At 69.8% G+C, this 55,268-nt stretch carries 54 protein-coding genes, 1 tRNA gene, 1 other RNA gene, 1 pseudogene and 1 riboswitch (1 of these 58 running past the window's edge); of the genes and pseudogenes, 24 read left to right on the forward strand and 33 right to left on the reverse strand.

Annotation, left to right across the window (positions count from 1 at the left end):
* Positions 1-1,910, reverse strand: a 1,910-nt coding sequence (locus tag JNB61_RS17250; protein WP_220340444.1) for a DNA polymerase III subunit gamma and tau, incomplete at its 3' end; no start/stop codon positions are given.
* Between the two features lie 132 nt (positions 1,911-2,042).
* A riboswitch (TPP riboswitch) is annotated at positions 2,043-2,137 on the forward strand.
* Between JNB61_RS17250 and thiM the strand changes: the two genes are divergently transcribed.
* From thiM to JNB61_RS17265, 3 genes are all read left to right on the forward strand, one after another.
* Positions 2,128-2,946, forward strand: coding sequence for a hydroxyethylthiazole kinase (gene thiM, locus JNB61_RS17255; protein ID WP_220340445.1), 819 nt, complete (start codon positions 2,128-2,130; stop codon positions 2,944-2,946). (Overlaps the previous riboswitch by 10 nt.)
* Entirely contained in the window at positions 2,943-3,614 is a 672-nt protein-coding gene (thiE, locus tag JNB61_RS17260) for a thiamine phosphate synthase (protein WP_220340446.1), read from the forward strand. The genes thiM and thiE overlap by 4 nt, the downstream gene beginning before the upstream one ends.
* Positions 3,611-5,086, forward strand: coding sequence for a bifunctional hydroxymethylpyrimidine kinase/phosphomethylpyrimidine kinase (locus JNB61_RS17265; RefSeq protein ID WP_220340447.1), 1,476 nt, complete (start codon positions 3,611-3,613; stop codon positions 5,084-5,086). Before thiE ends, JNB61_RS17265 begins: the two co-directional genes overlap by 4 nt.
* Positions 5,087-5,130: 44 nt before the next feature.
* Here the strand turns inward: JNB61_RS17265 and JNB61_RS20320 are convergent, their stop codons facing one another.
* Positions 5,131-6,084, reverse strand: coding sequence for an asparaginase domain-containing protein (locus JNB61_RS20320; protein ID WP_220340448.1), 954 nt, complete (start codon positions 6,082-6,084; stop codon positions 5,131-5,133).
* Positions 6,081-7,619: an amino acid permease gene (locus tag JNB61_RS17275; RefSeq protein ID WP_220340449.1), complete on the reverse strand. Its 1,539-nt coding sequence runs from the start codon at positions 7,617-7,619 to the stop codon at positions 6,081-6,083. Before JNB61_RS17275 ends, JNB61_RS20320 begins: the two co-directional genes overlap by 4 nt.
* A 165-nt stretch (positions 7,620-7,784) precedes the next feature.
* Between JNB61_RS17275 and JNB61_RS17280 the strand changes: the two genes are divergently transcribed.
* The gene (locus tag JNB61_RS17280) at positions 7,785-9,191 is read left to right on the forward strand and encodes an aspartate ammonia-lyase (RefSeq protein ID WP_220340450.1); all 1,407 of its coding nucleotides are present in this window, start codon (positions 7,785-7,787) and stop codon (positions 9,189-9,191) included.
* Here JNB61_RS17280 and JNB61_RS17285 read toward each other — a convergent pair.
* From JNB61_RS17285 to pta, 5 genes are all read right to left on the reverse strand, one after another.
* The gene (locus JNB61_RS17285; RefSeq protein ID WP_220340451.1) at positions 9,148-9,867 is read right to left on the reverse strand and encodes a FadR/GntR family transcriptional regulator; all 720 of its coding nucleotides are present in this window, start codon (positions 9,865-9,867) and stop codon (positions 9,148-9,150) included. The genes JNB61_RS17280 and JNB61_RS17285 overlap by 44 nt on opposite strands.
* A 68-nt stretch (positions 9,868-9,935) precedes the next feature.
* Entirely contained in the window at positions 9,936-12,464 is a 2,529-nt protein-coding gene (locus JNB61_RS17290; RefSeq protein WP_220291471.1) for a glycoside hydrolase family 65 protein, read from the reverse strand.
* Positions 12,461-13,192, reverse strand: coding sequence for an HAD family hydrolase (locus JNB61_RS17295; RefSeq protein ID WP_159842587.1), 732 nt, complete (start codon positions 13,190-13,192; stop codon positions 12,461-12,463). The genes JNB61_RS17290 and JNB61_RS17295 overlap by 4 nt, the downstream gene beginning before the upstream one ends.
* 99 nt (positions 13,193-13,291) lie before the next feature.
* Positions 13,292-14,518 carry an acetate/propionate family kinase gene (locus JNB61_RS17300; RefSeq protein ID WP_220340452.1) on the reverse strand — a complete coding sequence of 409 codons (1,227 nt, stop codon included), beginning with the start codon at positions 14,516-14,518 and terminating at the stop codon, positions 13,292-13,294.
* A 31-nt stretch (positions 14,519-14,549) separates the two neighbouring features.
* Positions 14,550-16,724 (reverse strand): phosphate acetyltransferase, encoded by a 2,175-nt coding sequence (pta, locus tag JNB61_RS17305; protein WP_220291475.1) that lies wholly within the window; start codon positions 16,722-16,724, stop codon positions 14,550-14,552.
* 110 nt (positions 16,725-16,834) lie between these two features.
* On the opposite strand from pta, the gene JNB61_RS17310 reads away from it, so the two are divergent.
* Complete coding sequence (locus tag JNB61_RS17310) at positions 16,835-17,506, forward strand: NUDIX domain-containing protein (RefSeq protein WP_220340453.1); 672 nt, start codon at positions 16,835-16,837, stop codon at positions 17,504-17,506.
* Here JNB61_RS17310 and ffs read toward each other — a convergent pair.
* The 3 genes from ffs to JNB61_RS17325 form a co-directional block, all read right to left on the reverse strand.
* An RNA gene (gene ffs / locus JNB61_RS17315) (signal recognition particle sRNA small type) lies at positions 17,501-17,597 on the reverse strand. The genes JNB61_RS17310 and ffs overlap by 6 nt on opposite strands.
* 32 nt (positions 17,598-17,629) lie before the next feature.
* Entirely contained in the window at positions 17,630-18,328 is a 699-nt protein-coding gene (locus JNB61_RS17320; protein ID WP_308291290.1) for a helix-turn-helix domain-containing protein, read from the reverse strand.
* Positions 18,321-19,820 (reverse strand): APC family permease, encoded by a 1,500-nt coding sequence (locus JNB61_RS17325; protein WP_220291479.1) that lies wholly within the window; start codon positions 19,818-19,820, stop codon positions 18,321-18,323. The genes JNB61_RS17320 and JNB61_RS17325 overlap by 8 nt, the downstream gene beginning before the upstream one ends.
* Positions 19,821-20,030: 210 nt before the next feature.
* On the opposite strand from JNB61_RS17325, the gene JNB61_RS17330 reads away from it, so the two are divergent.
* The 7 genes from JNB61_RS17330 to JNB61_RS17360 all read left to right on the forward strand — a co-directional run bounded on the left by JNB61_RS17330 (position 20,031) and on the right by JNB61_RS17360 (position 29,010).
* Positions 20,031-21,506, forward strand: a complete 1,476-nt coding sequence (locus JNB61_RS17330; RefSeq protein ID WP_220340454.1) for an APC family permease — start codon at positions 20,031-20,033, stop codon at positions 21,504-21,506.
* Positions 21,507-21,549: 43 nt separating this feature from the next.
* Positions 21,550-23,637, forward strand: coding sequence for a primary-amine oxidase (locus JNB61_RS17335; RefSeq protein WP_220340455.1), 2,088 nt, complete (start codon positions 21,550-21,552; stop codon positions 23,635-23,637).
* A gap of 3 nt (positions 23,638-23,640) precedes the next feature.
* Entirely contained in the window at positions 23,641-24,174 is a 534-nt protein-coding gene (locus JNB61_RS17340; protein WP_220340456.1) for a hypothetical protein, read from the forward strand.
* A gap of 148 nt (positions 24,175-24,322) precedes the next feature.
* On the forward strand, positions 24,323-25,348 hold the full coding sequence (locus JNB61_RS17345) for an AAA family ATPase (protein WP_220291488.1): 1,026 nt from the start codon (positions 24,323-24,325) through the stop codon (positions 25,346-25,348).
* Positions 25,349-25,355: 7 nt separating this feature from the next.
* Positions 25,356-26,615, forward strand: a complete 1,260-nt coding sequence (locus tag JNB61_RS17350; protein ID WP_220340457.1) for a DUF58 domain-containing protein — start codon at positions 25,356-25,358, stop codon at positions 26,613-26,615.
* Positions 26,602-28,881 carry a transglutaminase family protein gene (locus JNB61_RS17355; RefSeq protein WP_220340458.1) on the forward strand — a complete coding sequence of 760 codons (2,280 nt, stop codon included), beginning with the start codon at positions 26,602-26,604 and terminating at the stop codon, positions 28,879-28,881. Before JNB61_RS17350 ends, JNB61_RS17355 begins: the two co-directional genes overlap by 14 nt.
* 41 nt (positions 28,882-28,922) lie before the next feature.
* Positions 28,923-29,010 (forward strand) — tRNA-Ser (locus tag JNB61_RS17360).
* Between the two features lie 48 nt (positions 29,011-29,058).
* Here JNB61_RS17360 and JNB61_RS17365 read toward each other — a convergent pair.
* From JNB61_RS17365 to JNB61_RS20325, 4 genes are all read right to left on the reverse strand, one after another.
* Entirely contained in the window at positions 29,059-29,568 is a 510-nt protein-coding gene (locus JNB61_RS17365) for an SRPBCC family protein (protein WP_220291502.1), read from the reverse strand.
* Between the two features lie 38 nt (positions 29,569-29,606).
* Positions 29,607-29,819: an SHOCT domain-containing protein gene (locus JNB61_RS17370; RefSeq protein WP_223214934.1), complete on the reverse strand. Its 213-nt coding sequence runs from the start codon at positions 29,817-29,819 to the stop codon at positions 29,607-29,609.
* A gap of 321 nt (positions 29,820-30,140) precedes the next feature.
* Positions 30,141-30,629, reverse strand: coding sequence for a hypothetical protein (locus JNB61_RS17375; protein ID WP_220291506.1), 489 nt, complete (start codon positions 30,627-30,629; stop codon positions 30,141-30,143).
* A complete protein-coding gene (locus JNB61_RS20325; RefSeq protein ID WP_262927527.1) occupies positions 30,629-30,751 on the reverse strand; it encodes a hypothetical protein in 123 nt (40 codons plus the stop codon). Before JNB61_RS20325 ends, JNB61_RS17375 begins: the two co-directional genes overlap by 1 nt.
* 64 nt (positions 30,752-30,815) lie before the next feature.
* Between JNB61_RS20325 and JNB61_RS17380 the strand changes: the two genes are divergently transcribed.
* Together JNB61_RS17380 and JNB61_RS17385 are read left to right on the forward strand one after the other, a co-directional pair.
* Positions 30,816-31,382, forward strand: coding sequence for a TetR/AcrR family transcriptional regulator (locus JNB61_RS17380; protein ID WP_220340459.1), 567 nt, complete (start codon positions 30,816-30,818; stop codon positions 31,380-31,382).
* A gap of 191 nt (positions 31,383-31,573) precedes the next feature.
* On the forward strand, positions 31,574-33,436 hold the full coding sequence (locus JNB61_RS17385; protein ID WP_220340460.1) for a PA domain-containing protein: 1,863 nt from the start codon (positions 31,574-31,576) through the stop codon (positions 33,434-33,436).
* A 58-nt stretch (positions 33,437-33,494) separates the two neighbouring features.
* On the opposite strand, the gene JNB61_RS17390 is transcribed toward JNB61_RS17385, so the two are convergent.
* The 6 genes and pseudogenes from JNB61_RS17390 to JNB61_RS17410 form a co-directional block, all read right to left on the reverse strand.
* On the reverse strand, positions 33,495-34,322 hold the full coding sequence (locus JNB61_RS17390) for a hypothetical protein (RefSeq protein ID WP_223214935.1): 828 nt from the start codon (positions 34,320-34,322) through the stop codon (positions 33,495-33,497).
* Positions 34,323-34,381: 59 nt separating this feature from the next.
* Positions 34,382-34,993 carry a DUF305 domain-containing protein gene (locus tag JNB61_RS17395; protein WP_220291616.1) on the reverse strand — a complete coding sequence of 204 codons (612 nt, stop codon included), beginning with the start codon at positions 34,991-34,993 and terminating at the stop codon, positions 34,382-34,384.
* 91 nt (positions 34,994-35,084) lie between these two features.
* Positions 35,085-35,519, reverse strand: a complete 435-nt coding sequence (locus tag JNB61_RS17400; protein WP_220291511.1) for a DUF6153 family protein — start codon at positions 35,517-35,519, stop codon at positions 35,085-35,087.
* 1 nt (position 35,520) lies between these two features.
* Positions 35,521-35,796: a hypothetical protein gene (locus tag JNB61_RS20200; protein WP_223214936.1), complete on the reverse strand. Its 276-nt coding sequence runs from the start codon at positions 35,794-35,796 to the stop codon at positions 35,521-35,523.
* A gap of 32 nt (positions 35,797-35,828) precedes the next feature.
* A pseudogene (locus tag JNB61_RS17405) lies at positions 35,829-36,365 on the reverse strand (P-type ATPase); the annotation flags it as partial.
* A 400-nt stretch (positions 36,366-36,765) separates the two neighbouring features.
* Complete coding sequence (locus tag JNB61_RS17410) at positions 36,766-37,095, reverse strand: heavy-metal-associated domain-containing protein (RefSeq protein WP_220291512.1); 330 nt, start codon at positions 37,093-37,095, stop codon at positions 36,766-36,768.
* Between the two features lie 106 nt (positions 37,096-37,201).
* Between JNB61_RS17410 and JNB61_RS17415 the strand changes: the two genes are divergently transcribed.
* Positions 37,202-37,816 carry a hypothetical protein gene (locus JNB61_RS17415; protein ID WP_220340461.1) on the forward strand — a complete coding sequence of 205 codons (615 nt, stop codon included), beginning with the start codon at positions 37,202-37,204 and terminating at the stop codon, positions 37,814-37,816.
* 170 nt (positions 37,817-37,986) lie between these two features.
* Here JNB61_RS17415 and JNB61_RS17420 read toward each other — a convergent pair whose 3' ends face one another.
* Positions 37,987-38,397, reverse strand: coding sequence for a hypothetical protein (locus tag JNB61_RS17420; RefSeq protein WP_220340462.1), 411 nt, complete (start codon positions 38,395-38,397; stop codon positions 37,987-37,989).
* Between the two features lie 72 nt (positions 38,398-38,469).
* Between JNB61_RS17420 and JNB61_RS17425 the strand changes: the two genes are divergently transcribed.
* Entirely contained in the window at positions 38,470-39,237 is a 768-nt protein-coding gene (locus JNB61_RS17425; protein WP_308291292.1) for a potassium channel family protein, read from the forward strand.
* Between the two features lie 111 nt (positions 39,238-39,348).
* Here JNB61_RS17425 and JNB61_RS17430 read toward each other — a convergent pair whose 3' ends face one another.
* Both JNB61_RS17430 and JNB61_RS17435 read right to left on the reverse strand, forming a co-directional pair.
* A complete protein-coding gene (locus tag JNB61_RS17430) occupies positions 39,349-39,939 on the reverse strand; it encodes a hypothetical protein (protein WP_220340463.1) in 591 nt (196 codons plus the stop codon).
* The gene (locus JNB61_RS17435; protein ID WP_220340464.1) at positions 39,888-40,157 is read right to left on the reverse strand and encodes a RidA family protein; all 270 of its coding nucleotides are present in this window, start codon (positions 40,155-40,157) and stop codon (positions 39,888-39,890) included. The genes JNB61_RS17430 and JNB61_RS17435 overlap by 52 nt, the downstream gene beginning before the upstream one ends.
* Before the next feature lie 193 nt (positions 40,158-40,350).
* Between JNB61_RS17435 and JNB61_RS17440 the strand changes: the two genes are divergently transcribed.
* The 5 genes from JNB61_RS17440 to JNB61_RS17460 all read left to right on the forward strand — a co-directional run bounded on the left by JNB61_RS17440 (position 40,351) and on the right by JNB61_RS17460 (position 43,994).
* Entirely contained in the window at positions 40,351-41,394 is a 1,044-nt protein-coding gene (locus JNB61_RS17440) for a glycosyltransferase family 4 protein (protein WP_223214937.1), read from the forward strand.
* Between the two features lie 12 nt (positions 41,395-41,406).
* On the forward strand, positions 41,407-42,384 hold the full coding sequence (locus JNB61_RS17445) for a glycosyltransferase (protein ID WP_220340465.1): 978 nt from the start codon (positions 41,407-41,409) through the stop codon (positions 42,382-42,384).
* Positions 42,381-42,524 carry a hypothetical protein gene (locus JNB61_RS17450; RefSeq protein WP_220340466.1) on the forward strand — a complete coding sequence of 48 codons (144 nt, stop codon included), beginning with the start codon at positions 42,381-42,383 and terminating at the stop codon, positions 42,522-42,524. The genes JNB61_RS17445 and JNB61_RS17450 overlap by 4 nt, the downstream gene beginning before the upstream one ends.
* Positions 42,521-43,564 (forward strand): glycosyltransferase, encoded by a 1,044-nt coding sequence (locus JNB61_RS17455; protein WP_220291530.1) that lies wholly within the window; start codon positions 42,521-42,523, stop codon positions 43,562-43,564. The genes JNB61_RS17450 and JNB61_RS17455 overlap by 4 nt, the downstream gene beginning before the upstream one ends.
* 85 nt (positions 43,565-43,649) lie before the next feature.
* Complete coding sequence (locus tag JNB61_RS17460) at positions 43,650-43,994, forward strand: DUF7882 family protein (RefSeq protein ID WP_220291532.1); 345 nt, start codon at positions 43,650-43,652, stop codon at positions 43,992-43,994.
* Positions 43,995-44,015: 21 nt separating this feature from the next.
* On the opposite strand, the gene JNB61_RS17465 is transcribed toward JNB61_RS17460, so the two are convergent.
* The 4 genes from JNB61_RS17465 to dinB form a co-directional block, all read right to left on the reverse strand.
* Positions 44,016-44,999, reverse strand: coding sequence for a carbohydrate ABC transporter permease (locus tag JNB61_RS17465; protein WP_220340467.1), 984 nt, complete (start codon positions 44,997-44,999; stop codon positions 44,016-44,018).
* Positions 44,996-45,961, reverse strand: coding sequence for a carbohydrate ABC transporter permease (locus JNB61_RS17470; RefSeq protein ID WP_159842550.1), 966 nt, complete (start codon positions 45,959-45,961; stop codon positions 44,996-44,998). Before JNB61_RS17470 ends, JNB61_RS17465 begins: the two co-directional genes overlap by 4 nt.
* Positions 45,961-47,340, reverse strand: coding sequence for an ABC transporter substrate-binding protein (locus tag JNB61_RS17475; protein ID WP_220340468.1), 1,380 nt, complete (start codon positions 47,338-47,340; stop codon positions 45,961-45,963). The genes JNB61_RS17470 and JNB61_RS17475 overlap by 1 nt, the downstream gene beginning before the upstream one ends.
* Positions 47,341-47,471: 131 nt before the next feature.
* The gene (dinB, locus tag JNB61_RS17480; RefSeq protein WP_220340492.1) at positions 47,472-48,668 is read right to left on the reverse strand and encodes a DNA polymerase IV; all 1,197 of its coding nucleotides are present in this window, start codon (positions 48,666-48,668) and stop codon (positions 47,472-47,474) included.
* Positions 48,669-48,866: 198 nt separating this feature from the next.
* Between dinB and JNB61_RS17485 the strand changes: the two genes are divergently transcribed.
* Positions 48,867-49,226: a PRC-barrel domain-containing protein gene (locus JNB61_RS17485; RefSeq protein ID WP_220291538.1), complete on the forward strand. Its 360-nt coding sequence runs from the start codon at positions 48,867-48,869 to the stop codon at positions 49,224-49,226.
* Between the two features lie 91 nt (positions 49,227-49,317).
* Here the strand turns inward: JNB61_RS17485 and JNB61_RS17490 are convergent, their stop codons facing one another.
* The 3 genes from JNB61_RS17490 to JNB61_RS17500 form a co-directional block, all read right to left on the reverse strand.
* The gene (locus tag JNB61_RS17490) at positions 49,318-49,893 is read right to left on the reverse strand and encodes a Dps family protein (protein WP_220291540.1); all 576 of its coding nucleotides are present in this window, start codon (positions 49,891-49,893) and stop codon (positions 49,318-49,320) included.
* Between the two features lie 87 nt (positions 49,894-49,980).
* Positions 49,981-50,862, reverse strand: a complete 882-nt coding sequence (locus tag JNB61_RS17495) for a metalloregulator ArsR/SmtB family transcription factor (protein WP_220340469.1) — start codon at positions 50,860-50,862, stop codon at positions 49,981-49,983.
* A gap of 87 nt (positions 50,863-50,949) precedes the next feature.
* Positions 50,950-51,474 (reverse strand): TetR/AcrR family transcriptional regulator, encoded by a 525-nt coding sequence (locus tag JNB61_RS17500; RefSeq protein ID WP_220340470.1) that lies wholly within the window; start codon positions 51,472-51,474, stop codon positions 50,950-50,952.
* Between the two features lie 97 nt (positions 51,475-51,571).
* On the opposite strand from JNB61_RS17500, the gene JNB61_RS17505 reads away from it, so the two are divergent.
* A complete protein-coding gene (locus JNB61_RS17505; RefSeq protein WP_220340471.1) occupies positions 51,572-52,285 on the forward strand; it encodes an MBL fold metallo-hydrolase in 714 nt (237 codons plus the stop codon).
* 105 nt (positions 52,286-52,390) lie between these two features.
* Here the strand turns inward: JNB61_RS17505 and JNB61_RS17510 are convergent, their stop codons facing one another.
* Both JNB61_RS17510 and JNB61_RS17515 read right to left on the reverse strand, forming a co-directional pair.
* Positions 52,391-53,785, reverse strand: a complete 1,395-nt coding sequence (locus tag JNB61_RS17510) for an FAD-binding oxidoreductase (protein WP_220340472.1) — start codon at positions 53,783-53,785, stop codon at positions 52,391-52,393.
* Positions 53,786-53,917: 132 nt separating this feature from the next.
* On the reverse strand, positions 53,918-54,409 hold the full coding sequence (locus tag JNB61_RS17515) for a bifunctional nuclease family protein (protein WP_220291547.1): 492 nt from the start codon (positions 54,407-54,409) through the stop codon (positions 53,918-53,920).
* A gap of 215 nt (positions 54,410-54,624) precedes the next feature.
* Between JNB61_RS17515 and JNB61_RS17520 the strand changes: the two genes are divergently transcribed.
* Positions 54,625-55,268, forward strand: the 5' portion of a protein-coding gene (locus JNB61_RS17520) for an LLM class flavin-dependent oxidoreductase (RefSeq protein WP_220340473.1). The gene runs 388 nt beyond the window's last position; 644 of the gene's 1,032 nt are visible here — the first part of the coding sequence; the start codon lies at positions 54,625-54,627; the stop codon falls past the right edge of the window.

A 55,268-nucleotide genomic window follows, 5' to 3' on the forward strand; every position in this document is an offset into this window, starting at 1 on the left:
GGGCCGGGGTCGGGCGGCGGGGCGTCGTCGTCGGACGGGATGGGCGCGACGGCCCAGTCGGTCACGGGAGCAGCCGTTGCCGGCGCCGGAGCCTGTGCGCTCCCCCGGGGCGCGGCCGGAGCCGTCGTGCGGGGCGCGGCCGGGGACGTGGCGCGGGGCGGCGCCGGGGCTGAGGCGCTCGGTGCCGCGGCCGGAGCCGCGGCCGCCGGGGACACTGCCCGCGCGTCGCCCGAGCCGCTGGGCGCGGCAGTGATGGAGCCGGCCGCGGGCGACTCAGGAGCCGCTGCCCGGCGCGGGGCCTCGCGTCCGGGCCCGGACGGCGCTGGTGCCGCCGGGCCGCCCGCACCAGCGGATCCGCCGGCGGGTTCATGACGGGCGATGTACTTCACGCGGATGCCCAGCACGGCCACGATCGCCTGGCGCAGGTCTTCGCTCGGACCCTTGCCGGCGGCGAGGTGTTTGAACTTCGCGACGTCGGTCTGGCTCGAGAACGCCAGGGTGAGCACGTCGCCGTCGAGCGCCACCGTGCGGGCGCCCGAGGCCAGCATCCAGGACGAGCGACTCACGTTCTCGAGCTGGGCGAGCACCTGCGGCCAGGCCTGCTGCAGTCGGTCGAGCGTCACCGGTCCGGTGGGAATGGGAGGCGCCGCGGGTGCGGGGTCGCGGGGCGGAGCGGCCGTCGGCGCGGGCGCCGCGGCGGAAGGAGCTGCGGCGACCGGCCCTGCGGTGGAGCTTCCCGCCGGGGCTGCTCCGACCGCGGTCGGAGCCGGCGCAGCGCCGGCGATCGGCGCCGCAGCAGGCGCTGCCCCCGCACCGCGCGCCAGCACACGTGCGACCATCAGCTCGAGCTGCAGGCGGGGCGACGTGGCGCCGGTCATGTCATCGAGGGTCGCGATGACCAGGTCGGCGATGTGCGACAGCCGCGCAGGGCCGAACGCGTCGGCCTGGCTCTGCATGCGCGCGAGGTCTTCAGCGGAGACGCCGCGCAGCACCGCGGCAGCGCCCTGACCGGTCGCGGCCACGACGATGAGGTCGCGCAGGCGCTCGAGCAGGTCGTCGACGAAGCGGCGCGGGTCTTGCCCGGTCTGCACCACGCGGTCGACGGCCGCGAACGCGGCGGACGCGTCGGAGGCCGCGAAGGCGTCGATCACCTCGTCGAGCAGCTCGGCATGCGTGTAGCCGAGGAGGGCGACGGCGCGTGCGTAGGTGACCTTCGCGTCTTCCGAACCGGCGATGAGCTGGTCGAGGAGCGACAGCGTGTCCCGCGGTGAGCCACCACCCGCGCGCACGACGAGCGGCAGCACGCCCTGTTCGACGTCGACGCCCTCCTGCGCGCACAGCTGGTCGACGTACTCGAGCATCGCGGCCGGCGGCACGAGGCGGAAGGGATAGTGGTGGGTACGCGAGCGGATGGTGCCGATGACCTTCTCGGGCTCGGTCGTCGCGAAGATGAACTTGACGTGGTCGGGCGGCTCTTCGACGAGCTTGAGGAGGGCGTTGAAGCCCTGCGGCGTGACCATGTGCGCCTCGTCGAGGATGAAGATCTTGAAGCGGTCGCGCGCCGGCGCGAACACGGCGCGTTCGCGCAGATCGCGCGCGTCGTCGACGCCGTTGTGGCTCGCAGCGTCGATCTCGACGACATCGAGCGAACCGCCGCCGCCGCGGCCGAGCTCGACGCAGCTGTCGCACGTGCCGCACGGCGTGTCGGTCGGACCCTGCGCGCAGTTGAGACACCGCGCGAGGATGCGCGCCGAAGTGGTCTTCCCGCATCCTCGAGGTCCTGAGAACAGGTATGCGTGCCCCACACGATCGCTGCGCAGCGCGGTCATCAGTGGCTCGGTGACCTGGGACTGCCCGATCATCTCGCCGAACGACTCGGGCCGGTAGCGGCGGTACAGGGCGGTGGTCACTGCTCCAGCCTACGGCGTGCCGCCGACACTTCGGCAGGCTCGGCGCCTCGGATCGCGGCTTCCGGGTTCACCCGGTCGGCGGGGACGTCGACGCACCGCGATGACCGGTCGCGATCGCCTGCTAGATTGCTCCGCAGTGACACGGGGTGCCCGCACGGCGGGCTGAGAACACACCCGTCGAACCTGATCTCGATCATGCGAGCGAAGGGATGTCGCGATGAACGCGCGCACCGAAGCACACCTGTCCGCCCTCTCCCCCGCTGCCGCGCTGGCAGCGCTGCGCGAGGCTTCGCCTCTCGTGCAGTGCATCACCAACTCCGTGGTGACGAACTACACCGCGAACGCGCTCCTCGCGGTGGGAGCCGCGCCCGCGATGTGCGACATCCCCGGTGAGTCGGGGATGTTCGCCGGCATCGCCGACGGCGTGCTGGTGAACCTCGGGACCCCCACGGCAGAGCAGCGCGACGCCGCTCGCGAGGCCGTGCGCGCCACCTCCCGCTGGGTGCTCGACCCCGTCGCGGTCGGTGTCCTCCCCGTGCGGACCGCCCTCGCCGCCGAACTGGTCGAGCACCGTCCCGCCATCGTGCGCGGCAACGCCTCCGAGATCCTCGCCCTCGCCGGAGAGGGCGGCGGCGGTCGCGGAGTCGACGCGACGGACGGAACGGATGCCGCCGCCGGCGCCGCACAGTCGCTCGCGCTGCGCACGCGCGGCGTCGTCGCCGTGTCGGGCCCGGTCGACCTCGTCACCGACGGCGAGCGTGTCGTCCGCATCCACGGCGGCGACGCGCTCCTCACCCGCGTCACCGGAGGCGGCTGTTCGCTCGGCGCGGTGATGGCCGCGCTCGTCGGCGTGTGTGCGCCGTTCGAGGCGGCGGTCGCGGCATCCGCCCTCTATGCGGTCGCGTCCGAGCGAGCCGCCGGCCGTGCCGGCGGACCGGGCTCGTTCGCGGTGGCGTTCCTCGACGCCCTCGACGCCGTCGCCCAGGACCCCGCTGAGCTCGACGCTCGCGTCGCCGACGCCCTCGCGATCCGATGACCGGCCCCGCAGGACGCCTCGCGCTTCACCTCGTGACCGACGACCGCCTGCCGCTCGACCGGCTGCTCGCGGTCGTCGACGACGCCGCGGCCGCAGGGGTCGACGTCGTGCAGCTGCGGGCGAAGTCGCTCAGCGCTCGTGAGCTCATCCGGCAGGCGAGCGCGCTGTCCGACGTGATCGACCGCCGCTGCCTGCTCCTCATCAACGACCGCGTCGACGTGGCCGTGGCCGCACGGGATGCCGGAGCCCGCGTCGACGGCGTCCATCTCGGTCAGAGCGATCTGCCGCCCGACACCGCTCGGCGCCTGCTCGGCCCGCGCGCCGTGATCGGCTGGACCGCGGACTCGGCGGACCACCGGGCCGCGGCATCCGTCCCCCGAGACGGCACGATCGACTACCTCGGTGTCGGCGTCATCCGGCCGACGTCGACGAAGCCCGACCACCCGCCGGTGCTCGGCGTCGACGGCTTCGCCGCGTTCGCGGCGGGCACGCACCTCCCGTGCGTCGCGATCGGCGGGGTGGAAGTGGAGGACGTCGCAGCGCTGCGCGCCGCGGGTGCGGCGGGGATCGCCGTGGTGTCGGCGATCTGCGCCGCGGCCGATCCGGGCGCCGCGGCACGGGCGCTCCGCAGCGCCGCCGATGCCCCTGCACTCGAGGGCGTCGCGTGAAGACCGCCAGCGCTCTGAACCCCTCCGCGCCCACGACGGTTCGGCCGGCGATCCCCCGGGTGCTGAGCATCGCGGGCACCGACCCGACGGGCGGCGCGGGCGTTCACGCGGATCTGAAGTCGATCGGGGCGCTCGGCGGGTACGGCATGGCCGTGGTGACCGCGCTGGTGGCCCAGAACACGCGCGGCGTGCGCGAGGTGCACGTGCCACCGGTCGCCTTCCTCGCCGCGCAGCTGGCGGCCGTGTCGGACGACGTCGAGATCGACGCAGTGAAGATCGGCATGCTGCAGTCGGCCGAGATCATCGGCACCGTGCGGGAGTGGCTGGATCGCGTGCGGCCGCCGATCGTGGTGCTCGACCCGGTCATGGTGGCCACGAGTGGCGACCGGCTGCTCGATCCCGCGGCGGAAGAAGCCCTGCGGGCGCTCGCGCGCGAAGCGGACCTCGTGACCCCGAACCTCGCGGAGCTCGCCGTACTCACCCGAAGCCCGCGCGCGACCACGTGGGCGCTGGCCGTCGACGACGCGCAGAGCCTCGCGCGCGAGACGGGCACGACGGTGCTCCTCAAGGGCGGGCACCTCGACGGCGCCGACTGCCCCGACGCCATCGTGGCGGCGGACGGCGCGGTGCACGAAGTCCCCGGGTCACGCATCGATACGCGCCACACCCACGGCACCGGCTGTTCGCTCTCGTCCGCGATGGCGACGCTGCGGGCGACGGGCGCCTCGTGGCCCGACGCCCTGCAGCGCGCGAAGACGTGGCTCACCGGAGCGCTGGCGCACGCCGACGCTCTGCAGGTGGGCGAGGGAAACGGACCGCTCGACCATTTCCATGCTCTCCGCGGCGCAGCATCCGTTCCCGCCGCCGCGTGGTCTGCCCAGGTGTGGGATGCCACGGCCGCGGTACGCGCCGACGTCGACGACCTCCCGTTCGTGCGCGGGCTCGGCGACGGCACGCTGTCGCGAGAGACGTTCCTGCGCTACCTCGCGCAGGACGCGATCTACCTCGGTGAATACTCGCGCGTGCTGGCGAAGGCGAGCGCGCTCGCCCCGACGCCGGACGAGCAGGTGTTCTGGGCACGGGCGGCGGAGTCGTCGATCGCCGAGGAGCGCCGGCTGCACGAATCGCATCTGGGGACGGATGCTGCGACCCCGGCGCCGCAGACGCTCGCCTATACGAACCACCTCCACGCGTCGGAGCGGTCCTACGGCGAGCTCGTGGCGGCGCTGCTGCCCTGCTTCTGGCTGTACACGGATCTCGGCAGCCGTCTCGCCGCACTGCGTCACGACGCGCATCCCTACGACGACTGGCTCGCGATGTACGGCGACCCCGCCTTCACCGCCGCGACCGCCCGCGCGACGCAGATCGCGGACGCCGCGGCGCGGGAAGCCGGTCCGGTGGAGCGGGCGCGCATGACCGAGGCGTTCGCGCGGTCCATGGCCCACGAGCGCGAGTTCTTCGCGCGGGCGTGACGGCGACGTCGCACGGACTCCACGTCTCTCGGATAGCCCGGAGGTCAGCCGAACGCGGCCCAGAGCTCGGCACTCGTCGCGCGCCGCGCGACGAGTGCCGCGAGCAGGATCCGCGCCTGCCCGGGCCGCAGCGTCGTGGAGTGCACCGCGCCGGCCTCCCTGAGGTCGCTGCCGCCGCCACCGCCGCCGTACGAGGGCGCCAGCGCGCCCTGCGGCACCCGACTGGACACCACGACCGGGATGCCCTCGGCCACGCACTCCCGGACGGCGGCGACGACGGCGGCCGTGGAGTTTCCCGACCCGAGCGCCTGCAGCACGATGCCGTCGGCGCCGGCGGCGGCGCTCGCGCGGATGTGAAGGGCGTCGGCGCCTGGAGGGAGTGCGACGATGTCGATACGGACGCCGTCGACGCGACTCGTCTCACGCGGAGCCGTCGCACCGGCCGGACCGGCGGAGCGGAACGCATCCGTGCTGTCGGCGCTGAACTTGTAGGCGCCCCAGGGCGACAGCAGTCGTCCGCCGAAGAGCACCACGACGGCGTCTCCGGCGCTCCGGCGCGCAGGCCGGCCGGCCGGCCCCTCGGCGGCGGCGAACCGGATGGCCGCCTCTATATTGGCCGGGCCGTCGGAATCCGGATGATCGGCGGTGAACTGGGCTCCGGTGACGACGATGCGCCGGTCGGCATGGCCGTGCTGCAGCGCGAGAAGGAGGGCCGTCTCCTCCAGCGAGTCGGTGCCGTGCAGCACCACCACTCCGCGCGTCTCGGGCTCGGCCAGCACCTCCCCTACCGCGTCGCTGATGCGCTGCATGTGCGAGAGCGTCAGCGTCGCCGAGTCCTGCGCCATGACGTCGACCACTCGTACCGGCGCGCCGGGTTCGACTCCGGCGAGGAGGCCACCGCCGCTGACGACCGGCCTGCTCGGGCCGTCGTCGACCCGGCGACTGGCGATCGTGCCGCCCGTCGCGATGACCACGACGCTGCTCGACTCCCCCGTCACCGTTCTGCGTCCTGCGGGCCGCCCGTGTCGGTGACAGGCTGCTGCTGCGCCACGGCCGCCTGCTCTCGCAGCCGGACGGCGGCGACGGTGCCGGTGCGCTCGGCGGCGAGGCGCCGGATGCGGTCGCGCAGGAGGAACCAGCCGCCGATGAGCGCCGGCACGATCAGCACGAGCGACGAGACCGTGGACGTGCCGATCGGGTAGTCGAGAGCCATGAGCACGATGACCGTCGCGAGGAAGCCCAGGGTCACGTATCCCGTGTAGGGCGCTCCGGGCATGCGGAACGCGGGCCGATCGACCGCCCCCTTGCGTGCCAGCGACTGCAGCTTCAGCTGGCACAGGATGATCACCGCCCAGGCGCTGATGATCCCGAGCGCCGACACATTGAGCGCGATCTCGAACGCCTGGGCCGGGACGATCGCGTTGAGCGCGACGCCCATCGCGGTGACCACCGCCGTCACGGCGATGCCCACGTAGGGCACACCGGCTCGGTTCATGCGCGCCAGCGGGGCGGGGGCGGATCCGGAGACGGCCATGGAGTGCAGGATGCGGCCCGTCGAGTAGAGACCCGCGTTGAGGGAGGACAGCACCGCCGTGAGCACGACGAGGTTCATGATGACGTCGGCGCCCTGGACTCCGATCGACCCGAAGAACGTCACGAACGGGCTCTCGCCGGCCTTGTAGGCGGTGTAGGGCATCAGCAGCGTGAACAGGAGCACGGAGCCGACATAGAACACCGCCAGGCGGAACACCACCGCGCGGATGGCGCGGGGCATCACCTTGCGCGCGTGCTCGGTCTCGCCGGCGGCGGTGCCCACCAGCTCGATCGACGCGTACGCGAACACGACGCCCTGCACCACGATGAGGGCCGGCAGCAGCCCGTTGGGGAACATGCCTCCGTTGTCGGCGATGAGGTGCAGCCCGGGGGTCTGCCCGTTCACCGGTGTGCCCGTCACGACGAAGAAGACGCCCACCGCGAGGAATGCCACGAGGGCCAGCACCTTGATCAGCGCGAACCAGAACTCCAGCTCACCGAAGACCTTCACGGACAGCAGGTTCATGCCGAGAACGAAGACGAGGGCCACGAGGGCGAACACCCACTGGTCGATCCCCTGCAGCCACGGCACGTACTGCTTGAAGAAGTTCATGTAGAGCGCGACCGCGGTCACGTCCGCGACCGACGTCATCGCCCAGTTGAGCCAGTACATCCAGCCCGCGGCGTAGGCCATCTTCTCGCCGTAGAACTCGCGGGCGTACGACACGAACGAGCCGGTCGTGGGGCGGTGGACGATGAGTTCGCCGAGTGCGCGCATCACCAGGAACGCGAAGAACGCGCAGACCGCGTAGACGAGGACGAGAGCCGGACCGGCGATCGCCAGGCGGCCACCCGCACCCATGAACAGCCCGGTGCCGATGGCGCCCCCGATGGCGATCATCTGGATCTGGCGCGGACGCAGCGCCTTGTGGAATCCGGCTTCCTCGTCTTGGACGACCGTCGGCCGGTCGGTCCGCGTCTTCGTCGACGTCGTCGTCATGCGCTCCTGCTCCCTTCGCGTCGCAGGCCTCTCTGCCCGCGAAACTGATGCCTGCCTGTCAGACAGCTTCGCCATTGAAGCACGGCGGATCCCGGGAAATCAACACAGCTTCGGCAGAATCTGTCTGGTAGATTGACCGCTAGGTGGCCACTCGAAGGAGAGAACATGCCCGCAACCCGCACCGAACACGACCTCCTGGGCGAGAAGGAGGTTCCTGCCGACGCGTACTGGGGAGTCCACACCGAACGCGCTCGCGAGAACTTCCCGATCACGGGTGTGCCGGTCGGGCGATACCCGTTCCTCGTCCGCGGCCTCGCCTTCGTCAAGGAGGCGGCCGCCCTGGCCAACCGCGACCTCGGCCTGCTGGACGAGCGCCGGGCCGCCGCGATCTCCGCGGCGTGCCGCGAACTGCGTGCCGGCGCGCTCCACGACCAGTTCGTCGTCGACCTCATCCAGGGCGGCGCGGGCACATCGACCAACATGAACGCGAACGAGGTCATCGCGAACCGTGCGCTCGAGATCCTCGGCCGCACCAAGGGCGACTACGCGCACGTCCACCCGAACGACCACGTGAACCTCAGCCAGTCGACGAACGACGTCTACCCCACGGCTGCCGACGTCGCGTTCGTGGAGGCCGCCGCAGGGCTGCGCTCGGCTATGGCGGAGCTGGAACAGGCGTTCGCCGCGAAGGCGCAGGAGTTCCAGGGCGTGGTCAAGATGGGCCGCACGCAGCTGCAGGACGCGGTTCCCATGACGCTCGGGCAGGAGTTCCGCGCCTTCGCGGTGATGCTCGGCGAGGACCGCGCCCGGCTGGACGAGTCCGCGGCACTGCTCTACGAGATCAATCTCGGCGCGACGGCCATCGGCACAGGGCTCAACGCGCCGGCCCGCTACGCCGAGACGGCGTGCGCGCACCTCGCCGAGCTCACCGGCCGCCCGTTCACCACCGCGCACGATCTGGTGGAGGCGACACAGGATCCGGGTGCGTTCGTGCATCTGTCGGGTGTCCTCAAGCGCATCGCTATCAAGCTGTCGAAGACGTGCAACGACCTGCGACTGCTGTCGTCCGGCCCCCGTGCCGGGCTGGGCGAGATCACGCTGCCGCCCCGGCAGGCGGGGTCGAGCATCATGCCGGGCAAGGTGAATCCGGTGATCCCCGAGATGGTGAGCCAGGTCGCCTACACGGTGATCGCCGACGATCTGGCCGTCACCCTCGCCGCGGAGTCGGGGCAGCTGCAGCTCAACGCGTTCGAACCGGTGATCGTGCGCGCCCTGGCGCAGAGCTTCACCCATCTGACCGCCGCGTGCCGCACGCTCGCGTCGGCGTGCGTGGCGGGCATCGAGGCGCACCCCGAGGTGATGGCGGCGCGAGTGGAGAACTCGATCGGCTTGGCCACCGCGCTCAATCCCCTCCTGGGATACCGGGCGACGACGGAGGTGGCCCGCGAGGCACTGGTGACGGGGTGCACGGTGCCGGACGTCGTCCGCCGCCGGGGCCTGCTCACAGACGCCCAGCTCGACGAGGCGCTCAGTCTGCAGCGCCTGGTGCCGCGCCCGCCGCCAGCGGCGTGATCACCCTCTCCACCTCGCTGAGGTGCGCCCGCATCGCTTCTCGAGCCTCGATCGCCGAGCCGACGGCGATCGCCTCGGCGATGCGTCGATGCTCCCGGCCGGAGGCCTCGCGTCGCTGAGCCACGAGGTTCACGATCTGCGACTGATGCGCGAGCGCGTCGCGGATGTCGGCGAGGGTCTTGGCGAAGACCGCGTTGCCGGATGCCTCGGCCACCAGCGCGTGGAACCGGGAGTCCAGTCGCACCCATTCGTCGGCGTCGTCGCTGGCATCCATCTCGGCGCACAGTCGCACCAGTTGGTCACGCTGCTGCTCGGAGCGCCGCTCGGCCGCGAAGCCGGCGGCGGGCACCTCGACGTGCGGGCGTGCCTCCACGAGGTCGCGCGACGAGAAGTCGCCGAACGTCGTCGAAGGGTTGAGGCGGTCGGCGATGACGAACGTGCCGCTCCCGGTCCGGGTGCGGGTGAGCCCCAGCGCCTGCAGCGATCGCAGCGCCTCGCGCACGAGCGGACGGCTCACGCCGTAGCGTTCCGACAGCACCGCCTCGGCGGGAAGCCGTGTGCCAACGGGGATGGCGCCGGAGGAGATCGCCTCCCGCAGGTCGGTCAGCACCGCGTCCGCCACGCTGGTCCGCGACACCGCCTCGGCCCGCGGCATCCATCTGACTCCATCGCTCATGTGTCCACTGTCGAAGCAGGGCGTGAAGTTGTCAAACCGCCAGTCCGATTCGGCGACGCCTTCTGCTGTCAGACGTCTGCGCCGTGCTCGATGTCCGCGGGGGCGCCGACGATGATCGGGATGGTGGAGGTGACGGTGGGCACCGACGCCGACAGCAGCGAGCCGTCTTCGCGGCGCGCGTCGCCGAGCTCGCGCAGAGACGGTCGGCCCGGGATCACGGGTCCCTGCCCGTCGAGCGGAGCCACCACCTCTTCGCCGGCGCCGACCACATAGCCCACGCCTCGCACGCTGAAGCCGACGGGCTCGCCCTCGACGGCCCGCACGCGGAGCTCGTCGCGGGTGACGGTGATCACCAGGCGTGTCCCGTGCCAGTGCAGGACGAACTCGAGCGATGGCCACGACGCGGGAAGGCGCGGGTCGAACGAGAGCTCGCCGAAGTGGTCGCGCATGCCGCCGAAGCCGGCGACGAGCGCGGTCCACACGCCGCCTGCCGAGGCCACATGCACACCGTCAGAGGCGTTGTGGTGCAGGTCGCCGAGGTCGACGAAGATCGACTCGCGGAAGTACTCCAGCGCGAGGTCCTGGTACCCGACCTCGGCGGCGAGTATCGACTGTACTACCGCCGACAGCGTCGAATCGCCCGTGGTCAGCGGGTCGTAGTACTCGAAGTCTGCGAGCTTGTCCTCGTCGGAGAAGTGGTTGCCCTGGAGGAAGAGCGCCAGCACGACGTCGGCCTGCTTGAGCACCTGGTACCGGTAGATCACCAGCGGGTGGAAGTGCAGCAGCAGCGGCCGCTTGTCGGGCGGCGTGTTCTCGAGATCCCAGATCTCGCGCTCGAGGAACACGTGATCCTGCGGATGGATGCCGAGACTCGGGCTGAACGGGATGTGCATGGCCTCGGCGGCCCGCTCCCATGCCTCGGGCTCGCCCGGCTCCAGTGCGAGGCGGTCGACCATCTGGCGGTAGACCTCGCCATCGAGCTCCGCCATCTCCCGGATGGTGCGGGCGGCGAAGCGGAGGTTGAACCGCGCCATGACATTCGTGAAGAGGTTGTCGTTGACGACGGTCGTGTACTCGTCGGGGCCGGTGACGCCGTGGATGTGGAACGTGTCGCCCTCGCCGTCGAGCACACCGTCGCTCGAGCGCCAGAAGCCGAGAGTCGCCCATAGGCGCGCCGTCTCGACGGCGATGTCGACGCCCTCACGGAAGAGGAACTCGTTGTCGCCCGTCGCCCGCACATACTTCGCGAGGGCGAAGCTGACGTCCGCGTTGATGTGGTACTGCGCGGTCCCGGCGGCGTAGTAGGCGGATGCCTCTTCGCCGTTGATGGTGCGCCACGGGAACAGCGCCCCGGCCTCGTTGAGCTGGAAGGCCCGGCGCCGCGCGGCAGGCAACATCAGATACCTCATGCGCAGCGCGTTGCGCGCCCACAGCGGGGTCGTATATGCGAGGAAGGGGAGCACGTAGATCTCGGTGTCCCAGAAGTAGTGTCCGGAGTACCCCGAGCCCGTCATGCCCTTCGCGGGGACGCCCTGGCCGTCGGCGCGGGCTGCCGCCTGGGCCAGCTGGAACAAGCACCAGCGGGTCGCCTGCTGGAGGTCGTCGTGGCCCCCGATCCGCACGTCCGAGCGCTCCCAGAACGCGTCGAGCCACTCGCGCTGCTGTGCACGGATGGCGTCGACGCTCTCGCCGAGGGCGCGGTCGAGCGTGCGGCGGCAGCGGTCGACGAGCTCGCGCGCGGGCACGCCGCGAGAGGTGTGGTAGCTCACGAGCTTCGTGACCCGGATCGGGACGCCGGCCTTCGCGTCGACCCGGAACACGTTCTTCGCGATGTCGGGCTCGATGAGCGTGCGCGAGGTGTACTCGTTCGCCGTCTCGACCAGGTGGTCGGCGACGACGGCGATCGTCATGCCCGAGTCGGTGGCCCGGTACGACAGGGCCGAGCGCGCCTTGTCCTGCCAGTACTCCTGCGGCTGCAGCACGCGCTCGTGGAGCTTCTCGGTCTTGCGGGGGTCGAAGCCGGCCTTGCGCGGCGCCGAGGGCGTGCCGCCGTAGACGTCCTCGCCGTCCTGACGGTTGAGGATCTGGCAGCTCACCGTGACAGGGGCGTCGGCGTTCAGCACCGTGACGTCCACCGTCATGAGCGCGAGGTGCTTCTCCTCGAACGACACCAGCCGCTCGTAGTCGATCCGCACCTCCTTGCCCGACGGCGTGACCCACAGGATGTGCCGGCGCTGCACGCCATCGCGCATGTCGAGGACACGCTCGTACTCGCGCACGTCGGCGACGTCGAGCGACAGCGGCTCGTCGTCGACATAGACCCGCATGACCTTGGCGTCGGGGGCGTTGATGATCGTCTGGCCGACCTCGGCGAAGCCGTAGGCCTGCTCGGCATGACGGATCGGGAACGTCTCGTGGAACCCGTTGATGAACGTGCCGTGCTCGTGCGCGTGGCGCCCTTCGGGCTGATTGCCGCGCAGGCCCAGATAGCCGTTGCCCACGGCGAACAGCGTCTCGGTGACGCCGGCGTCGTCGAGCTGGAACGACGTCTCGACGAGGCGCCAGGGGTCGACGGGGAACCGGTCGCGATCGATCATCGTGCGAACTCCTCCAGGTCCTCGACCACGACGTGAGCGCCGGCTTCGACGAGGTCCTGCTCGCCGGCACCCCGATCCACTCCGACCACGAGCCCGAAGCCGCCGGCGGCGGCGGACTGCACGCCGCTGATGGCGTCTTCGACCGCGGCGCTGCGAGCGGGCTCGACCCCCAGCATCCGTGCCGCCTCGACGAACACGTCCGGCGCGGGCTTGGAGGCGAGGTGGTCGCGTTCGGCGATGACGCCGTCCATGACGACGGCGAACCGGTCGCGGATGCCGGCTGCCGCCAGCACCTCCTCGGCGTTCTTCGAGCTCGACACCACGGCGACAGGCGTCCCGGCCGCCGCGAGGACGTCGAGCAGTCGCAGGGAGCCCGGATACGGCGCGATGCCGTCGGCGCGCAGCACGCGCTCGAAGACGGCGTTCTTGCGGTTGCCGATCCCGCACACCGTGTCGGCGGTCACCGGGTCGGACGGGTGCCCCCACGGCACCTCGACGTCGCGCGAGCGCAGCAGGCTCGCCACGCCGTCGTAGCGCTTCTTGCCGTCCAGGTGGTCGAAGTAGTCGCGCTCGCTGTACGGCGGGGTGATGTCCCATGCCGCGAAGAGCTCCTCGAACATCGTCTGCCACGCGTGCATGTGCACTTCTGCGGTGGGCGTGAGGACGCCGTCCAGATCGAACAGCACGGCGTCATAGGCGGTCAGATCGGGCAGGGCTTCGTCAGCCACAGAACCTCCGGGAACGGGAGCGGTACGGATGCTCGGCACGCGGTCGGGCCGTGCAGCAAGCGTAATGCGGGCAGGTGTCCGGTCGACACCCTGTGACGGTCAATCCCTGGCGACGCTCAGGGTCTGTCGTGCGATCTCGAGCTCCTCGTCGGTCGGGACGACGAGCACCGTCACCGCGGAGGCATCCGTCGAGATGACCCGGATGCCGCGTTCGGGGCCCTCGTTGCGCACCGGGTCGATCTCCACGCCCGCGAAGCCGAGCGTCTCGAGCGCGCGGGCGCGCACCTGCGGGGCGTTCTCACCGACCCCTGCCGTGAACGAGATGACATCGGCGCCACCCAGCTGGGCGAGGTAGGCGCCGGCGTACGCGCGCAGCCGGTGCACGTACACCTCGAACGCCAGGATCGCCTTCTGCTCGCCTCGCTCGATGGCGGCGCGGATGTCGCGCAGATCGTTGGACCCCGCGAGCCCCAGCAGGCCGCTGCGCTTGTTGAGAAGCTCGTCGAGGTCGTCCACCGACATGCCCGCCCGCCGCTCGAGCTGCAAGAGCACGGCGGGGTCGATGTCGCCCGAGCGCGTGCCCATCACGAGACCCTCGAGCGGGGTGAACCCCATCGACGTGTCCACCGAGCGGCCGCCGTCGACCGCCGTGACCGACGCGCCGTTGCCCAGGTGGAACACGATCTGCTTGAGCTCGGCGAGCGGTCGGCCCAGGAACGAGGCCGCGGCCTCGCTCACGAACTTGTGGGACGTGCCGTGGAAGCCGTACCGGCGGATGCGATGGGATGCTGCGACCTCGGCGTCGATCGCGTAGGTGTATGCCTCGGGTGCCAGGGTCTGATGGAACGCGGTGTCGAAGACGGCCACGTGCGGGACGTCGGGGAACGCCTGCCGGGCCGCGACGATCCCCGCGAGATTCGCGGGGTTGTGCAGCGGGGCCAGCACCGACAGCTCGTCGATGTTGATCTCGACGAGAGGTGTGATGAGGGTCGGCTCGAAGAAGCGCGCACCGCCGTGCACGACGCGATGGCCCACGGCCACCGGCGGCGTCTCGGCGAGCGACGGTCCGTCGGAGGCGAACGCCTCGAGCATGACGCCGAACCCGGCGGTGTGGTCGGGAATCGGAAGCTCGCGGGTGCGCGTGGCGTCGAGGAAGGCCGGCGCGGGCCCGTCCGTCGGCGTCGCATACACGGTGTGGCGTGCGATGCCGATCGCGTCGCCGATGCGCTCCACGAGGCCCGACGCGAGCGTGCGCTCGGTGTCCATGTCGAGGAGCTGGTACTTGAACGACGACGAGCCGCTGTTGATCACGAGCACCGGGGTCATCGCGCGTTCCCTTCTCCTTCCGGTCGCCGTCTCAGCGACCGGCCTCCTGGGCCTGGATCGCGGTGATCGCGATGGTGTTGACGATGTCGTCGACGAGCGCGCCGCGCGACAGATCGTTGATGGGCTTGTTGAGACCCTGCAGCACGGGCCCGATCGCGACGGCGCCCGCGGAGCGCTGCACGGCCTTGTACGTGTTGTTGCCGGTGTTGAGGTCGGGGAAGACGAACACCGTCGCGCGGCCGGCGACGGCGGACCCGGGCATCTTCGCCGCGGCCACCGCGGCATCGGCCGCGGCGTCGTACTGGATCGGCCCTTCCACGAGCAGCTCCGGAGCCCGTGAGCGGACGAGGGCCGTCGCATCCCTCACCTTCTCGACATCGGCACCCGATCCCGACTCCCCCGTCGAGTACGACAGCATCGCCACGCGCGGATCGATGCCGAACTGCGCCGCAGTCGCCGCCGACGAGATGGCGATGTCGGCGAGCTGCTCGCTCGTCGGGTCGGGGATGACGGCGCAGTCGCCGTAGACCAGGACGCGGTCGGCGAGGGCCATGAGGAACACGCTCGAGACGACCGAGACGCCCGGCCTGGTCTTGATGATCTCGAATGCGGGACGGATCGTGTGCGCCGTGGTGTGGGCGGCGCCCGACACCATGCCGTCGGCGAGACCCAGGTGCACCATCATCGTGCCGAAGTACGAGACATCGGTGACGGTGTCGGCCGCCTGCCCCACCGTGACGCCCTTGTGGGCGCGCAGGCGCGCGTACTCCTCGGCGAACTTGTGGACGTGCACCGCGTCCAGCGGCGACAGCACCTCCGCGCCCTGGATGTCGATGCCGAGCTCGATCGCCCGCGCGCGCACCTCGAAGGGCTCGCCGAGGATCACGAGGTCGGCGATGCCGCGCTTGAGCACGGTGGCCGCGGCGCGCAGCACACGGTCGTCGTCGCCCTCGGGCAGCACGATGCGCTTGCGCTCTGCGCGCGCCCGCTCGATGAGCTGGAACTCGAACATGAGCGGCGTGACCACCGTCGCCCGCGCCAGGCCGAAGGCGACGAGCAGCTCGTCGGTGTCGACGCTCTGCTCGAAGAGGGCGAGCGCGGTGTCGTAGCGGCGCTGGGAGTCGGCGGCGAGGCGGCCGCGCGTGCCCATGATCCGCACCGCGGTCTCGTACGTGCCGAGCTCGGTCGTGATGATGGGCACGCTCGAGCCCAGGCCGTCGATGAGACGCGTCACCGGCTCGGGAAGCTCGAACCCACCGTTGAGCACGACGCCCGAGATCGAGGGGAACGTGCCCGACGCGTTCGCGAGCAGCGTGGCCAGCAGCACCTCGGAGCGGTCGGCGGGGATGATGACCACAGCGCCCTCGAGCAGCCGCGGCAGCACATTCACCATCGACATGCCCGCGACCACCACCGCCAGCGCTTCGCGCGTGAGACGGTCGGGGTCGCCGGCGAGCATCTCGCCGTCGACGGAGCGCATGATGCCGCGCATCGACGGCGCCACGAGGTAGCGATCCTCGGGGATCGCCCACACCGGAACCGAGGAGTGCTGCCCGGAGGCCGGCACCGGGGCGGCCGGGGCGGCGCCTTCGAGGTGCGCGCGGATGGACCGGCGGATGGCGTCGAGGGTCTCGTCGGCGCGCTCCGGGTCGGCGCGGTTCGCGACGACCGCGAAGAGCTTCGCGCGACCGTGGGCGAGCTCGGCGAGCGCGAGGTCGGCGATCTGCCCCATCTCGGCGGGGGTGCGCGGCAGCGACGAGCCGAGCTGCTCGGGCTGCGTCTGGTTCTGCGCCGAGCGGCCGCCGAGCACCAGCAGCACCGGGGCGCCGAGGTTCGCGGCGATGCGGGCGTTGTAGGCGAGCTCCGCAGGACTGCCGACGTCCGTGTAGTCGCTGCCCACCACGACGACCGCGTCGCACTGGGCCTGGACCGCCTTGTAGCGCTCGACGATCGTCGCGAGCGCAGCATCCGGATCATGCCGCACGTCGTCATAGGTGACACCGATGCAGTCGTCGTACGGAAGGTCGACGCCGTCGTGGTCGAGAAGCATCTCGAGCACGTAGTCCCGCTCCACCGTCGACCGCGCGATCGCCCGGAACACGCCCACCCGCGGCGTGGCGTGACTCAGCGCGTCGAGCACCCCGAGTGCGACCGTGGACTTCCCCGAATGACCCTCTGCCGACGTGATGTAGATGCTCTGCGCCACGCGTCCAGCCTATGGGCGGCACGGATGCTGCGGCCAGGCGTGCCACCGGATCACAGGCAGCACGCAGCCGGAGGCGGGAAGGGTGCCCGCCGGCGGATACCCTCGACGGCATGCACGAACCCCGCCCCGGAATAGACGCCCCCGATCACCGCGGCCGGATCGGCCTCGACCGGACGGGGCGTGATCTGGACCGCAATCCCGATGTGCGGGTGACCGACGTCGAGGTGCTCGCATCGGCGTGGCACGTGCTGCGGCGCACCACCCTGGAGTACCGCGGGCCGTCGGGCCGGTGGGAGACGCAGCAGCGGGAGACGTACGACCGCGGCAACGGTGCGACGGTTCTGCTCTACGACCGCGCCCGCCGCACCGTGCTGCTCACGCGGCAGTTCCGCTATCCGGTCTATGTCAACGACCACCCCGACGGGATGCTGATCGAGACGGCTGCAGGACTCCTCGACGAGGACGACCCGGCCACGGCGATCCGGCGGGAGGCGGTCGAGGAGACCGGCGTCGGCATCGGCGACCTCGAGCGCGTGTGGGACGTCTACATGAGCCCCGGCTCGGTCACCGAGAGGCTGCACTTCTTCGCCGCTCCCTATGACGGCGCCGCGGGGATCGGCGAGCGCGGCGGCCTCGCTGAGGAGGGCGAGCACATCGAACTGGTGGAGCTCGTCATCGACGACGCGCTGGCGATGGTCCGCGACGGCCGGATCCAGGACGCGAAGACCATCATGCTGCTGCAGTGGTCGGTGCTCGAGGGCCCCTTCGCCCGGAAAGATTAAGACTCTCCGCGAACCCGGCAGAGCCTGGTTACCCTTGCTACGTTTCCGTCCTGGGGGAGTTGGCCTGGATGCCGCCTCGCGGAGAGCTGGGTCAAGTCTAACCCGTCGCGCGGAGACCCGACGTCACACCACCAGCGGACCCAGGCGCACGGCCAGAGGCTGCAGCACCGACAGCACCTGCGAGGGGTCGTCGGCTCGATGGCGCGGACCGGAGAATCCCACCGCCCCCGCGAGGCTCCCTGCGGCATCGCGGAGAGGCACCGCGACGCAGCCGTAGCCCGGAACGAGCTCACCGAGCTGGCGGGTGGCGCCGAGGTCGGCGAAGTCCTGTCGCGCCGATTCCTCCCCTCTCCCCTGCTCGATCCGCAGCAGGCGTCCGAGCGCGAACCGCTCGGGCTCCCGGGCGAGCCGGACCTCGTCCGAGAAGGGGAAGTCCGGGTCGGCGTCGACCAGCGAGGCGCGGCCCTCCACGAAGAGCGCCACGTGCACGCCGCCCCGGAGGGCCGCGCGAGCCTCCGCCACCACGCCGCGGGCCGCCGACGTCAGCCGCGCGGGTCCTGCCGCCACGGCGGCGAGCTGCACCACCTTCGCACCGAGGGCGAATCCTGCGAGATCGGGGGTGCGCACGAGGTACTCGTCCTGCACGAGGAGGTTGAGCAGGCGATAGGCGGTCGCACGCGGGAGTCCGAGCTCGAGCGAGATCTCGCGGGCCGTGGCTCCCGCGCCGAGGTGCGCCACCGCCTCGAGCACCGTGAGCGCACTGTGCACCGCCTTCGGCTGGCGCGCCGTCAGTGTCGGGCCCGACGCCGGCCGCTCACCCACCGCGGGTCCGCTCCCCCCGGGCGACCCCGCCGAGCACCTGCGATGCGACAGGCTCGTCGTACGAGCCGATGCCGGCGAGAGAGGAGGGGCCGCGGCGAAGCCGAAGGACCACGGCGATCGCTGAGATCACCCCGATCGCGGCCGCGACCCACACCGCGACGCCTCCCGCGGCGGCGTCGACCGCGAAGAACGTGACCAGTGCGCCGGTGAGGACCACCGCCGACGTCGTCGCCACCACCGTCGACCCGAGCGTCTGCTCGCCGATGCGGCGGAGGAAGACGGGTGCCGCCACGCAGACCAGGATGTACGCGACGATGTAGCCGGCGCCGCCCACCGCGATCGTGACGTGCATGGCGTCGCGGATGTCGAGCCCCCAGACGAGGAGCAGGAACGGCACTCCCGCGATGACCGGGAAGGCCAGCGCCACCGCCCCGATCGGCGTTCCGAACCGCGGATGGACACGACCGGCGGGAGCCGGCAGCACACCGTCACGGCCCATGGTGAACAGCACCCGTGTCAGGGCGGTCGTCGACCCGATGGCGCACGCGATGAAGGATGCCGCGATGCCGATGTCGGCGACGACCCCCCAGCCGCCGAGCCCGTACGCCGCCGCGAGCTGGTTGATGGGCGAGGCGCTCTCGCCGAGCGGCGCCCCGAGCGCGTCGAATCCCGCGACCTGGGTCACGGCTGCCAGCACGTACAGGCCACCCGACAGGACCACCGTCCAGACGATCGCGCGCGGGACGTTGCGCAGCGGTGCCCGCGCCTCCACGCCGAGCGTCGATGCGCTCTCGAACCCGACGAACGCGGTGAGGGCGATGACCCCTCCGGCGGCGAGCGCCGCCGGGTCGGCGTTCCCGACGCCGAGCACCCGCCAGGGGTCGATCGGACCGATCCTGACCAGCAGCACCACCAGCAGGACCGAGATCAGCGCGACCGAGAGCACCTCGACCATGAGCGCGATGCGAGAGGAGATGCGGATGCCGCGCACGAGCACGAGCGCCACGAACGCCGACTCCGCCGCCAGGACGCCGGCAAGAGTCCCGGGGCCGCCCGCCGCGGGCCACACCGACTCGAGCAGGAACGTGACGTAGTACGCGCCGCCCAGCAGCGCGAACATCGCGATGGCACCGTAGCCGACGAGGATCGCCGCACCGGATGCGAGGCCGGCGCCGGGGCCGAGGCCACGGGCCGTGTAGGTGTAGGTCGACCCCGCGGCGGCGAGCCGGCGAGCGAACTGGGAGATCGTCCGGGCGACCAGGAGGCTGAGCACCGCGGCCAGGAGTATCGACAGCACGGTCGCCGACGGCGAGATGCCTGCCACGAGCAGCACGACCGTGGTCGCCGCGGCGGCAGGCGCGACCGCCGCCACGGACTGCGCGAGCACGTCGAAGAAGCCGACGCTGCGGCGGTCGAGTCCGTCGAGCGGCGAACGCGCTCCGAAGTCGTGGACGGGGTCGGGTCGCGCGATCGCGCGCTCGAGTGCGGTCATGTCGCCTCCGGTGGTGCGTGCCAGACGATACGCGCGCGCGGTTGCCGCGCCGCTTCCCTCGTGTTTCGCCCGTGTGTCGCCCGAATGAGACAGGCCGGGCCGCCGATCTCACTCGGGGTGCGCGAGGTTTCACAGGGGTGAAGCGGCGGTGCAATCCGGCGGAGCCAGGCTCGCAGCATCCCGTTCCCGCACCCGCCCGGAGGTCCTGCCATGACCCAGCTCGAATCGAAGGGGGTCGAGGCGTCCGCCAAGCGGACGCTCACCGGCTCGCTCGGAGTCACCGCCATCGTCTTCATGGTGGTCGCCGCCGCATCCCCGCTCACCGTGATCGGCGGCGGCGCGCCGCTGGGCATGCTGCTGGGCAACGGGATCGGCTTCCCCGCCCTGTACGCCATCAGCGCCGTGATCCTGCTGCTGTTCTCGGTGGGCCTGGCCGCGATGACCCGCCACGTGCCGAAGCCCGGCGCATTCTTCACCTACGTCGGTTATGGGCTCGGCCGCTCGACCGGCCTCGCGAGCGCGTGGATCGCGATGCTCACCTACACGACGATCCAGGTGTCGGTGTACGGCTATATCGGCTACATCCTGTCGATCACGCTGCAGTCCCTCGGCGGCCCGGCCCTGCCATGGTGGCTCATGTCGCTGGCGACCATCGCCGTCGTCGGCGTGCTCGGTTACCGCCACATCGACCTGTCGAGCAAGGTGCTCGGCGTGCTTCTCGTGGCCGAGGTCGGAATCGTGCTCGCCATGCTGGTCGTCGTCGTCGCCACCGGCGGCGCCGAGGGGCTCAGCCTCGCCCCGTTCGAACCGGCCAACATCGCGAGCGGCTCCCCCGGCGTCGGACTCATGTTCGCGATCGCCGCCTTCATCGGCTTCGAAGCGACCGCGATCTTCCGCGACGAGGCGAAGGATCCGAACCGCACCATCCCCCGCGCCACCTACGCCGCCGTCATCGGCATCGGCGTGTTCTACACGCTCGCCTCGTGGGGGCTCGTCATGGCGTGGGGACCGAGCGGCGTCCTCGACAAGATCGCCGAGGATCCCGGCACGTTCATCATCGCGACGATGGCCCGCTACCTCGGCGCGTTCGGCGAGGTGGCGGTGAACATCCTGCTGATCACGGCGATGTTCGCGTGCGTGCTGTCGTTCCACAACGTCGTCACGCGCTACCAGCACTCGATGGCGAACGCCGGGGTGCTGCCCGACCGGCTCGGCGCGGTGCACGCGAACCACCTCTCGCCCCACGTGTCGTCTCTCGTGCAGACCGCCACTGCGGCCCTGCTGATCGCCGTATTCGCCGTGCTGGGCCTCGACCCCGTGCTCCAGGTGTTCACGTGGTTCGCCGGCGTCGCCACGCTCGCGATCGCGATCCTGATGGCCGTGACGTCGGTGGCCGTCATCGTCTACTTCGCGCGCACCAGGAAGGACCGCCGCCCGTGGAACACGATCATCGCCCCGGCGCTCGGGTTCATCGGACTCGTCCTGTCGGCCGCGCTCATCGTCGCGTACTTCCCGATCATGGTCGGCGATGTCGACGCCGACGGCAACCCGGTGTTCGGCGCCGTCAGCTGGTTCCTCCTGGCTCTCGTCGTGGTCGTCCCGGCCATCGGCTACGCCCAGGCCGCATGGATCAAGAACCGGCGCCCTGCCGCCTACGCCAAGCTCACCGACTCGATCGCCGGCTGACGGCCGACCGATCCCCGCATCACCTCGCAGCAGAAGGAGAACCATGACCATCACCGACGTCGCCACCGCCCCGGGCTTCGCTGCACCGCCGGCACCGCAGCATCCGCTCGCCTCTCTCACGCCCGCCGAGATCCAGGCTGTGCGCGCGATCGTGCTCGGGCTCGAGACCACCGGCGAGGCCACCAGGTTCGCCTATGTCGGGCTCGAGGAGCCACCCAAGCCCGAGGTGCTCACGTGGGAGGCCGGCACCGGCGCCCTGCCGGAGCGCCGGGCGCGCGTGCAGCTGCTCGACATGAAGACCGCACTGTCGCTGGACCTGGTCGTGTCGCTTGCCACGGGCGCCGTGCTCTCGCGCGTGGAGCTCGACGGCACCGGCGGGCAGCTGCCCATCCTCGACGCCGAGTTCGAGGAGGTCGGCGTGATCGCGAACGGGAGTGAGGAGTGGGTCGCCGCCCTCGCCGCCCGCGGTCTCACGCCCGACGATGTCGTGCTCGTGCCGCTGTCGGCCGGCAACTACGGGTACGAGGATGAAGCGGGGCGCCGCATCCTGCGCACGTTCGCGTTCCAGCAGTTCCACGCCGCGGACCACCCTTGGGCGCACCCCGTCGACGGGCTGACCGCCTACATCGACGTCGCCGCCCGGCAGGTCATCAGGATCGTCGACACCCCCGGGTTCGACATCCCGCAGACGAGCGGCAACTACGACGACCCCGAGCTGCAGGGCGCGCCGCTCGAAGGGCTCACGCCCATCGTGATCACCCAGCCAGAGGGGTCGAGCTTCACCGTCGACGACGAGCACGTGACGTGGGGCGAGTGGGAGTTCCGCATCGGCTTCGACACGCGCGAGGGCCTCATCCTGCGTCAGCTCTCGTTCGCCGGGCGCCCGGTCATGTACCGGGGGTCGATCAGCGAGATGGTCGTACCCTACGCCGACCCGCAGCCGAACCGGTTCTGGCAGAACTACTTCGACACCGGCGAGTACCTCTTCGGTCGCTACACGAACGAGCTCGAGCTCGGCTGCGACTGCGTCGGCGACATCACGTACGTCGATGCGACCCTCGCGGACGAGCTGGGGATGCCCCGTACCGTGCGCAACGGCGTGTGCATGCACGAAGAGGACTTCGGGTCGCTCTGGAAGCACACCGACCTCTTCACGGGCGCCGCCGAGGTGCGCCGGTCGCGCCGCCTGGTGATCTCGTTCTTCACGACCGTCGGCAATTACGACTACGGCTTCTTCTGGTACCTCTACCTCGACGGCACCATCGAGTGCGAGGCGAAGCTCACGGGCATCCTCTTCACGTCCGCCTACCCGGGGCTGAGCGAGGACGGATCACCGTACCCCTTCGCATCGGAGGTGGCTCCAGGCCTCGGGGCGCCGTACCACCAGCATCTGTTCTCGGCACGGCTCGACATGACCGTCGACGGCGTTGCGAACGTGGTCAACGAGATCGACGCGGTGCGCGTGCCGATCTCACCCGCGAATCCCGCCGGCAACGCCTTCACGAAGAGCGTCACGCCGATCGCGTCGGAGAAGGAATCGGGCCGGGTCGCCGACGGCGCCCGCAACCGCGTGTGGCAGATCGCCTCGACCGACAAGACCACGTCGATGGGCCAGCCGACCTCGTACGTGCTGTTCCCGACCGAGACCCCTGTGCTGCTCGCCGACGACGAGTCCTCCATCGCCTCGCGCGCCGCGTTCGCCACGAAGAACCTGTTCGTCACCAAGTACGACCCCGCAGAGCGCTACGCGGCGGGCGACTTCGTGAACCAGCACCCGGGCGGCGGCGGGATCCCCGCGTTCATCGCGGGCGATGAGCCGCTGATCGGCGAGGACGTCGTGCTGTGGCACACGTTCGGGCTCACGCACTTCCCCCGCAACGAGGACTGGCCGGTCATGCCGATGGACTACGCCAAGTTCACGCTGAAGCCGTACAACTTCTTCGAGCGCAACCCCGCGCTGAACGTGCCCGCCCCTGCGGCCGCGCACTGCTCGGCGGAAACTGGCCACGTGCACGGCGCGACGGGCGGCTACGGTCCCACGCCTGGGGCGCACGGGCACGACACGAGCGCTCACGGGCACGACACGGGCGCGCACGGTCACGCGCACGGCGCGCACCACCACCACGGTTGATCCGTGACCGAACTGCTCCACGCCTGGGCCATCGCCCCGGCCGCGATCGGCGCCTGCTGTGTGGCAGCCGACCGCGGCCGGGCGCGGTGGTCCGACGCCGTCGCATCGGCGCTCATGCTGATCGCGATGCTCGACGCGGCGATCACCGGTCTGGTGGCACCGGTGTATTGGGCGGCAGTGCTCCTCGGGTCGGCGATGGCGCTGGCTGCCTGGCAGCGCCCGCGCCGTGGGGCCGGCGGCCGCGCCGCATCGGCGCCGGGCCCGATGGCGGTCCACACCGGGCTCGGGCTGGTCGCCATGGCCGCGCTGCAGGTCGGCATGACCCCGCCGTCCGCCGCCACGACCGCCGCGGCGGCGCACGCCCACGGCGGCGCCGGTGGCGGGGCGCTGCTTGCCGCGCTGCTGCTGGGCGGCGCGGTCGCGTACGCCGCGCTGTCGGCACTCCTCGTTCTCCGGTCTCATCGGCCCCTGGACCGCGCTCAGCTGATCTGCATGGGGATCTCGGTGCTGCTCATGGCGGTGGGGGTGTCCATGTAGCCGCCGACGCCGGGCCGCGGCATCCCAGTGTTCTCCCAGCGCGATCGATACCGATCCGATAACGGCGCGATTAGGATCGGTCGCGTGGGCGAGGGAGCCCGCACCCACCCGCGACCCTCTCGTTCGAGGGCGGAACCAGGAGCCGGCGATGGTCGATACCGCGATGACGGATGCTGCATCGAGAGGCCCGGGTGCGCTCGGCGCCCTCACCGCCGAGGAGTTCGCCCGCGTCACCGACGCGATCCTGAACGCGGTCGGCAGCGTCATCGACGGCAAGCCGGACGCCGTGCGCAGCGCCCTGGTGTGCTTCCTCGCGGAGGGGCACCTCCTCATCGAGGACGTGCCCGGCGTCGGCAAGACCATGCTGGCGCGTGCGCTGGCGACGTCCGTGGACGCCACGGTCCGCCGCATCCAGTTCACCCCAGATCTGCTTCCGGGCGACGTGACCGGCGTGAGCGTCTTCAACCCGGTCGAGCGCGAGTTCGAGTTCAAGCCGGGTGCGATCTTCGCGAACATCGTGATCGCGGACGAGATCAACCGTTCGTCCCCCAAGACGCAGTCCGCGCTGCTGGAGGCGATGGAGGAGCGTCAGGTCACCGTGGACGGCCGCACGCACTTCGTGCCCGAGCCGTTCCTCGTCGTCGCGACGCAGAACCCGCTCGAGATGGAGGGCACCTATGCGCTCCCCGAGGCGCAGCGCGACCGGTTCATGATGCGCATCTCGATGGGCTACCCCGATCCGCGGTCGGAGGCCCTCATGCTGCGTCAGCGCGACACCGTCAACCCGCTCGAGCAGCTCGCCCCGGTCGTGTCGGCAGACGAGGTCGGCGGGCTCGTCGCGTGGGCTCGCGCGGTGCATGTTGCGCCGGCCATCGAGGATTACGCCGTGGCGCTGGCGCAGGCGACTCGCACGCACAGCGATCTGCGCCTGGGCGCGAGCCCGCGCGCGACGCTGCAGCTGGTGCGGGCGGCCAAGGTGTGGGCCGCGCTCGACGGGCGCGCCTTCGTCATTCCCGACGACATCACAGCCCTGCTCTCCCCGGTGTTCGCGCACCGGCTCATTCCGACCCGCGCCGCGGGCGGCGCCCGCGCGTCGAGTGCCGCAGATGCGATCGCCACGATCCTCGAGCGCATCGCCGCGAGTGTGCGGGTGCCGATCGCCGCACGTCAGTGACAGAACGATGAGAAGCGTGTGGCCGCTGACCGTCCGGGGAACCGGAGCGCTGGTCCTCGCGATCACGTGCTTCATCGTGGCGAACGAGGCGAGCATCGTGGAGCTGATGTACTTCGGCATCCTGCTGCTGGCGGTCGTGATCGCCAGCATCGCATCCCTGTACGTCGGGCGCCGCTCCGACGCCGTCACCCGGGCGCTCGTCCCGGACGTCGTCTCGGTCGGCCGCGAGGCGCGCGTGGCGGTGAGGGTCGAGGTGCGGACAGCGCTGCCCACGGCGCCGGGAACCTGGCGCGACGCACTGCCCAAGGGGCTGCGCGGCAAGGCCGAGGGGGCCTTCCCCGCGCTCGGCTCCGGGCTTCGCGGCGGTGAGCGCGGCGGAGCCCGCAGCATCGACCTCGTGTACACGATCACCGGCGCGCGGCGCGGGATCCACTCGATCGGACCGCTCACCGTGCGTTCGTGCGACCCGTTCGGGCTCGCGCGGCGCACCGTCGTGTTCAGCCAGCGCACACCGGTCACGGTGGCCCCGGCGGTCATCGATCTGCCGCCACTCGTGGACTACGCGGGAGCCACGGGCGGCATGCTGCACACCACGACCGACCAGCTCGGCCAGGGCTCCGACAACCTCGTCGCGCGCCCGTACGCCCCGGGCGACTCCATGCGACGCATCCACTGGCGCGCGACCGCACACCGTGACGAGCTCATGGTGCGCCAGGAGGAGCAGGAGTCGACGCCTGAGGCCACCGTCGTCCTCGACCGTGCCGCGCTGCGCTGGTCCCCCGAGGCGTTGCGCGCTCCCGGCTCCGACCCCGGCTTCGAGGCCGGCATCTCTGCGTGCGTCTCTGCGGTCGCGCGGCTCGTTCACGACGGATACGCGGTCGAGGTGCTCGACACCGAGGGCACCGTGCTCGTCGACCGCATCGACGGTGGTGACATGACCGAGGTCGACGCGATGCTCGTGCGGTTCGCGACGATCACCGCGCACCGCGACGACGCTCTCCCACGCCTGTCGCGGTTGTTCGCGGGCGCGTCGACGGGACCGATCGTGCTCATCGTCGGGCGGCTCGACCCCGCCGACGCGGTGGCGGTCGGCCCGGTCTCGCACCACAGCACGCTGCCGCTCCTCCTCTCGGCGGCCCCGATGGGCGATGCGCTCGACATCGCCGCCGATCACGGCTGGCACGTGGCGAGTGTCGGCCCCGACCGCGACCTGGGTCTGGCGTGGGCGAACGCGATCGGCCGCGGAGTGCACCATGTCTTCGGCTGAACCGGTGCGCCGGGTCCGCGCCCGCGGCGGCGAGCTGCTGCTGACGTTCGCGATCCTCGCGGCGCTGCTGGCGGCGCTGCTGCCGGTCGTCCGGGTCGTCGAGCCGGGGTGGTGGCTCGTCGCCGCACTCGCTCTGTCGGCGATGGTGCTCGCGGCCGGCTACACCGCCCGCCTCTACCGGCTCCCGGCGGTCGCAGTCACGCTCATCGAGGTCGGGGTTTGGGTCGTGTTCATGACCCTGGTCTTCCTCCGCGACACCGCCCTGCTGTGGGTGATCCCGACCCTCGACACCTTCCGCGCCGTGCCGCTTCTGGTCGAGGCCGCGATGGAGGAGATCACCGTCGGCTCCGCGCCGCTCGAGCCCACGCTGTCGCTGGCATTCGTGGTGGTGGGGTCCATGGGACTGCTCACGATCATCGTCGACCACGTGGTGGTGACCGCACGGATGCCGCTGCTCGCCTCCGTCGGGATCGTGGCCGTGTCGCTCATCCCGGCGATCGCCGCGCCGAGCGAGGTCGACGTCATCGGGTTCGTGTTCCTCGCGGTGACGATCCTCTTCCTGCTGCGCTCCGAGACGCGCTCGCGCGAGAAGCCGGTGGAGCGCGAGGCGGAGCGCACTGCCGGCGTGCCTGCGACGGCACTCGGCATCGGCGCGATCGCGATCGTGGTGGCCGTCGTCGCGACGCCCGTGCTGCCGCAGCCGGGTGTGCGGGCGGGGTCTGGCCTCGGCCCGGGTCCGGGGATCGATGCGACGCTGGCGCTCGGCGACGATCTGCGCCGGCCGCAGGAGACCGAAGTGCTCCGCGTCCGCACCAACGCCCCCTCGGTCCCGTACCTGCGCGCGACGACGCTCTCGAGCTTCGACGGCGGCGTGTGGGAGCCTGATCGGTCACAGACGGTGTCGCTCCAGAGCGAGCGCGCGTTCGGGGTCGTGGACTCCGACGAAGACATCCGCATCGGCGAGTACACGGCGAAGGTCGACGTCGTGAACCTCGATTCGCAGTGGGCGCCGGTGCCCTACCCGGCAGTGGGGATCACAGGTCTCGGCGGGGGCTTGTGGGGCGCGGTCCCGTACAACCACACGGTCGCCACGAGCGGCGGTTCGACCCAGGGTCAGTCGTACGAGGTGGCGTACAACGTGCCCCGGCCGTCGCTTGAGCAGGTGCGCGCGGCGGTGTCGGTGGGCTCGCAGGTGCGCGACGAGACGACGCAGCTGCCTGAAGACATCCCGCCCATCATCGGCGAGCTCGCCGTGCAGATGACTGCTGACGCCACCACCGACTACGACCGGTTGACCGCGCTGCAGCGCTGGTTCCGCGGCACCGATTTCAGCTACTCGCTCGAAGCGCCCGTCGAGGACGACTTCGACGGCAGCGGCGCGGAGGCGGTGGCCCGGTTCCTCGATGTCCGCCAGGGTTACTGCATCCATTTCGCGTCGGCGTTCGCACTGATGGCACGCACGCTCCACATGCCTTCGCGCATCGTCGTGGGGTACCTGCCGGGGACTCCGACCACCGACTCCATCGACGGGCAGCCGGTCTTCTCCGTGTCGAGCTCACAGCTTCACGCGTGGCCCGAGGTGTTCTTCGACGGCATCGGGTGGATCCCGTTCGAGCCGACTTCCGGTCTCGGGGTTCCGACCACCTTCTCGTCGGAGCTGACGCTGCCAGGGCAGACCACCGATCCCGATGCCTCGACCCCGCAGTCGGGCCCCACTCCGACAGCCCGTGGTGACCAGGCCGAGATCGACCTGGAGGAGCAGCGCCAGAACGCGTCCGGCGCGTCTGCCCAGGACGCCCTCGACCCACTCCCGATCCTCGGCGTGGTGGCGGCCGTGGTCGTGCTGCTCGCGCTCCCCTTCCTCATCCGTGAGCTGCGCCGCCGGCAGCAGGATGCCGCCGCCCGAAGCGGCGACGCTGCGGCCGCGTGGCAGTCCGTCCAGGAGGCCGCGATCGATGTCGGCATCCCTGCGCCGGCGAGCGAGACTCCGCGCGCGTTCGCCGGCAGGCTCGTCGCCGAACACGGGGTCTCAACTTCCGACATGAACACCGTCCTGCTCGCGATCGAGCGCGCCAGCTATTCACGCACCGGCACCCGCTCGTACTGGATGGGAGACGCGGCGGCCGATGCCGCAGCATCCGTCCGCACCTCGCTGCTCGCATCGGTGCCGCCTTCACGCCGTATTCTGGCGCTGCTCGCGCCACGTTCGCTGGTGATCCGCCCGGGCAGCGTGTACGCCGCAAGCGCCCCGGTTCGGGCAAGGTAGCCGAGCAGGGTAGGATGGTCGGCGGCCCTCCGGGGCCTCCTGGAGGATTCGCCTAGTGGCCTATGGCGCACGCTTGGAAAGCGTGTTGGGTGCAAGCCCTCGGGGGTTCGAATCCCCCATCCTCCGCCACCGTTCTGCCTGGAAACAGGGGGATCACGAGATGAGTATCGCTGGCCTCTAGGCAGGTCGACCACAATGGGAGACCGCAGAGCGCATCATCTGCCGTACGCACCATCCTGCGTAGGCAGGGCCCCCAAGTCGGCCCAGCCACTTGCGCCGATCGGGCATGTCGTAGTCGATCCAAACCGTGAGTCGACTCCCCGAATCGCGCGGATGGATCCGGAAGCCGAGCTCATACGCTCCGATGACGACGAGGTCTACGTCGACGGTCTGCCAGATCTTCGTCTGGGCGGGGACTCGTTCGGTGACGACTTCGTCGAGATAGAGGTCGAACCCGAACGCGCGCCCGCGCATGATGACATGCGCACCGACTTCCTTGCCGGCATCTTCGCCCAAGACGAGCTGCATCTGCCCGCCGCCCATCATCGGTGACCCGTTTCCCGACTTCATGTGGAGCGACAGGTTGCGGTGGTCGTCGAGGAACTCAAACAGCTCTTGCGGTGAGCAGGCGATATCGGCGGTTTCCTCGGCGTGCTTTTCGTACACCTGGGAGCGGGGCTCTTTCATGGTTATGGCAGCAACCTTCCGCGAACGCGCGGGACGCCTCAGCTGGGTCGCTCAAGAGCGCCAGCGATGTGTCTGAACTCCTCCGGGCTGATCTCGCCGCGCGCGAGGCGCTCTTCAGCAATCTGACGTGCAGAACTGGAAGGAGCCGACGCCGTGCTGGATCGGCTGGACGGCCCCAGCGTGAAGAGGCGCACAATCACCACGACGAGCGCCGCTAGGACGAGCAGCAGGAGGACGATGCTGATCCACATCCACCCCCACCCGAAAACTCCGTACATCATGAGTGACCTCCTCGGGCGTCACACAACTGGACGCCTCACAGATATCCTGCTCCGATCGCGGGCGGACTCGACAGGTCGAAGGTCCCGCCACGTACGGTGCGGGCCGTAGTCGAGTTTGCCCGCTGAGCTCGTCCCACGCGACGCGGAGGTTCTCGGTCCTCAGTCGGGTCTTGCTGCTGTCGGCGACACGAACTGGCTGATTCCGCGGTGGTGATCATGGCGGGACCCGAGCTGTCCCAGCGCTGCCCACCCCGGGGAACTGGGGACGACTGGCACGTGACGTTGGAGAGGCTACCGTTTCGCCCACGGCGTCAGCCCTCGCGGCTTGACATACGCCAACACCGTGATGCCGGCAAGCACGCCCAGCGCCAAGGCGGAGTCGACGACGAGCTGCAGCCGGAACTGCAACACGTGGGCGGCATCGCGCGACGCGGACGACGCGGCAGCGTCGACGACGCTCGTGTGAACGAGGAGCAACAGTGTCGCACCAGTCGTCAGCACCAGCTTGAAGACCACCCAGTAATGACGCAGGAGCCCCCACGGCGTGATGAGCGACAGGGTCACCCCGCTCACCAGCGCCAGGATCGCGAGGGGGACGATGGCGGTCCACACTGAGACGGCCAGCGCAGCGTAGATGCCCGCGTAGAGGCGGGCGTCTACCGAGCTCGACCCGAGAATCGCGATCCCAAGGAAGACCGCGACGGCGCCGATCCACCCGATCGAGACAATGACGTGGACCGCCCGCGTAACAGCGATCAGCCGAGGCCGCCTGGTGGGCATCAGTGCATGCCCGCCATCCCGTTGCCGGTCAGATGAAGAACCACCACCACGACCACGGCCGCCAGCATCACTCCCCCGACGACAAGGACCCAGAGCGGAACGGGCGGTGTCTTTTCGCTCACGGGTTTATTAATACATATCGCACGGCTTGAGTCAAAGTGTATCGATCCGGGCTAACATTCACGTATGCCGAAGCTGTGGAGTGAGACGATCGCGGAGCACCGCTCCGTCGTCTTCGACGCCATTCTCGACGCCACCGCGGAGTTGGTGCACCGCCACGGGCCGACCGGCGTGACCATGACCGCTTTGGCCGAGTCCAGCGGCGTCGGGCGGGCAACGCTCTACCGGTATGTTCCTGATGTCGCTTCCGCACTGTCCGCCTGGCAGCACAGGGAGGTCTCCCGCCACCTGCAGCGGCTCAGGGCCATCGCAGCCGAAACTGCGGCGGAGACGCGGCTGGATGCCGTTCTGGCGGGATATGCGCGGATCCGAAGCCATCGACATGGCGACGACGGCGCCATGCATGAGGCGTCCCGCCTCGCACCCGCAGAAGCGGAACTGCGCGAACTGGTGAAGGAAATCATCACGGACGACGCCCGAGCCGGCCGCGCCCGCACCGATCTATCGTCCGAAGAGCTCGCCGCCTATGCCATCGCATCACTGGGCGCGACAGCATTGCTGCCTGCGCCGTCCTCCGCACTGCGGCTTTCGAGACTGGTCGTGGGCACCATAAGGGGCGAATCCGCCCCCTGACTTCGCCGCTCCGATGACCTCTTTTCGGGTAGCGCGGTGCGGCGTACGATGCGGGTCAGAAGCGGTAGCCGGCAGCCTTAGGCGTCATTGTCCCACCGCACCGTACTCGTCCTGCGGGCAGTGTCGCCGCGCGCCGCTCATTCCCAATCGAGGGGGATGTCGAAGAAGACATCCGGAGGGAGAGAGACGAGATGAGAAGTTCGCGCTTTGTCCTCGCCGCGGCAGCGGCGGCGGTTTCCATAGCGCTCACCGCCCCCGCGGCATACGCGGGGCCGGGGCAGCATGGAGGCGACGAGGGCCACCTCATCGGGACCGGCGAGTGGGGCAAGGTCGAGCTCGTCGGCCAGGTCACCGTTCACGACGCAGAGGAAGGCCTCATCGCCGATGTCGCAGTCGATCCGGACGGCGACTACGCCTACCTCGCCCGCTGGGGCGGGTCGGACTGTGCCGGGCCAGAGACCGGCGGTCAAGGGTCCCCGGATGGCGGCGTCTACGTCATCGACATCTCCGACCTGGAGAACCCCGTCGAAGTCGGATTCATCGCGACGCATCAGGACACGCTTGTCGGCGAGGGCATGCAGGTCGTGCGCTTCGACACCGCCGACTTCACCGGTGACGTGCTGGTGATCAACCACGAGCAGTGCGGCAAGAACGGCAAAGCCGGCGTCTCGCTGTGGGACGTGACGGATCCACTGAAGCCCAAGAAGCTCAGTGAGCACTTCGGCGACATCACGATCGATGCAGCCCGGGCGACGCCCGACGTGAACCAGACGCACAGCGCGTTCCTGTGGCAAGCCGACGGGCGAGCCTATCTGGTCGCCACCGATGACGAAGAAGCCAGCGATGTCGACATCTTCGACGTCACGAACCCGAAGAAGCCGGTCCTGATCGGCGAGTTCGATCTCAACGAGTTCGGCGTCTCGCAGCCGGCGCTCGGTCTGACGGACTCCTTCCTGCACGACATGGTCGTGAAGGAGATCGACGGCACGTTCTACATGTTGCTGTCGTACTGGGACGGCGGCTACGTGCTGCTGGATGTCGACGATCCGGCCAACCCGGTGTTCGTCGGTGACAGCGACTTCGCTCCTGTCGACCCAGAGGTTCTCGCGGTTTTGGGGTATGAGCTGATTCCGGAGGGCAACGCGCACCAGGCGGAGTTCACGATGGACAACCAGTTCGTGATCGGCACCGATGAGGACTTCGACGCGTACCGCCTCGTCGTCAACACCGACGACGGCGGTGTCTACAACGCGCGTGCCGGGGAACTGACCACCATTGAGGAGGCGCAAGAGGTCACCGGCACCACGGTCTTCGTCGGCAAGGCATGCCCGGGCGACACCGTCCCGGCGCCGCCGGCCGAAGACGGCTACATCGCGGTCGTCGAGCGTGGCGAATGCTTCTTCGAAGAGAAGATCCAGACGGTGCTGGCTGCCGGCGGGTACGACGCGGTGATCATCATGAACCGTGAGGGCGCCGACGCCTGCAACGCCGCGACGGTGCCGTCCTACGACACAGACGCGATCCCCGTGATCTTTGTCGGACGTGAGGCCGGTTACGGCCTCTTCGACACGGCGGGCTTTGACATCGACGCCTGCCTCCAGGGGAATGAGACCGTCGACGCGCCCATCTCAGTCGGCACGGTCGGCGACGTCGTCACCGACGTCGGAGCGGTCTTCGACGGCTGGGGCTACGTCCACCTCTTCTCCGTAGGGGATGACATGAGCCTCACCGAGGTGGACACCTTCGTCATCCCCGAGGCCATGGATCCCGCCTTCGCTGAGGGATACGGTGACCTGTCGGTCCACGAGGTGGCGACAGACCCGCTCGACTCGTCGTTGGCGTACCTGTCGTACTACAGCGGCGGTCTGCGGGCGGTGCAGATCCAGTGCACTAACCCCGCTGATCCGATGACGTGCGAGCTGGTGGAGGTCGGCGGCTACCTCGACCCGGATGGGAACAACTTCTGGGGCGTGGAGACGTTCGTGCGTGACGGCCGGACGTACATCCTCGCGAGCGACCGCGACTCCGGCCTGTGGATCTTCGTCGATCCGTAAGCGAGCGGAGAGGACCAGAGGGGTCGGCTGCACGCCGACCCCTCTGGTGTGCGGACTGCTAGTCGTCAGCGGGCAGCAATGTCAGTCCGCTGTCGTCGGCAACGAGAATCTCGCCGGTGTTGGTGATGGTGATCGCCTGCGCGACCCCGTGCACGGTGCCCACCCGTGTCCAGGCCGGCCCGCCCACGGTGTTGGTCCAAATCACGTCCTCGTCGTCGACCCCGACGATCCGCTCATGGTCGGCAGACGTCGCTATGACGTACAGGTTCGGTGCGCCGGTCAGCGGCACGAATGTCTTGCCACCGTCGGTGCTGACCTGGGGTCGGTTGGGGGTGGTGGCGATCAGGCGGCCGGCGGCGTCCGCGGCGAGCCCGAAGGCGAGCAGGCTGGCGCTGGTCGGTGTCCAGGTGGCCCCGAGATCGATGCTGACCAGAAGGTCGCTGCTGTCAGTGGCCTGCCCGTAGAGGGTGCCGTCGGGCCCGACGGTCAAGGCGTGGAAGTCCTTCTCGCTGGTGAAGGCGACCGGCTGCCAGGTGCCGGCGCCGTCGCGGCTGCGGATGATGCCGAGGTTGCCCTTCCCGAGCTCGGCGGGGGTGTTCGGCCCAGGGTGCCCAGAGGCGATCAGGTCCTCGCCGACGACGGTCAAACCCATCGCGTCGAAGTCGACCCCGATGCGTGTGCCGAGTTCGCCGTCGTCGGTGGCGGTGTAGATGCTCTCGTGGGTGCCCAGCAAGAAGCCGTCGCCGTCCGGGTTGGCAACGATGGCGTGCACGTGCGTGGCCGTGTTCGCGTGCTCGGTGCCCGTGGACGGTGGGGTGGTAGCGCAGCCGGTGAGGACAAGGGTGGAAAGCGCGACCATTCCGGCCGCGCGCAGAGGTACGCGCATGATGCACCTTTCGATTGGAGGGCGAGGGGCGCCGGGAAGGGCGCCCCTCGCCGGGTGCGTCAGAGCTGTGTGAGGAGGTCCTGCATGATGGCGATTTCCGCGGTCTGCGAGTCGACGATGTTCTGCGCCATCTCGATCGCATCGGCGTTCTGACCGTTGTTGATCTCGTCCTGCGCCATCTCGATGGCGCCCTCGTGGTGCGTGATCATCTGCTCGAGGAACAGCCGCGACGCCTCGGTGGCGGTGGCGCCTTGCAGCGCGGTCATGTCGTCGTCGCCCATCATGCCGCCGCCGTGGCCCATGTCGTCCATGTCCGGCATGCCGGTGCCCCACTCTTCCAGCCACCCCTCCATCTGGTCGATCTCGGGCTGCTGGGCGGCCTTGATGTCCTCGGCGAGCGTCACCACCTGCTCGTCGATGCCCTCCTTGGCCAGAATCACGTCGGCCATTTCCACGGCCTGCTCATGGTGCGGGATCATCATCGCCGCGAACATCACGTCCGCGCCGTTGAAGTCCGCCGAGGCCGACGAGGAGGCGGACGGCATCCGGGTCGAGCCGTGGTCCATGCCGGGCATGGACCCCGAGTCCGAGCCACCGCTGCTGGCGCAGCCGGCGAGGGTGAGGACGGTGGCAAGAGCCAGTGCGGCGGTGGCCGCGGTGCGAATCTTCATCAGTGTTCTCCAAATCAGGGGTACGTGAAAGGGCGCCCCCAGACCAGGGGCGGAGGATGCGGAGTCGGCAAACGCCGGACTCCACATCGGTTCACGTGCGACTGATGCAGAGAGCGGTGAGACAGGGTGGTCTCAGCCCCGCGAGGTTCATGAACGTCAGGTGGACCGGTTGCGGTCGGGGCATCGTCGACAGCCACCGGTGCCCGAGGTTCGGGCGCAGAAGCAGGAGCGCGACCGCCAGCAGGGCGAGCACGCAGGCCATGGCGAGCATGCTCGAGTGGTCGCTGCCGCAGTCGGCGCATAGGTCGGTGGTGTCGTCGGCGGCGGAGTGGGTGTGGCCCATGTCGGCCACCGTGACCACCGCCGTGCCGGCCCGGTCGCTGGCGTCGGTGGCGCTGTGGCTGTTGAGGGAGTGCATGGCCAGCAGCCCGATGATGACGGCGCCGGTGATCGCGATCAGCAGCAGCAGCCAGCGCGCCGTGGAGCGGCCGGCTCGTAGCCGAGCGGTCAACGCGATCAGTGACATGTCACCTCCCTCCTTCCACGGTACGCCCTCCGGCTGAGCGGCCGGTAACCGCCTCTGGCCTCAGGTCCAGCCGGCGCAGCAGCTGCGCGTTGAGGGCGACCACGATCGTGGACACCGACATCAGGATCGCCCCCGCCGACATCGGCAGCACGATCCCGATCGGCGCCAGGAGGCCAGCCGCCAACGGCACCGAGATGAGGTTGTACCCGGCGGCCCACGAGAGGTTCTGCTTCATCTTGCGGTAGCTGGCCCGGGACAGCTCGATCACTGACAGCACCGACCGAGGGTCGTCGCTGGCAAGGATGACACTTCGCCGGTGATCATCGACTCATCCATGCTGGCCGAGCCCTGCACCACCCGACCGTCCGCCGGCACCCGCCCACCGGAACGGACGACGACGACGTCGCCAACCTGCAGGTCCGCGGGGGCGACCGTGACGGTGATCTCGCCCTCGACCTTCTCCGCCTCATCGGGCAACAGCGCGGCCAGGGAGTCCAGCGCCGAGGCGGTCTGCGCGAGGGACCGCATCTCGAGCCAGTGGCCGAGCAGCATGATGACGATCACCAGGGCGAGTTCCCACCGGAAGTCCAGCTCGTGGTGCAGGATCCCGAGGCTGGCGCCCCAGGAGGCGATGAACGCGACGGTGATCGCCGGGCCGATCAGCAGCATCATGCCGGGCTTGCGGGCGCGCAGCTCGCTGACCGCGCCGGTCAAGAACGGCGCTCCGCCCCACACGTACATGACCGTGCCCAGCGCCGGCGAGACCCAGCCCACCCACGCGGCATCCGGGAGCGGGTACCCGAGCGGCATCGAGAACGCCACCACCGGAACGGCCAGTAACAGCATGATCCAGAACAGGAGCCGGAACCGGCCGACATGGTCTTCCTGGCCCGCGTGACCGCCACCGTGGCCGGCATGCTCCATGCCGGCGTGCGGCATCCCGGCATGACCAGCATGCGCCCCGTGCGCGGAAGGAGCAGTATCCGCCACCTCTTGGCCATGCTCATGATGTGCGGTGGCCGCTGCCATGACGTGGTGCTCGTGGTGGGTCCCGGCCGTAGCCGCCAGTCGGATCACCGTGTTGGCTGTGGTGCGTGGGGTGCTCGACGGCCGTCGCAGGTTCGGCGACGGCCTCCCGCATACCTTGGGCGGTGTTCTCGTCGTCCCCGGCCTCGGCGGGCGGGTGGTGGTGGTCGTGCTGGCTCATTACGAACCCTTCGCCGCGCGGCTCCGCGCGGCTGCGTTCTTACGACGGGCTGGCAGCCAGGCGGTAGCCGGCCTGTTGGACCGCTGTGGCGACAGCGGCGGCGTCGACCGGGCCAGACGTGCGGATGGTGACGCGAGACGTGCCACCCGCGTTCAGATCCACCGAGACACCCTCAACCCCTTCGATCCCGCTCAGCTCCTCAGTGACGCTCGCCACACAGTGAGAACACGTCATGCCGGAAACCAGGACATCGGAGCTCCCAGCGGAGGCCGGCGTCTCGGCGTCGCTCGAAGTTGATGCGCGCGAACAGCAGGCGCAACCCGCCGCCGAATCCTTCAAACCGAGGTCAACACGGTTGTCGATGCTCATCTCGTCCCTCATGTCTTGGCGCGCTCTCCGCCGCCAGAAGATTGGTTCGATACCCCCGTAGGGTATCAAGAACCATGCCGAAGGGCGAAGGATTCCCTCGCTCTGGATGCTTGTCGACCGCATTGCGCGCTCGCTACCCTGGCGAGCACCGGAGGCCAAGATGCTGCACGCTCAGCAGACCGACACAGTGATGATCGCCGAAGCGGTCGCGCCGGTCCTGGTCGCTCTCCTCACGGCCACTGCCGCGATCGTGGCGCCGCGACTTGCTGGCCGAAGCGACGATCTCAAGCGAGCCGAACGCCTCACTGCCCTGCTGGGCGACCTCTCACCTTCACCGCGACGTGTGCTGCTCGAGCAGCTCCGCGACGATTACGCCACGCTCTGGGCCCTGCAGCAAGCCGCGCCCCGCTTCCCGCGCCTGCGCGCGGCCAGCCGCGCGACCTACTACGGCGGTGTTCTGGTGCTGATCCTCGGCCCACTCACCCTCCTGCTCACGCCAGGCATGCAGTGGTGGTACTGGGCTTACTACCTCGGCGGAGCGCTGCTGCTCGCAATCGGCATCGCGCTGCATCGCCAGAGACAGAGGCGGCAGCGCCGGTGGATGGAACAGGAGCTGAAGAGACGCGGACTCCGGCCTCCGCTCGACGGCACCCTTCTCGGACTCATGCGGCCGTCCGATCAACCCACTCCGCCAGAGACGGACATCGCTCCGACCGATTGAGCCGGCCAAGCGGGTGACACATCTACTGGCACAATTGAGCGCGACACGCCGTGCAGATTTAGGCCTAAGGACGTGACTCTCACCTCCGTGTTGCCAACTCTGCGTCGCGTCATCTTGTCGGCATGAGGAGTACGCCCGGCCGCTCCGGAAGCCTTCAGCGTTCCATGCGTCTATTCGTCACGCTTGGTCTCGTCCACGATCCGTGTGGTGAACTCCTCGGTGAGGCGCGTGGTCCTCGCCTTCTTCTCTGCAACGTTCGCCGCGGTCGCCGATTGCCATTCGGTCGCCAGCCGGTCCTCGAGGTCGCGGATCTGGGTTCGGATCGCCTCGTTCGTCTGCTGGCTTGCGGTGCGGACCACGCGTACGGCGGTGTCGATGATCCGACGCTCCAGCAGCAGAACGACTCCGACGAGCAGCAGTGTGGTTCCGATGTTGGCGAGCACGCCGGCGAAGTAGTCCCAGCGTCCAGCCGCCGGTATCGCGAACACTCCGATCGTGATCGCGGCGAGACCTAGCACGATGCAGGTCACGAACCATCCCCAGCGGATGCGGACGGGGCTCGTGTTCGGCGTCGGCGTCATCACGTCAGCGTACGGCTCGCCACACCGCGACGGTGTGCACCTCGAGCTTGCCGCGAATCCATCGTCAATACGGTGCTCGACGTGACGTGGGTTGAGGCGAAGCGTTGGGATAATCGCGCCATGTATGGGGAACGTATCGCCAAATGGGAGAAGGCTGTGGAATGGCCGCTCACTCTCGCCGCCGTCCTCTTCCTTGCCGCCTATGCCATACAGATCATCGCCCGACCGGGCGGTCTGCTGAACGTGTTGTGCGAGATCGTCCTGATCGCGACGTGGGCCGTCTTCGTTGTCGATTATGTGGTTCGGCTGGCAATCACGCAGCGCCGGTGGCGGTGGTTCTACCGGCACCTGCTCGACCTCGCGATCGTCGTGCTGCCGATGCTGCGCCCGCTGCGCCTCATGCGCTTCCTCACGGTTCTCGCCCTGATTGGGCGCAGCACCGGCAACATGCTCCGTGGCCGCGTCGTCCTGTACACCGTCGGCGCCACCGTGCTCACCGTGTTCATCGCGGCGCTGTCGGTGTTCGACGCGGAGCGCGGCGTCGGTGATATCGACACGTTCCCGGACGCGGTGTGGTGGGCGTTCGTGACCATCACGACCGTCGGGTACGGCGACTACTACCCCGTGACGGCCGCCGGGCGGATCGTCGCGGTCGGGCTGATGATCGGCGGCATCGCGCTGATCGGTGTCGTCACCGCCACCCTCGCATCTTGGATCGTGGAGCGGGTCGCAGACCAGACCAGCAAGACCGTCTCCGCCACCGAGGCGCAGGTCGAGGGTCTGCGCAGCGAGATCGTCGAACTCAAGCAGATGATCCGGGAGCTGCGCCCGACCAGCTGACCAAGTGACGGCACAGATCCAAGCGGCCCAAGAAACTGGCGGGGGCGCACGGCGACGCGCACTTCTGATCGCAATGCACTGTGCACCCAGACCACGCTTCCGGCTGGGGTCTCACCCCATGCCGGGTGCTCCATATTCGGCTCCATCCGGCAGTTCCGGGCAAGAAGCATCAGCGGTCTGGGCTGCGATCTCCGCACGCACAGCGACGCCGTCCGGGACAATCCGGAGGGTGTACACGATTCCTTCCTGAGCGCCCGGCTCCGGGATATACCCGAGGCTCATCCCGTCACTGTTCATGCCGTCGGGCCGGTGGGCTCCCCATACGGAGACGAGACCACCGGCGGGATGTTCGTCGAGCCAATCGGCGGTATCGCTGAGTGTGGCGTCGGGGACCAGCCAGAACGCCTCGAGCTCGGATACCGGCCCGCACGGCCAGCCCGTGTAGGACAGGAACGAGGCGACCGTCGAGGTGGCGGCAGTCGTACCGGGCGGGAGGGAGATGTCGTCGAGCCATGCCTGGGCCTGCGCCTGTGCCTGCTCGTCGTCGCTCCCAGAGGCGATGACACCAGATAGCGATGGTGTCGGCTCGGGCGTTGTTGCGGCTGCCGGGGCGGGCGCACCCACAGGTGTCTGACCGGTCGCGCATCCGGTTAGGGCGAGGGCGGCCAGAACCGACGCGGCGAAGGCGAGGCGGTGGCGCATGCGACCACTTTAGGGCGCGTCTCGAAACCTGTGCGCGCTGACGGTCGCTGAGCGTTCACCTGGCGGGTGTGCTCCTGGATGGTGTCGCCGGCGAGCGCCCCGGTCTTCGTGTCGATGCCTACGGTGCCCGAGAGGTAGATTCGCCTGCCCGCTCGCACTGCCTGGCTGTAGAGCGGCGAGCTTGGAGCGTCCGGCGTGGTGATGATCTCCCTCGGCATTGCGCACAGCCTCGATCGTCGCCGGGGACAGGGGGCGCAAAGCGCAGCAATCCGTTGTCAACCCCCCGGCGCGGCGCGGAGAACCGCCCTACCGTCAGATAACCCTCGCACCCGAAGCGAGGAGACCATGAACCCGCGATCATCGCAGACGCCAGGTTCGGCTCCGCAAGACCTACGTGGTCTGCGGGTCGGGATGCTGGCTCCCATCGCCTGGCGGACGCCCCCGGTCCACTACGGCCCATGGGAGCTGATCGCGTCGATGCTCACCGAGGGCCTGGTGGGGCGCGGCGTCGAGGTCACCCTCTTCGCTACGGCCGATTCCCTCACGTCCGCGCAGCTCGATGCAGTGGCCCCTCGCGGGTACTCCGAGGATCCGGGGATGGACGGTCGGGTGTGGGAGGCGCTGCACGTCGCTCGCGCAATCGGCCGCTCGGCGGATTTCGACCTCATCCACAATCACCTCGACTGGCTGCCGCTGGCGCTTCATGCGCTGTGGGAGGCACCCGTCCTTACGACGGTGCACGGGTTCTCCGGACCGGGCATCCTGCCGGCGTACGAACGGTCCGGGTCGGACCTCGTGTCGATCTCGGATGCCGACCGTGCGCCGGGCCTGCGTTACGTGGCGACGATCCCGCACGGCGTCGACATCGACGCGTTCCCCCTCGGACCGGGCGGTGATGATCTCGTGGTCTTCAGCCGCATGCACCCTGACAAAGGGATCGTCGACGCCATCGACACCGCGGCCCGGGTCGGTCGCCGCGTCATCCTATGCGGCATCGTCCAAGACGCCGCATACTTCCGCGACCTCGTGCTGCCTCGGATCGACGACGACCGGGTGGTGTATCTGGGCGCGGTGACGGCGCAAGACCGATCGCATGTGCTCGGGGGTGCGGGGGCACTGCTGCATCCCGTGCATTTCGACGAGCCCTTCGGTCTCGCGGTCGTCGAGGCGATGGCCTGCGGTACACCGGTCGTCGCCTACGCTCGCGGAGCGATGCCCGAGGTGGTCGACGCCGGCGTGACCGGCATCCTCGTCGATCCGCACGCCGATGACCTCGTTGCCCGGACCGCCGCAGCGGTCGACGCCGCGCTCGCTCTGGATCGCGGGCGCGTGCGCGAACGGGCACGCCGGCGATTCGACGCCGGCCGGATGGTCGACGCTTACCTCGACGTCTACCTGGACGTCGTCACTCGCCGCGGGAACCCTCGCCAGTCGGTGCGCGCCCGCGCATCGTGAGGGAGGGAAGAAATGCGATTCGGATTCCTGTCGACCTACCCGCCGACCCGATGCGGCCTGGCGACGTTCACACGATCCCTCGCCGTGGCCATGACCGATCCGCCGTCGGAGCGGTCGATCGTCGTGCAGGTTCTCGATCCCGGTGAGGAGATGGGGTTTTCGGCTGATGCCGACGTGCGGATCGCGTCGGCCCTGCGGCCCGGCGACACGGCCAGTCAGGCTGAAGCAGCGCGAGTGCTGAACCGCTGCGACGCCGCCATCGTGCAGCACGAGTACGGCATCTACGGCGGAATCGACGGCGATGAGGTGCTCGCGGTACTCGGCTCGTTGCACGTCCCCGTCATCACGGTGCTGCACACCGTGCTGGCTCACCCGAGTCCTGGTCAGCGCAGAGTGCTGGAACACGTCGTGGGCCGGTCCACGGCCGTCGTGGTCATGACCGAGCACGCACGGGAGACGCTCCTCGCGCACTTCCGCGTCGACAGCGCAAAGGTGCATGTCATCCCCCACGGCGCGGCGGTCCTGCCGGGGCATTCGTTGCATCGTCGCGCCGCCTCGCCGATGATTCTGACCTGGGGCCTCATCGCACCCGGCAAGGGGCTTGAGCGTGGCCTGCGAGCGTTCGCACGTCTGCGCGGGCGCGGCATCCCTGCGAGATACGTCATCGCGGGTCAGACGCACCCGAAAGTACTCGCACACAGCGGGGAGGCATACCGTGAGTCGCTCGTCAGCCTGGCGCGCGATCTCGAGGTCGAGGCATCCGTCCGCTTCTTCAACGAGTACCTCTCGCCCCAGTCTCTCGCAGGACTGCTGAGCGCCGCCGACGCCGTGCTGCTGCCCTACGACTCGAAGGAGCAGGCGACGTCAGGCGTGCTCGCCGAGGCCCTCGCCGCAGGTGTGCCCGTTGTGGCGACAGCATTCCCGCACGCAGTCGAACCCTCGCCGGCTCGGCAGGCGTCGCGGTGCCGCACGACGATCTCGACGCGATGACCGCGGCTCTGGAGCGGATACTGCGGTTCGACGACGGCAGCCGCGCATCGCGGCGCATCGGCTCAGGGCCCTCGTGGTCCGATGTGGGTGCACGGTATCTCGACCTCGCCGAGCGGGTGCGGTCGGAGTGGGCGGCGTGATCCCGGCCGCCCTGCCGCTCGCGCATCTCCAAGCCATGACCGACGAGCACGGTCTCTTCGAGCATGCCCTCGGCGCCGTGCCGCGGCGCGAGCACGGCTACTGCGCCGACGACGTCGCGCGCGGGCTCGCTCTCGTCGCGCGAGAGGACGGGCGATCGGCCGCCGCCGCCGTGCTGACCGATAGATATCTGCGGTTCCTGGAGTCCGCCGTCACCGAAGACGGACGGGTGCACAACCGCATGGACGCGGATGGCGAATGGACGGATCGACCGGGCACCGGCGATTGGTGGGGGCGTGCGATATGGGGCCTCGGCGTGGCGGCTCGGCGCTCCTCCCGCGCGTCGATCCGCGAACGCGCCCTCGGGGTCTTCGAACGCGCGGCCCGCGCGAGTTCGCCGTGGTTGCGGGCGCGCTGCTTCGCCGCGCTCGGCGCCGCCGAGATCGTCGGGTCGGCGGCAACCGATGCCGCCGTCGCCGTGCTTCGCGACAGCGTCGAGGCAGTGGCCGCGCACCCGCCGGACTCTTCGTCAGGATGGCGATGGCTCGAGCCCCGGCTGCACTACGCGAACGCCGTGGTTCCGGAAGCACTGCTCGCCGCAGGCCGCGGCCTGGGAGACGACCGGCTCATCGAGCGCGGAACGGGCCTGCTGACGGTCCTGATATCGATCGAGAGCAGGGCCGATGGGCGCCTGTCACCCACCCCGGCCGGGGGGCGTGGGCCCGACGATGTCCATCCGGGATTCGATCAGCAGCCGATCGAAGCGGCATCTCTGGCTCAAGCGTGTCTTCGAGCCTTCGAAACGACGGGCGAGACCGGCTGGCTGACGCCCCTGCGTGCGGCGTGGGAGTGGTTCGAGGGCGCCAATGATGTCGGCATTGCGCTCTTCGACCCGGCGACGGGTGCCGGGTACGACGGCCTCACGTCGTGCGGTCGCAACGACAACCGAGGCGCCGAGTCGACCCTCGCGGCTCTGTCGACCCTTCAATGCCTCTCCCGGGCGGCCGCGAGCGCGGCAGGTCTTCGACACGGTCGCCACTGACGGGCTTCGGATACTCCTTGCGCCTAGCGGATATCTGCGTAGCGTGGAGGAAGAGGCGTCAGGCAACCGGGCGGAGGTGTTGTCGATGGGAAAGCTGATCTACGAGAACGCCGTCAAGGTCGATTTCGAAGACCGCGCACTCGCCCACCTGCAGCTCGTCATCACCACCAAGCTGCGGCGGAGGGAAGGGTTCCACTTCACGTGGAAAGATGACGCGACCATCGGCAACGGCCGCACCTCGGTGTGGGTCCACCCCGAGGCCAGTCTGGTGTTCAAGTACTACGGATCGCGTCCGCCCCGCCTGAACCACGCATGGCTGGAAGCCCTCGTCGCAGCGGCCAATTCGCCTGCGGGTCTCTACCTCGTGCCTGAACCGGCGCCACTCGCTGAGTCGCACGAGATCAGCGAACTCGTCACCACAGACGGCTAGGCCGGCGCGACGGACCGAGCGTCAGCCCTTCACCCCACCCGCGCTGATGCCGTGGATGATCTGACGCTGCGCGACGAAGAACACGATGATCATGGGAACCGTGGCGATGACGCTCGCCGTCACGATGAGCTCCCAGTGCCATTCGCCACCGAAACCGAAGGCGTCGACCAGCGACTTGAGCCCGCGGGGCAGGGTGTAGTCCGCGGAATCCCGCAGGTAGATCAGGGCGCGCATGAGGTCGGTCCACACGGCCTGCACCTCGAACACGAAGGTGACGGCGAGCGCCGGCTTGCTGAGAGGCAGGGCGATGCGCCAGAACAGGTCCCAGTTCGAGGCGCCGTCGACACGGGCCGCCTCGAAGAATTCCCGGGGCAGCCCGAGCATGAACTGGCGGAGCAGGAAGACATAGAAGGCGCTGCCGAACAGATTCCCCGCCCACAGCGGCACGAGGGTGCCGACGAACCCGAGCGCGTTCCAGATGAGGAACGTCGGGATCATCGTGACCGCCCCGGGCAGCATCATGGTCGCCAGCACGAGGCCGAACAGCGCACCCCTCCCCCGGAATCGGAAATAGGCGAATCCCCACGCGACCATGGCGCTCGACAGTGTCACCGTCGTGGCCGCGAGCACGGTGACCAGAACCGTGTTCCAGAGCCACAACGCCAGCGGCGCAGCCTGCCACACCTGGACGTAGTTGTCCCAGGTGAAGGTCTCGGGGATCAGCCGGTTGTCGAACACCTCGCCGCGGGGCTTGAACGACGCGCTGACGAGCCACACGAAGGGGTAGGCGAAGACGACGGCGAGCACGCTCAGCGCCGCGATGACCAGCGACCGGCGGATCAGGTGCCGCCGGCGTGCTCGCGCGGCGGCTGCGGTGCGCACCGCGGGCCCGGGAGGCGAATGGTCGTCGGTGCGGGCGACCGGGTACGGCGCAAGGGATCCCGCGGGATGCTGCGCATCGAGCTCCTCGTCATGCGGCAGGCCGGGAGGGAGCACCCTGCTCATGCGCGATCATCCCCTTCGTAGTAGACGACGCGACGGGACACGAGGATCTGGATCGCGGTGACCACCATGATGAGCGCGAACAGCACCCAGGCCATGGCAGAGGCGTACCCCATGTGGAGGAACTCGAACGCCTGCTGGAACAGGTAGATGACGTAGAACAGCGCCGCATCGTTGCTGTAGGTCGTGTTGCCGGCTCCGAAGAACGCCGTGTAGGCCTCATCGAAGGTCTGCAGGGCGGCGATCGTGTTGACCACCACGATGAAGAAGATCGCGGGGCTGATCATGGGCACCGTGATGGAGAGGGACTGCCGCCAGAACCCGGCGCCGTCGAGCTTCGCGGAGTCGTAGAGCTCGTCGGGGACCGCCTGAAGCGCAGCCAGGAGGATGATGACCGAGGCGCCGACCGTCCACAGACTCATGATGATGAGACCCGGCTTCACCCACGCCGCATCCGTCGTCCACGAAGGTCCGTCGATTCCGAACCATCCCAGCACGGTGTTGAAGAGGCCGTTCTGGCCGTTGAAGAGCAGCAGGAACAGGATGCCGACCGCGACCGGCGGGGTCATCTTGGGCAGGAAGAAGACGGTGCGGAAGAACCCGGCGCTTCGGCCGGCGCGATTGAGCAGCAGCGCGAGCAGAAGCGAGACCAGCACGTACAACGGCACCTGCACGATCGTGAAGAACAGTGTGTTGCCGAGAGCCAGGGCGATCTTCGGGTCGTTGAACAGTTCCACGTAGTTGTCGGCACCGACGAAGTTCGGGTCGTTGATGACGTCGTAGTCGGTGAGTGAGAGGTAGACGCTGTAGATCAGGGGCCACGCCGTGAACACGGCGAACCCGACCAGCCAAGGGCTGAGGAACAGCAGCGCGGAGCCCAGGTTGCGCCGCCGGGCCCGCCTGCGACCGCGCTCGCGGTCGACAGGCGGCGCGGCCGGGGCGGCCACGACGGGCGGCGCGGTCATCATTCACCGTTCCCGAGCTTGGACCAGGCGTCGTCGAGGGCGGACTGCGCCTCCTTCTGTGCGTCGGCAAGGGCATCGGCCGGGGTCGCCTTGCCGTCCAGCGCCGCGTTCACCGCATCGAACATGGCGGTCTTGAACTCGGCATCGGCGGGGTTGGCGGGCATCGAGAAGGTGCTGTCGTTCGCCTCATACATCTTGGCCACGGCGGTGTCCCACGGTTCCCCGCCCGAGGTCGTCATGTCGCGGATCATCTGGTCGGCCTTCGCGTTGGCGGTGAGGATGCCGGTGAAGGGCTTCCCTTCCGCCTCGCGAGCCTCGATCCGCGCTTCCGCGGCGGCCTGCCAGGCATCGGTCGACGTCATGGCCCGGGCGAACCGGCAGGCCGCCTCGGGGTTGGCGCTGCCGCTGGGGATCGCCCACGCCGAGCCGGTCGAGTACGCGATCGTGTCGCCGTTGCGGTCGTGGACGGTGTCGAAGGCCATCGGCGCGTCGGGTGAGACGTCGTTGAGCACGTTGACGTACCACTGCTCCATCGGCATCGCGCCGAGCACACTGGTCGCGAACTGGTTGCCCTCCCCGAAGAAGTCCGCCGAGTCGCGATAGGCCTTCACGGCGCTGAATCCACCCTGGTCTTCGTAGATGGATGCTGCCCACTCGAGTGCTTCGACCACCTTGGGGTCGTCGAGCTGGGCCGTCTTCCCATCGGCCGAGATGACATCGGCGCCGTTCGCCTTCGCCCACAGCGGCAGGAACTCGGGAAGCTTGCTGTCGTAACCGATGACCGCCAGGTCACCCCCGTCGTTCACCGTCAGCGCCTGGTTCGCCGCGCTCACCGCGTCCCAATCGGAGCCGTTGACATCCTCGATCGTCAAACCCGCGGCCGAGAGCAGGTCCGCGTTCGCCATCGTGAGCTGGACGCTGTTGAACTCGGGGATGCCGTACACGGTCCCGTCGAGGGTCACCTGGTCGAGCGCGGGCCCGACGAAGTCGTCCGTCGGGATGCTCTCGCCGTCGATGCAGCGCTCCAGGGGAACCACGGCTCCGCGGGCAGCGAGGGAGCCGATCTGGTCTCTGCTCGAGTAGACGATGTCCGGCGGCTTGCCGGACGCGACCGCAGAGAGGAATTGCTGCAGGTCGAGGGCTCCCTCGGCGAGTTCGACCTCGACATCGCCCAACTGCTCCTCGGCATAGTCGAGGCGGCTGGTCGCCACTTCGTCGACGCCGGAGAACCCCATGACCGACAGCGAGCCGCTGAGCTCGGCGTCCGAGTCGTAGTCCGCCTCGTCATCACCGGCCCCGCCGGTGCCGACGGCGCACCCGGTCGCCCCGAGCGTCAGCAGGGCAAGGACTCCGGCAGCCGTCCATCGTGTAGCACGCATGTTCGCCTCCTCCGCCCGGTAGAAGTGGGCGGTGGAGGCACAGTAGAGACTCGGGCCGCCGACCGCCGAGGGGATTGACAACCGCCGTCGGGGGCGTCATCGCGGGCGGGCGTGTGCGAAGATCTCCCGGCTCATTCGTGCTCCGGCAGCAACGGCGTCGACCAGCCGGGGTCGCGACCGAGCTGCGCGGCGCGAGAGACGGATGCCGCGCCGAATCGATCCCGCACGGCATCGAGAACGGTGTCGAGGCGCACCCCGTCATCCCAATCGATCGGCAGCTCGGGAGGGACGCCGTCGACGCGGCCGAGCTGCGACAGCGACACGCCGATGAGGGTGATGCCCCGTTCTGCGATCTCCGGCTGCGCGACGGCCAGCAGCCCCTGCGCGACGGCGAGGATCAGTGCGGTGCGGTCGGTGGGCGAGCGGAACGAGCGAGATCGGGTGGCTTTCGTGTAGTCGCCGTAACGGAGGCGCAGCACGACGGTGCGGCAGACGCGGTCGCCATCGCGCAGGCGGCGGGCGAGCCGATCGACGATCTGCGTGAGGATGACCTCCAGTTCTTCGACGGTGCGCTGGCGCTGGCCGAGCGCGCGCTGCGAGCCGATCGACCCGCGTCGCCGCGTGGCGTCGACCGGGCGCGGATCCCGCAGTCGTGCGAGCGCGTGCAGGTGCGCTCCGGCGGCTCTCCCGAGCAACCTCTCGGCGGTCGCGGCCTCGAGCTCGGCCAATTGACCGACAGTGTGGATGCCGAGGCCGTGGAGCTTCTCAGCGGTCACCGCACCGACGCCCCACAGCCGTTCCACCGGCAACGGGAGCAGGAACTCCTCTTCCCGCTCGGGCTCGACCAGGAGCAGTCCGTCGGGTTTGCTGACGGCACTGGCCACCTTGGCGAGGAACTTGGTGCGAGCGATCCCGACCGAGATCGGCAGCCCGACCTCCGCACGGACTCGCTCTCGCAGCCGGCCCGCGATCTGCTCGGGGGACCCTCCGATGCGCCGCAGCCCGCCGACCTCGAGGAACGCCTCATCGATCGAGAGCCCCTCCACGAGCGGCGTCGTGTCGCGGAAGATCGCGAAGACCGCCTTGCTGGCCGCCGAGTACGCCTCCATGCGTGGAGGAACGATCACGGCATCAGGACAGAGATCTCGCGCCTGGCGACCGCCCATCGCCGTGCGCACCCCGCGCACCTTCGCCTCGTAACTGGCCGCCAGCACGACGCCTCCGCCCACGATGACGGGCCGTCCGCGCAGCGCAGGAGCGTCGCGCTGCTCGACGGAGGCATAGAAGGCGTCGAGATCCGCGTGCAGCACGGTGGCCTCGTCCCGCATTTCGCCTCCATCGAACATCCGTTCGTAGATCGTCACACCGACCGCCGACATCAGCGAGCTGGTACGCACCCTTTACGCCTGTTGCGGCGGATGCGCCAGGGGGTCGCCGGTTCTCGGCCCCATTTCCTAGCGTGAATACCGGGCCGACCACCCCGGTCGACTCCGAACCGATCCCTCGCATGAAGACAAGGAGCACTCATGTCCTCGAGTTGGGACGCCTGGAACTACCGTCAGTCGGTTGATCGCGGGGCCGGTTCCCGCGACCTGGTGGGTTACCGCGTGCACGCCACGGACGGCGACATCGGAAAGATCGACGAGGCGAGCAACGACGCCGGAAGCAGCCGGCTCGTCGTGGACACAGGGCCGTGGATCTTCGGGCGGAAGGTCATCCTTCCGGCCGGGACCGTCGAACGTGTCGACGACGAAGACGAGAAGGTCTACGTCGATCTGACGAAGGACCAGATCAAGAACTCTCCGGAGTGGGACCAGACCACGACGGGTCAGGACGACGCGTATCGTGGCCAGCTCGACACCTACTACGGCGACTTCTATCGATGACGGGATCGGCGACCGCACCGTCGCCATCCTCGCCCGCTGAACACCACGGGGTGCAGCCGCAAAGGCTGCACCCCGTCTCTCGTGCTCGAACTCAGCCCCGGCTGGGGACCCGGTTCTCTGCGCTGACCATCCAGGCGTACTGCTCCAGCTTCTCGATGATCTGGTGGAGCAGATCCGCGCTGGTCGGATCCTCTTCGTCGACCGCGTCGTGCACGTCCCGGCAGGTGCCCACCGTGTTCTCCAGTCGTTCCGTGACGAGGTCGATCACCTCGGTCGTGGCGATCTCCCCCTGCGGGAACTCAGGCAGGCTGGTGGTCTCCGCAACCGTGTCGCTTCGGCCGTCGGGAAGGGCGTGGAGCGCCCGCATCCGCTCGGCGACGGCGTCGCTGAACTCACGGGCCGATTCGATGATCTCGTCGAGCTGGCGATGCGTGTCGCGGAAGTTCTTGCCGACGACGTTCCAGTGGGCCTGCTTGCCCTGCGAGGCCAGTTCGAGCAGATCCACCAGCACCTTCTGCAGGCTGTCACTGAGCGTGGCGGAGGCGGTGAAGCCGCTCTCCGCGTTCTGCTCCTCGGTGAGCTGAGCGCCTCGAGCCGGGCGCCGCTTGTTGCGCGGGGCGGACGAGGTGGAGTTCTTGTTCGTGGGACTCTTCGTCGTGGTGGCCATGTGCCGACCGTACGGAACGACGCCGGCGCAACGGCGGGGATTGTGCGGGCTCGACGGTCGTGCTACCCGAACCCCGGCCCCACCGGTTCAGTACGGGAGGAGCTCGTCCAGCAGCTGCCGCACACGTCTCTCGATGTCGTCACGGATGCCGCGGACCGCGTCCATCGGCTTGCCCACAGGGTCTTCGAGGGGCCAGTCGAGATAGCGACGACCGGGGAAGACGGGGCAGGCGTCGCCGCATCCCATCGTGACCACCACGTCCGCGGCCCGTACGACGTCGTCGGTGAGCGGCTTGGGGAACTCCCCGCCCACGGAGACGCCGATCTCGTCGAGCGCCTGGACGATCGATGAGCGAACCTCCGGCCCGGGCGCAGCGCCGGCGCTGCGCACGCCGACACGGTCCCCGGCGAGATGCCGCAGGATGCCCGAAGCAAGCTGCGAGCGCCCCGAGTTCTGCACGCACACGAAGAGCACCTCGGGTCGTGCCGGCAGATCGCCCTGCGCTCGGCTGAGCGCCTCCAGCCGGGTCGCCGCGAACGCCGCGGTACGGGATGCGAGCAGTGGCGAGCTCGAGCCGCCGGCGAGCAGGTCGTAGCTGCTCTGGACGGCCTCGCGCACTGTCTCGAGACTGTAGGTCCCGCGGAACCTCAGCGCGAGATCGCCGACGATCCGCTCGAGGTCGGGCTCGCCCGGCGCCGTGCCGGCGTCGCCGATGAGGGCGTTCACGCGATCGGCCTGATCCGGCGCGATCGAATACCAGACCCTTCGGCCATCGCGTTCGCGCACGACGACACCTTCTGCCAGCAGCGCCTTCATATGGTGGCTCACGGTGGGCTGGCGAAGTCCGAGCGAGTCGGCGAGCTTTCCGACCAGGGCGTGCCCGCCGTCCGCGTCACGGATCAGGCGAAGGATGCGGGCGCGCGTCGGGTCGGCCAAGACCGTGAGTCCGCGCTGGGCCCCGCCTTTCATAGACCGAATTCTATCGACGCGGGATAGCAGACGGACGCCCGCGACCCTCACCCTCCAGCGCGTCGCCGGCCACTCCGGCTGATCGGTCTACGCGCCGATGCCCCGGCGCAGCGCCGCGAGTCCGTACTCGAACGCACCGTCGACATCGCCGCCGAGCCGGAAGGCCCCGGCGAGCTCCATGTGGATGAACCCCGTCGCCCACGCCGTCACGAGACGTGCCGCGTCGAGGGCGTGCTCCTCGCCCGCGATCGCCGCAGCGCTGTCGACGATGGTCAGCCCCGCGCGATCGAGCAGTTCCTGCGGGGCGGCGGCCGCGAACATCAGCCTGAACCCCTCCGGGCGCTCGAGCGCGAGCGCCCGGTACGCGCGGGCGAGACCGTCCAGCGAGCGGTCGGATGCCTCGAGCCGGCCGGTCAAGTCGTCCAGGGTCGCGGCGGCCACGGCCTCGATCAGGGCGTCGCGATCCCGCACGCGCTTGTAGAGCGAGGGCGCACGCACTCCCACACGCTGCGCGACGCTCTGCATCGTGAGGCCGGCGGGGCCGGAGTCCTCCAGGATGTCGCGTCCCGCCGCGACGATCTCGGCGTACGACGTGCGTTCCGGTGTCGGCATGTGGCGTCTCCCATAGCTATTGACAGTAGCCATGATAGCTACGTATCGTAGCCATGCCAAGGTCGGAGACACCGACGGCTCTCGCGAAGGATTCCCCATGAAGCTCGCACCTCACCTGCACCGCATCGGCAACGACATCGTCGCCGCCTACCTCGTCGTCACCGACGATGGCGTCACCGTCGTGGACGCGGCGCTTCCGGGCCATTGGAAGGACCTCGTGCGCGAACTCGAAGGGCTGGGGCTTTCGCCGGCCGACGTGAAGGGCGTCGTGCTCACCCACGGCGACAGCGACCACATCGGCTTCGCGGAACGCCTGCGCCGCGACCATGGCGTGCCCGTCTACGTGCACGAGGCCGACGCCCGGCGCGCCCGCACCGGCGAGAAGCCGAAGGTCTCGACCGGGCCGATGAAGCTCGGGCCGACGCTCGGGTTCTTCGCGTACGCCGCGCGCAAGCGCGCGATGCCCACCGCATACGTGTCCGAGGTGGTCGAGGTGCACGACGGCGACGTGCTGGACCTGCCCGGCGCCCCCGTGATCGTGGGCATGCCGGGCCACTCGCCGGGCAGCATCGCCGTCCACGTCCCGGTCGCCGACGCCGTCTTCGTGGGCGACGCCCTCACGACGCGCCACGTGCTCACCGGCCGCGAGGGCATGCAGCCGGCGCCCTTCACCGACGACCCCGCCGAAGCGCTGGCGTCACTGGATCGCCTGGCGGGCCTGCAGGCGTCGTGGGTGCTCCCCGGGCACGGTGCGCCCTGGAAGGGATCCCCCGCCGACATCGCGACCGCCGTCCGGGCGGGCGCGGCCTGACCTCGGCGCCCACCGCTGATCACCGAGACCCGGGATTCTCGCCGAGACCGGGGACGCCGCCCCTGGTCTCGGCGCGGATCCCCGGTCTCGCGGAGACGCCTGCGCTCAGACCGGCCGGGCGGCCGCGAAGAGGTTGGCCGGATCGTACGCGAGCTTGAGCTGCCGAAGCTTCGTCCACGCGGATCCGAATGCGACCGAGCGATCGGCACCGGGCGCATCGATGAAGGTCAGAGCGAGCGCATCGACACGCCACGCCGACAAGGCGGCGACCCCCGCGCGCACCGCCGCCGTCGCGGCCGGGTGCCCCTCGGGCGCCGGTACCATCGCGATCGAGTGCACGAGGTACTCGCCGTCGAGCGACGCGATCGCGCCACCGCTCTCCGGGCGCCGGTTCACGGCGCCGCCGAGGTGGCGCAGCTCCTGCACGAAGATCCCCGGGGTCTGGGCGGCCTCGACGAAGGCGTCCACGGCAGGCGCCGGCAGCTCTCCCAGCACCGAGTGCCACGTCGCCGACGGCGACGGCTCGGGCGGGTCCATGTGCACACCGACGAGGGCGGGCGCGGGTATGCGGGCGAACGTGTCGACCTCGGGCCGCAGCGCGCGCAGCGGTTCGAGCAGAGCCGATGCCGCGGCATCCGTGTCCTCGATCGCCCCGTCGATCACGACCACCGAGCGACCCGACAGGAACGGCGGCAGCTCGGGCATGGGCGGGATGTGGAGGATCCGCAGCGAAGTCGTCGCGGTCTCAGGCGCGGACCGCGTCCACTTCGCCCACGCGTGCGAGACCTCCGAGGCGCGCGAGGCATCCCACAGCAGCATGCCGGCGAACACGTCGGCGAGCGGCAGCAGGTCGATCTCGATCGCGACGACGACTCCGAACGAACCCGAGCCGCCGCGCAGCGCCCAGAAGAGGTCACGATTCTCGTCGGCTGTGGCACGCACGAGCGTGCCGTCGGCCGTCACGACCTCGACGGCGCGCACCGCGTTGACGGCGAGACCGTGGCGGCGCGCGTAGAACGACAGCCCGCCGCTCAGCGAGTACCCGACGACCGACACATCGCCGGCGCTCCCGTGGAGGGCCGTCAGCCCGTGCGGGGCGGCGGCGTCGAGCACGTCATTCCAGAGCGAGCCGCCGAGGACGCGCGCGGTGCGGGTCTCCACGTCGACGGTCACGCCGCGCAGCGTCCTCAGCGAGACCAGCACGGTGTGCGCGAGGTCGGTGTCGCTGAGCGCGCCCGCACCGTGACCGGTCGACTGCGGCGCGATGCGCAGCCCCGAGAGCGTGGCGGCGCGCACGACATCGACGACATCCTGGGCGGACTCCGCAAGAACGACGGCGAACGGATGCTGCGCCACGGCGAGGTTCCACGGCGTGCGGGCGGCGTCGTAGCCGGCGTCGCCCGGCAGCAGCGCACGGCCGCCCAATGCCGCGCGCAGCTCGGCCGCCGCCGCGGCCACGGCTGCGTGGGGCACGTCGAGCGCGAGGTCGTTGAGGGACATGGGGAGCCTTTCGGTGAACGGGTGGCGACGGAAGGTCGCGACCGACTCCGTCCGCGCGACCGCACCACACGCGGCCACCTCACGAAAGAGCGGCCTGCTGCCGCGCAGATACACGGCCCCGCGAATCCGCTCTCAGCTCTCGAAGTCCTCCGGCTCGACGTCGTCGAGGAACCGCTTGAACTCGTCGAGCCGCTCGGCGGCATCCGTCTCGGTGAGCACGTCGGGCACGCCCGCCTCGGTGAGCACCGCGTCGGCGACCCAGATCGGCGCGCCCACGCGCGACGCCAGCGCGACGGCATCGGACGGGCGGGCGTCGACGACGCGCTCGCCGAGCGCGGTCGAGAGCGTGATCTCGGCGTAGAACGTGCCGTCCTCGATGCGCGTGACCTCCACCTTCGTCGCCATGGCGTCGAGCGCGGCGAGGATGAGGCCCATGAGATCGTGCGCGAGCGGCCGCGGAACCTCGGCGTTCTCGACCGCGACCAGGATCGAGGTCGCCTCGAGCTGACCGATCCAGATCGGCAGCACGAGCCCGTCGCCGGGGATCTGATCGACCGGCTTCAGCAGCAGCACGTGCTGCCCCGACGCGTCGAGGGCCACCCCGGCCACGCGGACCTGGACCATTGCGCACCCCCTCGATTCCCGGCCTCCGTCGACGCCGTGTTCTCTCGGCCATCGTAGGCACCACGCGCACACCCAGGACAGGGGGTTGTGCGCGGCCACGTCGCGAAGCAGGACACGCGCCCGGGATCGGCAGCGTGGCGAGCAGGCGGCTCCCGCGAAGACCCGGGCGATTCATTCACCGGAATGGATGCTGCGCGCGTACGGTTGCAGACGACATGCAGCGATTCGGAACCCTCTCCTTCGGACACTACGGCCCGCTCGGCGGCGGCCGGCAGCTCACCGCGGCCGATTCGATGCTGCAGGCGATCGACCTCGCCCAGGGCATGGATGAGCTCGGTGTCAACGGCGCGTATTTCCGCGTGCACCACTTCGCGCGTCAGCAGTCCTCACCCATGCCGCTGCTCGCCGCGATCGCCGCCCGCACCGAGCACATCGAGGTCGGCACCGGCGTCATCGACATGCGCTACGAGAACCCGCTCTATCTCGCCGAGGAAGCAGCATCCGTCGATCTCATCTCGGGCGGCAGGCTCGCGCTCGGAGTCAGCCGCGGCTCACCCGAGACCGTCGTGCGCGGCTACGAGGCGTTCGGCTACACCGGGTCTGAGGACCCCCGTGGCGCCGACATCGCGCGGGAGCACTTCGACCTGTTCCTGCGGGCGATCGACGGCGAAGGACTGGCGGAACGGGATGCTTCGTCCCCGTTCGGCACCGGGGCCACCGGGCTGCAGCGCATCGAGCCGCACTCCCCCGGTCTGCGTTCGCGCGTGTGGTGGGGCGCCGGCAACCGCGACTCCGCGGAATGGGCGGGCCGCACGGGCGTGAACCTCATGTCATCGACCCTGCTCACCGAGGCGGACGG

Source organism: Microbacterium ureisolvens (assembly GCF_019511645.1).
Taxonomy (GTDB): domain Bacteria; phylum Actinomycetota; class Actinomycetes; order Actinomycetales; family Microbacteriaceae; genus Microbacterium; species Microbacterium ureisolvens_A.

Bases quoted from the DNA above. Each gene is read 5' to 3' on its own strand.
- thiM (WP_220340445.1), top strand. From the start codon at position 2,128: ATGAACGCGCGCACCGAAGCACACCTGTCCGCCCTCTCCCCCGCTGCC.
- thiE (WP_220340446.1), top strand. From the start codon at position 2,943: ATGACCGGCCCCGCAGGACGCCTCGCGCTTCACCTCGTGACCGACGAC.
- JNB61_RS17275 (WP_220340449.1), bottom strand. From the start codon at position 7,619: ATGACGACGACGTCGACGAAGACGCGGACCGACCGGCCGACGGTCGTC.
- JNB61_RS17280 (WP_220340450.1), top strand. From the start codon at position 7,785: ATGCCCGCAACCCGCACCGAACACGACCTCCTGGGCGAGAAGGAGGTT.
- JNB61_RS17285 (WP_220340451.1), bottom strand. From the start codon at position 9,867: ATGAGCGATGGAGTCAGATGGATGCCGCGGGCCGAGGCGGTGTCGCGG.
- JNB61_RS17290 (WP_220291471.1), bottom strand. From the start codon at position 12,464: ATGATCGATCGCGACCGGTTCCCCGTCGACCCCTGGCGCCTCGTCGAG.
- JNB61_RS17300 (WP_220340452.1), bottom strand. From the start codon at position 14,518: ATGACCCCGGTGCTCGTGATCAACAGCGGCTCGTCGTCGTTCAAGTAC.
- JNB61_RS17310 (WP_220340453.1), top strand. From the start codon at position 16,835: ATGCACGAACCCCGCCCCGGAATAGACGCCCCCGATCACCGCGGCCGG.
- JNB61_RS17325 (WP_220291479.1), bottom strand. From the start codon at position 19,820: ATGACCGCACTCGAGCGCGCGATCGCGCGACCCGACCCCGTCCACGAC.
- JNB61_RS17330 (WP_220340454.1), top strand. From the start codon at position 20,031: ATGACCCAGCTCGAATCGAAGGGGGTCGAGGCGTCCGCCAAGCGGACG.
- JNB61_RS17335 (WP_220340455.1), top strand. From the start codon at position 21,550: ATGACCATCACCGACGTCGCCACCGCCCCGGGCTTCGCTGCACCGCCG.
- JNB61_RS17345 (WP_220291488.1), top strand. From the start codon at position 24,323: ATGGTCGATACCGCGATGACGGATGCTGCATCGAGAGGCCCGGGTGCG.
- JNB61_RS17350 (WP_220340457.1), top strand. From the start codon at position 25,356: ATGAGAAGCGTGTGGCCGCTGACCGTCCGGGGAACCGGAGCGCTGGTC.
- JNB61_RS17355 (WP_220340458.1), top strand. From the start codon at position 26,602: ATGTCTTCGGCTGAACCGGTGCGCCGGGTCCGCGCCCGCGGCGGCGAG.
- JNB61_RS17365 (WP_220291502.1), bottom strand. From the start codon at position 29,568: ATGAAAGAGCCCCGCTCCCAGGTGTACGAAAAGCACGCCGAGGAAACC.
- JNB61_RS17370 (WP_223214934.1), bottom strand. From the start codon at position 29,819: ATGTGGATCAGCATCGTCCTCCTGCTGCTCGTCCTAGCGGCGCTCGTC.
- JNB61_RS17375 (WP_220291506.1), bottom strand. From the start codon at position 30,629: ATGCCCACCAGGCGGCCTCGGCTGATCGCTGTTACGCGGGCGGTCCAC.
- JNB61_RS17380 (WP_220340459.1), top strand. From the start codon at position 30,816: ATGCCGAAGCTGTGGAGTGAGACGATCGCGGAGCACCGCTCCGTCGTC.
- JNB61_RS17385 (WP_220340460.1), top strand. From the start codon at position 31,574: ATGAGAAGTTCGCGCTTTGTCCTCGCCGCGGCAGCGGCGGCGGTTTCC.
- JNB61_RS17390 (WP_223214935.1), bottom strand. From the start codon at position 34,322: ATGCGCGTACCTCTGCGCGCGGCCGGAATGGTCGCGCTTTCCACCCTT.
- JNB61_RS17395 (WP_220291616.1), bottom strand. From the start codon at position 34,993: ATGAAGATTCGCACCGCGGCCACCGCCGCACTGGCTCTTGCCACCGTC.
- JNB61_RS17400 (WP_220291511.1), bottom strand. From the start codon at position 35,519: ATGTCACTGATCGCGTTGACCGCTCGGCTACGAGCCGGCCGCTCCACG.
- JNB61_RS17410 (WP_220291512.1), bottom strand. From the start codon at position 37,095: ATGAGCATCGACAACCGTGTTGACCTCGGTTTGAAGGATTCGGCGGCG.
- JNB61_RS17415 (WP_220340461.1), top strand. From the start codon at position 37,202: ATGCTTGTCGACCGCATTGCGCGCTCGCTACCCTGGCGAGCACCGGAG.
- JNB61_RS17420 (WP_220340462.1), bottom strand. From the start codon at position 38,397: ATGACGCCGACGCCGAACACGAGCCCCGTCCGCATCCGCTGGGGATGG.
- JNB61_RS17430 (WP_220340463.1), bottom strand. From the start codon at position 39,939: ATGCGCCACCGCCTCGCCTTCGCCGCGTCGGTTCTGGCCGCCCTCGCC.
- JNB61_RS17435 (WP_220340464.1), bottom strand. From the start codon at position 40,157: ATGCCGAGGGAGATCATCACCACGCCGGACGCTCCAAGCTCGCCGCTC.
- JNB61_RS17440 (WP_223214937.1), top strand. From the start codon at position 40,351: ATGCTGGCTCCCATCGCCTGGCGGACGCCCCCGGTCCACTACGGCCCA.
- JNB61_RS17445 (WP_220340465.1), top strand. From the start codon at position 41,407: ATGCGATTCGGATTCCTGTCGACCTACCCGCCGACCCGATGCGGCCTG.
- JNB61_RS17450 (WP_220340466.1), top strand. From the start codon at position 42,381: ATGACCGCGGCTCTGGAGCGGATACTGCGGTTCGACGACGGCAGCCGC.
- JNB61_RS17460 (WP_220291532.1), top strand. From the start codon at position 43,650: ATGGGAAAGCTGATCTACGAGAACGCCGTCAAGGTCGATTTCGAAGAC.
- JNB61_RS17465 (WP_220340467.1), bottom strand. From the start codon at position 44,999: ATGAGCAGGGTGCTCCCTCCCGGCCTGCCGCATGACGAGGAGCTCGAT.
- JNB61_RS17470 (WP_159842550.1), bottom strand. From the start codon at position 45,961: ATGACCGCGCCGCCCGTCGTGGCCGCCCCGGCCGCGCCGCCTGTCGAC.
- JNB61_RS17475 (WP_220340468.1), bottom strand. From the start codon at position 47,340: ATGCGTGCTACACGATGGACGGCTGCCGGAGTCCTTGCCCTGCTGACG.
- dinB (WP_220340492.1), bottom strand. From the start codon at position 48,668: ATGCGGGACGAGGCCACCGTGCTGCACGCGGATCTCGACGCCTTCTAT.
- JNB61_RS17485 (WP_220291538.1), top strand. From the start codon at position 48,867: ATGTCCTCGAGTTGGGACGCCTGGAACTACCGTCAGTCGGTTGATCGC.
- JNB61_RS17490 (WP_220291540.1), bottom strand. From the start codon at position 49,893: ATGGCCACCACGACGAAGAGTCCCACGAACAAGAACTCCACCTCGTCC.
- JNB61_RS17495 (WP_220340469.1), bottom strand. From the start codon at position 50,862: ATGAAAGGCGGGGCCCAGCGCGGACTCACGGTCTTGGCCGACCCGACG.
- JNB61_RS17500 (WP_220340470.1), bottom strand. From the start codon at position 51,474: ATGCCGACACCGGAACGCACGTCGTACGCCGAGATCGTCGCGGCGGGA.
- JNB61_RS17505 (WP_220340471.1), top strand. From the start codon at position 51,572: ATGAAGCTCGCACCTCACCTGCACCGCATCGGCAACGACATCGTCGCC.
- JNB61_RS17510 (WP_220340472.1), bottom strand. From the start codon at position 53,785: ATGTCCCTCAACGACCTCGCGCTCGACGTGCCCCACGCAGCCGTGGCC.
- JNB61_RS17515 (WP_220291547.1), bottom strand. From the start codon at position 54,409: ATGGTCCAGGTCCGCGTGGCCGGGGTGGCCCTCGACGCGTCGGGGCAG.